The organism is Streptomyces sp. MNU76 (assembly GCF_020982545.1).
Taxonomy (GTDB): Bacteria; Actinomycetota; Actinomycetes; order Streptomycetales; family Streptomycetaceae; genus Streptomyces.
This window is the reverse complement of the sequence record NZ_JAJKLK010000021.1, coordinates 57,672-115,342: the sequence shown is the minus strand read 5'-3', so window position 1 is coordinate 115,342 and position 57,671 is coordinate 57,672. Positions and strand designations below refer to the sequence as shown.

Genomic DNA, 57,671 nt, shown 5'->3' with positions numbered 1-57,671 from the left:
GAGCCGCGCACACCTCGCCCGCTCGGATCACCGCATCAGCACCCCCGCCCCCTCCCCAGTTCCTCCGAAGGCGCCACCACCAGCCCCAGTTCGGCGGCCGAGGCCAGCAGGCGGTGGGTCGGGAGGATGCGGACCGTGTAGCCGAAGGAGCCCGTGCGGTCCAGGGCGAGCGGGCCCTCGTAGACCCAGCGGCCCTCGTCGTCGGGGCCGCTCGCCGGCTTCAGCGGGACGCAACTGGCGTCGGTGATGCGGTCGTCGGTGTCCACGCGCCCGGAGACCGCCTGGACCTCGACGTCGTCCGGGCCCAGGTCGCCGAGGCCCACCCGGACACGCAGCAGCAGCGTCGCGCCCAGCTCGGCGGCCGTGCTGAGCGGGGCCGCCGAGGTCTCCACGTGGTCCACGCTCACCCGGTGCCAGGCGCCCCGCACCCGTCCCTTCCACGCGGACAGTTCGCGGGCCGTGTCCGGGGTCAGCGACCGGTGCGCGCGGGCGGCGGGGGTGTAGAGGCGGTCGACGTACTCCCGGACCATCCGCCCCGCCAGCACCTTCGGCCCGAGATGGGTGAGCGTCTCGCGGACCATCTCGATCCAGCGGTCGGGCAGCCCGCCGGGGCCGCGCTCGTAGAAGCGGGGGGCGACCCGCCGTTCCAGCAGGTCGTAGAGGGCGGCCGCCTCCACGTCGTCCCGGCGGTCCTGGTCCTCCTCGGACGCCGTGCCGTCCGCCGTCGGGATCGCCCAGCCGAAGTCCGGCCGGAACCACTCGTCCCACCAGCCGTCCAGGACGGAGAGGTTGAGACAGCCGTTCAGCGCCGCCTTCATCCCGCTCGTCCCGCACGCCTCCAGCGGGCGCAGGGGGTTGTTCAGCCACACATCGCAGCCCGGGTACAGCTTCTGCGCCATCGCCATGCCGTAGTCGGGCAGGAACACGATCCGGTGGCGGACGCGCGGGTCGTCCGCGAACCGCACCAGTTCCTGGATCAGGCGCTTGCCTCCGTCGTCGGCCGGGTGCGCCTTGCCCGCCACCACGATCTGGATGGGGTGTTCCGGGTGGAGCAGCAGCTCCATCAGCCGGTCCTGGTCGCGCAGCATCAGCGTCAGACGCTTGTACGAGGGGACGCGGCGGGCGAAGCCGATCGTCAGAACGTCCGGGTCGAGGACGCCCTCGATCCAGCCGAGTTCGGCCGTACCGGCACCGCGCTGCCGCCAGGAGGCGTACAGGCGTTGCCGTACCTCGACGACGAGTTGCTCGCGCAGGTCGCGGCGCAGGTCCCAGATGTCCTGGTCGGGGATGTCGCCCACGGCGTCCCAGCGTTCGGAGCCGCCGACGGTCATGGCGTCCTCGGTCCGTTCGTCGCCGATCTGGCGGGCGCCGAGCCGGAAGACCTCCGGGGCCACCCAGGTCGGGGCGTGCACGCCGTTGGTGACCGAGGTGATCGGGACCTCGTCCGGGTCGAAGCCCGGCCACAGCCCGGAGAACATCTCCCGGCTGACCTGCCCGTGCAGCAGCGAGACCCCGTTGGCGCGCTGGGCGAGCCGGAGCCCCATCACCGCCATGTTGAAGACGTTCGGGTCGCCGCCCTGGTGCGTCTCCATGCCGAGCCCGAGGATGCGGCCCACGTCGATGCGCGGCAGTTCGGCGTCGGGGCCGAAGTGGCGGGCGACCAGTTCACGGTCGAAGCGGTCGATGCCGGCCGGGACGGGGGTGTGTGTGGTGAAGACGGTGCCGGAGCGGACCGCCTCCAGGCCGGCGTCGAAGTCGAGCCCCTCGTCGCCGAGTTCGGCGATGCGTTCCAGGCCGAGGAACCCGGCGTGGCCCTCGTTGGTGTGGAAGACCTCGGGCCCGGCGTGGCCGGTGAGCCGGCAGTACGTGCGCACCGCCCGGACACCTCCTATGCCGAGCAGCATCTCCTGCAGGAGCCGGTGTTCGCTGCCGCCGCCGTAGAGCCGGTCGGTGACCCCGCGTTCGCCGAGGTCGTTCTCCTCGACGTCCGAGTCGAGGAGCAGCAGCGGCACCCGGCCCACCTGGGCCTCCCAGATCCGGGCGTGCAGCCGACGGCCGCCGGGGAGGGCGAGGCCGACCTGGGCGTGGGTGCCGTCGGCCTCCTGCAGCGGCACCAGGGGCAGTTCGTTCGGGTCGAGCACCGGATAGTGCTCCTGCTGCCAGCCGTCCCGGGACAGGGACTGCCGGAAGTAGCCGTGCCGGTAGAGCAGGCCGACGCCGATCAGCGGGACACCGAGGTCGCTGGCCGCCTTCAGATGGTCGCCGGCGAGGATGCCGAGGCCGCCGGAGTACTGCGGGAGCGCGGCCGTGATCCCGAACTCGGGCGAGAAGTAGGCGATGGCAGCCGGGAGTTCGGCACTCTGCGCCTGTCCCTGGTACCAGCGGTCGCCGGTGACGTAGTCACGCAGTTCGTCGTCGGCGGCGGTCAGCCGGCGCAGGAAGCGCCGGTCCTCGGCGAGTTCGGCCAGGCGCCGTACGGAGACGCAGCCGAGGAGTCGTACGGGGTCACCGCCGGAGGCGGCCCAGCGCTCGGGGTCGACCGACTGGAAGAGGTCACGGGTCTCCGGGTGCCAGGACCAGCGCAGATTGCGCGCCAGTTCGCTCAGCGGATGGAGGGCTTCGGGCAGGACGGGTCGGACGGTGAATCTGCGGATGGCCTTCACAGAGGATTCCACCTTCGCGCCAGGACGTACGGGCCGGGGGACGCACTCCGCTGTGCGCCGTTCGTCACCCCCCGACGGTAGCGGCGCGGGGGCCGTGGCAACTACGGCGCGTCCCTCCGTATGCAATTACGGCGCATCCGTACCCCGGCCGCCCGGCGGGGCAGTCCGCCCCGGCCCGTTCAGTCCTGAATTCGACGCAACCCGTCAGCAACATCCACATGTACCCCACAGGTGATATTGGCTGATTCCACCCCTCTGCGCGGCCTTGTGGCGCTTCACCCCGCACGAGAGGCTTCCGGTGGACCCCGGTGTGGGAGCGCCGGGCCGAGGAGGGGGTTCTCAGACATGCGCCAGCCTGCAGAGACGAGAAACAGGGGCACGCGCCGGGCGGGTGGGCTCACGGCGGTGATGACGGCCGCGGTACTTTCGGCCATCACCCTGCCCGCGCACGCCGCACCGGAGGGGTTCGTCCACGGCGCCGGCGGCCCCGGCTCCGTCAACGGCAGTTACATCGTCACCCTCGAAGCGGGAACGAGGGCCCCGTCGACGGCGGGACAGGACATAGCGTCGAAGTACGGGGCGAAAATACGCCACATGTACGGCAGCGCCCTGAACGGCTACTCCGTGACGGTCGGTGAGAAACAGGCCAGGCGGCTCGCGGCGAACCCCCGCGTGGCGTCGGTCGTCCAGGACACGAAGGTCGCCTACACCGGCAGTCCGCCCGACCCTCCGTCGTGGGGCCTGGACCGCGTCGATCAGCCGAGCCTGCCGCTCGACAAGAGGTACACCTGGCCGGAGTCGGCGGGCCGGGGCGTCACCGTGTACGTGATCGACACCGGTGTACGGATCACCCACCAGGACTTCGGCGGACGGGCGAGCAACGGCTGGGACTTCGTGCAGAACGACCGCACGGCCCAGGACGGCAACGGCCACGGCACCCATGTCGCGGGCACCGTCGCCGGCACCGCGTACGGGGTCGCGAAGAAGGCGAAGGTCGTCGCCGTCCGGGTGCTCGACGACGCGGGCGGGGGCACGACCGCCCAGGTCATCGCGGGTGTCGACTGGGTCACCGAGCACGCGAGGAAGCCGGCCGTGGCCAATATGAGCCTCGCCGGTCTCGGCAACACCCAACTCGACGAGGCCGTGCGCAACTCCATCGCCTCCGGGGTCACCTACACAGTGGCCGCGGGCAACGACGGACGGACCGCGGGCCTCTACTCGCCCGCCCGCGTCAAGCAGGCGATCACGGTCGGCGCCACCGACCGGACGGACGTCCGCGCCGACTTCTCGAACTGGGGCCCGAGCCTCGACCTGTTCGCGCCCGGTCGGTCCATCACCTCCGCCTCGCACCGGAGCGACACCGCGCGGGCGACCCACTCGGGTACGTCCATGGCCGCGCCGCACGCCGCGGGCGCGGCGGCCCTGTATCTGGCCGACCGTCCACGGGCCGCTCCGGCGGAGGTGTCCAAGGCGTTGGTCAAGCGTGCGGTTTCGGGCAAGGTCAAGGACAGACATCCGGGCTCCCCGAACAGGCTTCTTCTCGTCGACCGCCTGTAGGAACCCGTAACACCAGTGGTGAGCGGGTCTTTACCGAGAGCGACTACAGTGACCGGCCTCGACCCCTTCGGACGAGGCCGGTCTTGTGTGTAGACATACGCGTGAGTAGTTAACAAAGTGCCGGAATGCCCACCCGCACTGTGTGGGAAGGCTCCACCGGTACGTCCCGCTGGCCCCACCTCCCCACACCCTCATCCGCCCACCCACGTTGACGCGGACAGGAGCGGTCATGCCCGCCACGCACCACTCGTCAGCACCCCCGACGACCAGTACCACCCCCGCCCCACCCGACAGCACCGCCGCACGCCCCACTCCGGGCGCGCACCGGCCCGCCCGCGCCCTCCTCGGTGCCTCCAACACCCCCGGAGACTTTGGGCGCTCCCACCGTCGGCCGGATACCGGTCCTCGATGTGCGGCCGACCGTCCACCACGGCCGCCGACCGGCGAAGGCCGTCGTGGGCGAGGCCTTCGAGGTCTCGGCCGTCGTCATCCGGGAGGGCCACGACGCGGTCGCCGCCAATGTCGTGCTCCGGGACCCGGAGGGCCGCCCGGCCGGGTGGACCCCGATGCGCGAACTGGCCCCCGGCACCGACCGCTGGGGCGCCACCGTCTCCGTACCGAGCGAGGGCCTCTGGTCCTACGCCGTGGAGGGCTGGGGCGACCCGGTCGCCACCTGGCGCCATCACGCCCGCATCAAGGTCCCGGCCGGCATCGACACCGAGTTGGTGCTGGAGGAGGGCGCGCGTCTGCACGAACGCGCCGCCGACCAGGTTCCCGAGGGCAAGAGCGGTCGGGGCACCCTCCTCGCCGCCGTGGACGCGCTCCGCGACACCGCCCGTCCCGTCTCGGCCCGGCTGGCTGCGGCGTTGGCGCCTGAGGTGGACGAGGTCCTGGCCCGGCATCCCCTGCGGGAACTGGTCACCTCCTCCGAACCGCTGCCCCTGCTGGTGGAACGCGAACGGGCCCTGTTCGGCTCCTGGTACGAGTTCTTCCCCCGTTCCGAGGGCACCCCCGAGCAGCCCCACGGAACCTTCCGCATCGCCGCACGGCGCCTGCCCGCCATCGCCGCCATGGGCTTCGACGTCGTCTACCTCCCACCCATCCACCCCATCGGCACCACCTTCCGCAAAGGCCGCAACAACACCCTCTCCCCCACCCCCGACGACGTCGGCGTGCCCTGGGCCATCGGCTCCCCCGAAGGCGGCCACGACGCCGTCCACCCGGATCTGGGCACGATCGAGGACTTCGACTTCTTCGTCGCCGAAGCACGGGCCCTGGGCATGGAAGTGGCCCTGGACTTCGCCCTGCAGTGCTCCCCCGACCACCCCTGGGTCCACAAACACCCCGAGTGGTTCAACCACCGCCCCGACGGCACCATCGCCTACGCCGAGAACCCGCCCAAGAAGTACCAGGACATCTACCCCATCGCCTTCGACGCCGACATGCCCGGCCTGATCACCGAGACCGTCCGGATCCTGCGCCACTGGATGGACCACGGGGTACGCATCTTCCGCGTCGACAACCCCCACACCAAACCGGTCGTCTTCTGGGAACAGGTCATCGCCCGGATCAACGCCACCGATCCGGACGTCATCTTCCTGGCCGAGGCCTTCACCCGCCCCGCGATGATGCACACCCTGGCCGCCACCGGCTTCCAGCAGTCCTACACCTACTTCACCTGGCGCAACACCAAGCAGGAACTCACCGACTACGCCACCGAACTCGCCGGCGAGGCAGCCGCCTACATGCGGCCCAACTTCTTCGTCAACACCCCCGACATCCTCCACGCCTTCCTCCAGGAAGGCGGCCGCCCCGCCTTCGAACTCCGCGCCGTCCTCGCCGCCACCCTCTCCCCCACCTGGGGCGTCTACTCCGGCTACGAACTCTGCGAGAACACCCCCCTCAAACCCGGCAGCGAGGAATACCTCGACTCCGAGAAGTACCAACTCCGCCCCCGCGACTGGGACGCCGCCGAACGCGACGGACGCACCATCGCCCCACTGCTCGGCAAGCTCAACGAGATCAGGCGGCGGAGTCCGGCGCTGCGTCAGTTGCGGGATCTGCACTTCCACCACGCCGACCAGGAAGCGGTGATCGTCTACTCGAAGCGGGCGGGCTCGAACACGGTTCTGGTGGTGGTCAACCTCGACCCCCACCACACCCAGGAGGCCACGGTCTCGTTGGACATGCCGCGACTCGGCCTGGACTGGCATGAGTCCGTGCTGGTGCGCGACGAGCTCACCGGCGAGGTCTACACCTGGGGCAGGAACAACTACGTACGTCTGGAACCGGGCCGCTCGCCCGCCCACGTACTGACCGTCCTGCGACCGTCCAACCCGCAGATCGGGGGGTCACCCACACAATGATCGTCAACGAGCCCGTTCCGGACACCTTCGAGGACACGCCGCAGAAGGACCGGGACCCGGACTGGTTCAAACGCGCCGTCTTCTACGAGGTCCTCGTCCGTTCCTTCCAGGACAGCAACGGCGACGGCATCGGCGACCTCAAGGGCCTGACCGCCAAACTCGACTACCTGCAGTGGCTCGGCATCGACTGCATCTGGCTCCCGCCGTTCTTCAAGTCACCCCTGCGCGACGGCGGTTACGACGTCTCCGACTACACCGCCGTCCTCCCCGAGTTCGGCGACCTCGCCGACTTCGTGGAATTCGTCGACGCCGCCCACCAACGCGGCATGCGCGTCATCATCGACTTCGTCATGAACCACACCAGCGACCAGCACCCGTGGTTCCAGGAATCGAGAAAAGACCCCGACGGACCCTACGGCGACTACTACGTCTGGGCCGACGACGACAAACAGTTCCCCGGCGCCCGCATCATCTTCGTCGACACCGAAGCCTCCAACTGGACCTTCGACCCCGTCCGCAAACAGTACTTCTGGCACCGCTTCTTCTCCCACCAGCCCGATCTCAACTACGAGAACCCGGCCGTACAGGAGGAGATGATCTCGGCTCTGAGGTTCTGGCTGGACCTGGGCATCGACGGGTTCCGGCTGGACGCGGTGCCGTACCTGTACCAGCAGGAAGGCACCAACTGCGAAAACCTTCCCGCAACCCACGACTTCCTCAAGCGGGTGCGGAAGGAGATCGACGCGCACTACCCCGACACGGTCATTCTCGCGGAGGCGAACCAGTGGCCCGAGGACGTCGTCGACTACTTCGGTGACTTCGCCAGCGGCGGCGACGAATGCCACATGGCGTTCCACTTCCCCGTCATGCCCCGCATCTTCATGGCCGTACGACGGGAATCGCGCTACCCGGTCTCGGAAATCCTCGCCAAGACCCCCGCCATCCCCTCCAACTGCCAATGGGGCATCTTCCTGCGCAACCACGACGAGCTCACCCTCGAAATGGTCACCGACGAGGAACGCGACTACATGTACGCGGAGTACGCCAAGGACCCGCGCATGCGCGCCAACATCGGCATCCGCCGCCGCCTGGCCCCCCTCCTGGACAACGACCGCAACCAGATCGAACTCTTCACCGCCCTGCTGCTCTCCCTGCCCGGCTCCCCGATCCTCTACTACGGCGACGAGATCGGCATGGGCGACAACATCTGGCTCGGCGACCGCGACGCCGTCCGCACCCCCATGCAGTGGACCCCCGACCGCAACGCCGGCTTCTCCTCCTGCGATCCGGGGCGGCTGTCACTGCCGACGATCATGGACCCGGTCTACGGCTACCAGGTCACCAACGTCGAGGCGTCCATGTCCTCGCCGTCGTCGCTGCTGCACTGGACCCGCCGGATGATCGAGATCCGCAAGCAGAACCCGGCGTTCGGCCTGGGCACCTACACCGAACTGCCCTCCTCCAACCCGTCCGTGCTCGCCTACCTCCGCGAGTACAAGGACGACCTGGTGCTGTGCGTGAACAACTTCTCACGCTTCGCCCAGCCCACCGAGCTCGATCTGCGCACCTACGAAGGACGCCATCCCGTCGAACTCATCGGCGGAGTCCGTTTCCCCGCCATCGGTGAACTGCCCTACCTCCTCACCCTCGCGGGCCACGGCTTCTACTGGTTCCGCCTTCGGAAGGACGCCGTGTAGACCCGACCGGAACCCCGGGCGGGCCGGTTTCCCCCGGCCCGCCCGGGGCACGCAGACAGGAACACCCCCGCCCCCGGGGAAAGGACGCGATTCCATGTCGGAAGCCGCTTCGCACTCCACCGCGACAAGTCCTGCGCCACCGCCTCCCACAGAACCGACAGCCGGGCTGCTCACCTCGCTGGACCCCCTGCTGCGCGAGTGGCTGCCGCGGCAGCGCTGGTTCGCGGGGAAAGGGCGACCGGTCACCGGGTTCAGCCTGGTGGCGGCGACGGAACTGCTGCCGGTGGGCTCCCCCGCGGCAGGCGGGCCCCATGGGTCCGGCGGGTCCAAGACGGGGCTGCTGCATCTCCTCGTCCGCGCGCATCAGCCGCTGGTGCCGTCCCAGGGAGCCGCGACGCACCCCGGCGACTGCTACCAACTGCTGCTCGGCGTACGCGAGACACTGCCTCCCCGGCTGGCGCCCGCACTGATCGGACATGTGGCGGAGGGGCCGCTGTCCGGGCGGACGGTGTACGAGGCACTGCACGACCCCCGTCTCACCGATGTCCTCCTGGAGGCGCTGCGCACCCAGGCCCGCGTCGGTGAGCTGCGCTGCGGACGGGACACGCGCCATGACATCCCCGAGGGCCTGGTGCCGCGTCTGGCCACCGCCGAGCAGTCCAATTCCTCGCTCGTCTACGGCGATACGTTCATCCTGAAGCTGTTCCGCCGGGTCGTGCCCGGGGACAACCCCGACCTCGAACTGCCGCTGGCCCTCTCCCAGGAGGGCTGCCTGCGGGTACCGGCGCCGGTGGCCTGGATGGTGGCGGACCTGGGCCGCTCCGGCGATCCCGACGGCCCTCACGTCCTGGGCGTCCTGCAACCGTTCCTGCACGGGGCGGCGGACGGCTGGGAACTGGCGCTGAGCATGCTGTCCAAGGGCGAGGACTTCACCGCCGAGGCGCGGGCGCTCGGGCGGGCCACCGCAGAGGTGCACACCGCGCTGACGAGCGCCCTGCCCACGGTCACCCTGGGCCGGGCCCAACTGGAGGCGCTGGTCGAGGGAATGACCGAGCGCCTGGAGGCCGCCGCGCAGGCCGTCCCCGCACTGCGGCCGTACGCGCCCGGTCTGCGCACGGCCTTCTCGGCGCTGGCCGACCTGGCCGCCGAGGGGCGCACGTGGACGGCGCAGCGCATCCACGGCGACCTGCACCTCGGGCAGTGTCTGCGTGCGCCGTCCGGGGAGTGGTCGCTCATAGATTTCGAGGGCGAGCCGTCGAAGCCGCTGGCCGAGCGGCGGATGCCACAGCCCGTCGCCCGCGACATCGCCGGCATGCTCCGCTCCTTCGACTACGCCGCGCACTCCCTGCAGCCCCCGGCCGCCGACTGGGCGACCGCCTGCCGGGCCGCGTACTGCTCCGGGTACGCGGATGTCGCCGGGGTCGATCCGCGGACCGATCCCGTGCTGCTGCGCGCGTACGAGACCGACAAGGCCGTGTACGAGGTCCTCTACGAGGCCCGCCACCGTCCCGACTGGCTCCCGGTACCCCTGGCCGCGGTCCGCCGCCTGGCCACGGACCCCTGCACCGACACCACCCCCTGACACCACCCCTCCCGAGGAGACCGTCCCTGTGACTCCCCGCCCGCCGTCCGACGACAGCACGCAGCCCCCCGCCGCCGGGGCCGAGGTACCGGCCCCGGTGAAGAAGACCGTCGCGAAGAAGACGGCCACGACGACGAAGACGGCCGCGAAGAAGACGGCAGCGGCGGCGAAGACCGTCGCCAAGAAGACGACGGCCAAGAAGACGACGGCCAAGAAGACGACGGCCAAGAAGGCGCCGGCGAAGAAGACGGCGACGAGGAAGACGGCGGAGGACACGGTCACGTCCGCGGAGGCCGCCGCCACCACGACCTCCGCCGCCAAGAAGGCGCCGGCGAAGCAGGCGGTGACGAAGAAGGCGCCGGCGAAGAAGACGGCGACGAGGAAGACGGCGGAGGACACGGTCACGTCCGCGGAGGCCGCCGCCACCACGACCTCCGCCGCCAAGAAGGCGCCGGCGAAGCAGGCGGTGACGAAGAAGGCGCCGGCGAAGAAGGCCGTGGCGAAGAAGGCGGTCGGGAAGAAGACCACCGCCAAGACCACCACTGCCGGCAAAGCCACCACCACCGTTGGCGCCGCCACCGCCGGTGATGTCGACGCAGGAGCCGTGGCCGCCGAAAGCGTCGCCGAGAAGGCCGTAGCCAAGAAGACCGCCACCAAGAAGACCGCCGCGAGGAAGACCACCGCCAAGAAGGCGGTCGCGAAGACGGCGGGCACGAGGAAGGCCGTGGCCGCCGCTCCCGAGTCGGCCGGGGTCGAGCCGTCCGCCGCCGTGTCGGTGCTGGCCGCGTCGGCCACGCCCCCCGGGGCGACCGTCCCCCACCAGGCCATCTCCGAGCCGGGCGGTGCCGATCCGCTGGTCCCCAGGCAGGCCACGGCCGAGCCGGTGCTCGACGAAGCCGACGGAGCCACGGTTGCCGCGCCGGTCGGCGGCGAGGTCCCCGGGTCCCCCCTCGCCCGGCCCGCCTTCTCCCCCGCGATGGACGGCGGTGACCGGGAGCGGTTGCTGGCCGGTACGCACCATGAGCCGCACGCCGTGCTCGGAGCCCATCCCGCGCCCGGTGGTGTGGTGTTCCGGGCGTTCCGGCCGTACGCCCTCGGCGTGTACGTGGTCGTGGGGTCGTTGCGGGCGGAGCTGCACGACGACGGGGGCGGCTTCTTCTCGGCGCTGCTGCCGCTGCGGGAGGTCCCGGAGGCGTACCGGCTGCTCGTGTCGTACGAGGGCACGGAGCAGGAGACCGAGGACGCGTACCGTTTCCTGCCCGCGATCGGTGAACTGGACCTGTATCTCATCGGTGAGGGCCGGCACGAGCAGTTGTGGCGGGCGCTCGGCGCCGAGCCGATGACCCACCAGGGCGTCACCGGCACCCGCTTCACCGTGTGGGCTCCGAACGCGCGCGGCGTACGCGTGGCCGGCACCTTCAACTTCTGGGACGGCTCGGGCTTCCCCATGCGTTCGCTCGGCTCCTCGGGCGTGTGGGAGCTGTTCGTGCCCGGGATCGGCGAGGGTGAGCTGTACAAGTTCGAGATCACCCGGCCGGACGGTTCCCGGACGCTCAGGGCCGACCCGATGGCCCGCCGGACGGAGGTCCCGCCCGCCACGTCGTCCGTCGTGTACGCCTCGCACTACGAGTGGGGCGACGAGGAGTGGCTGGCGAAGCGTGCCGAGACGCCCGCGCACGAGGCGCCGTTCTCGGTCTACGAGGTCCATCTGCCGTCCTGGCGTCCCGGACTGACGTACCGGCAACTGGCCGAACAGCTCCCTGCGTACGTCTCCGACCTCGGCTTCACGCACGTCGAACTGCTGCCGGTCGCCGAGCATCCCTTCGGCGGTTCCTGGGGCTACCAGGTCACCGGTTTCTACGCCCCGACGGCCCGTCTCGGCACCCCGGACGACTTCAAGTACCTGGTCGACGCACTGCACCGGGCCGGCATCGGAGTGCTGATGGACTGGGTGCCGGCCCATTTCCCGCGCGACGACTGGGCGTTGGCGGAGTTCGACGGACGTCCGCTGTACGAACACGGGGACCCGGCGCGGGCGGCGCACCCCGACTGGGGGACGCTGGAGTTCGACTACGGGCGCCGCGAGGTGCGCAACTTCCTGGTGGCGAACGCCGTCCACTGGTGCGAGGAGTACCACATCGACGGCCTGCGGGTGGATGCCGTCGCGTCGATGCTGTACCTGGACTACTCGCGCGAGCCGGGTCAGTGGACGCCGAACGAGCACGGCGGCCGGGAGAACCTGGACGCGGTCGCCTTCCTCCAGGAGATGAACGCGACCGTGTACCGGCGGGTGCCCGGTGCCGTGACGATCGCCGAGGAGTCCACGGCCTGGGACGGGGTCACGCGTGCCACCCACCACACGGGTCCGGGCGGCTTCGGAGGGCTCGGCTTCGGCCTGAAGTGGAACATGGGCTGGATGCACGACTCCCTGGGCTACATGGCCAAGGACCCGATCCACCGCAAGCATCACCACCACGAGATGACCTTCTCGATGGTGTATGCGTACAGCGAGAACTACGTCCTGCCCATCTCGCACGACGAGGTCGTGCACGGCAAGGGCTCACTGGTGTCGAAGATGCCGGGCGACTGGTGGCAGCAGCGCGCCAACCACCGCGCGTACCTGGGCTTCATGTGGGCCCACCCCGGCAAGCAACTCCTCTTCATGGGGCAGGAGTTCGCCCAAGGGGCGGAGTGGTCGGAGGCGCACGGGCCGGACTGGTGGCTGCTCGATCCCGCGTACGGCGCGGAGGCGGACCACCGGGGGGTACGGGATCTCGTCCGTGATCTCAACGCCGTGTACCGGCGCACCCCCGCGCTCTGGGAGCAGGACACCCGGCCGGCGGGCTTCTCCTGGATCACGGGGGACTCGGCGGACGACAACGTCCTCGCGTTCCTGCGGTTCGCCGAGGACGGGAGTCCGTTGCTGGCGGTGTCCAACTTCTCGCCGGTGGTGCGCGAGGACTACCGCCTCGGGGTGCCGGACGACGTCTCGGCGTGGCGCGAACTCCTCAACACGGACGCGGGTGTGTACGGCGGGACGGATGTGACGGCGTCGGACCCGGTGAAGCCGGAGCCCCAGGCGTGGCACGGCCGGCCCGCGAGCATCCGGGTCACGCTCCCCCCCTTGACCACGCTCTGGCTCCGCCCGGCCTGACCTTCTTAGGTGTCGGTCCGGTGGGGGCTGGTCGCGCAGTTCCTCGCGCCCCTTAAGGGCCTACGGCCCTTTCGGGCCGAAAAAGCAGGGGCGCAGCCCCCTTTTTTCGGGGGCGCGGGGAACTGCGCACCCACCCGCACCCGAAGAACGCACCCTGGGGTCAAGGGGCGCAGCCCCTGGGGATGGGACGGTAGGGGCGGCGGGGCGAGACCCATGCCTGACGGATGTCAGCCGCCTCTCCTCCCACCCGGCATCATCCGCCGCAACGCCCCCAACAACCCCCGCTCCCACCCCGATCCAGCCCCGGCTCGACAACAGCCTCCACCGCGCCGGCGCCACCGGCACATCACCCCGCCGCTCCCCATCCCCGCACCGAACTGTGCGCCGCCAACTCATAACGCACCGGCAACAACTTCAACCCCCGCACCACAGGCCCCGACCGCCACGGCAACTGATCCGGCGGCAGCGTGAGCTCCGCCCGCCCGAAGTGCTCGAAGATCCTCCCCACCGCGGTCGTGACGATCGTCCCCGCCAACTCCCGCGCGGCACTGGGACACTGATGAGGCCCGGCCCCCCACGCCAGATGCGCCCGCGTACTGACGGCCGAGTCGACGAGGTGCGAGGAGCCGACGTTCAGCAGATCCCGGTGCGCGGCGGCGACGGACGGGGACGCGATGTCCCCGGCCCGGATCAGGAAGTTCCCCAGCCGCACATCACGCGCCGCGAACCGGAAGCACAGATTGGCGGTCGGCGGGTTCACCAGCGCGGCCCGGTTCACGGTCTCCCCGAGCTGCCCGTTGGACAGGCTCCGCCGCACGGTCGCGTTCCCCCGCAGCACCTCCAGCAGCGTGTTGCAGACCATGTTCCCGGCGATGTCGTTGAGATAGACCGCGTTCATGAACAGCTCACGGCCGAGCTGCTCGTCGCTGAGCGACGGGTCGGACAGCAGCATGTAGGAGGTCAGGTCCTCCCCGGGACGGGACCGCCGGTGCGCGGCCAGCCGTGTCATCGCCCCCAGCGCCCGCCCGGTCGCCGGCCCCGCGTCCGGTCCGCCGTCCAGCATCCGCCACAGGTCCATGACCATCTCGTCGCCGAGTTCGACGGGGCACCCGAAGAGTTTGGTCGTCACCATGAGGAGCAACGGCCGGGTGTACTGCGCCGCGAGGTCGGCGAACCCGGTGGTCCCGGACTCGGCGGCGAGCACGGCGATCAGTTCGTCGGCGTAGCGCGCGACGGCCGCCCGCAGCTCCCAGCCCTCGGGCGAGTGCCCGTCCTGGAAGGGCCGCATGGCCGAGTGGTAGCTCAGCCGTGCGTGCCGGTGCTCCTCGTCGTCGAAGAACATGGTCTGCCGGACCTCGTACCCGGCGAGCAGCGGCCAGTCCTGCGGCAGCCGTCCCTCCGCCCGCGCCCGCCAGTGGCGTACGTCGCGCCGCCACACGCTCTCGTTGCGCAGGACCTCCAGCACCTCGCGGTAGTCGAGAACCAGCCACGCCGGCACTCCCATCAGCCCCACCGGTGCCACGGGGCCGTACGTGCTCCGCAGTCGCTCGTAGACACTGCCCGGATCCCGGTCGAACTCCGAGGTCAGCAACGGCTCCACGGCCAGCGATTCCAGGCCGGGGCCACCGGCCGGAGCTGCCGCGAACGGATGTGTTTCCATGCCGACACGCATACCGCATGAACCGTGTACGAGCAGTGACGATGCCGCCAACTGTTACGGCTTGGTGATCCCCGATGCACCTGTGGTGACGGTGGCGGGGGTCCCGCCTGCCCGGTACCCGGCAGCCGACACCCCCGCCCACTTCAAGCCAAGGTCGGCAACTCCTCCAGCGCCTTCGGCAGTTGTTCCGCGTGCACGACACCGAGCGCCTGCGTCGCCCGTGTCAGCGCCACGTACAGATCGCTGGTGCCGAACCTCCCGGGTTCGACGACGAGGACGGAGTCGAACTCCAGGCCCTTGGCCTGCCGGGGATCGAGGAGGACGACGGTCCGGGTCAGGTCGGGCTCCGCGCCCGCCGTCACGTCGTCAAGCCGGGCCGCCAGGGTCCGGTGCAGCTCACGCGGCGCGATCACGGCGAGGCGCCCCTCGGCGGGCGTGAGTTCGGCGACCGCCTTGGCCACCTCGGCGGACAGTTCGCCCGTCGCCGCGCGGCGCGCCCAGGGCCGTACGCCGGTGGACCGTACGGAGCTCGGTGGTTCGAAGTCCGGCCGCTCGGCGCGGACGACACCGGCCGCGACCGCCATGATCTCGGCGGGGGTGCGGTAGTTGACGCCGAGCCGGGTGTGCTCGAAGCGGTCCTGGACGTACGGGGCGAGGATGTCGGCCCAGGAGCCGACGCCCGCGGCCTCGGCCGTCTGGGCGGGGTCGCCGACCAGGGTCATGGAGCGGGTCGGCGAACGGCGCATCAGCAGCCGCCAGGCCATCGGCGACAGTTCCTGCGCCTCGTCGACGATGATGTGCCCGAACGCCCAGGTCCGGTCGGCCGCCGCCCGCTCGGCGGCGCTGCGGTGGTCGTCCTCCTCGTGCCGCTCGGCGAACCGTTCGGCGTCGATGATGTCGTGGGCGGACAGCACCTCCGAACCGTCGCCGTCGGGATCAATGCCCTCCCGGTCCTCGAACTCGTACGTCCGGGAGGCGTAGGACACCTCCAGCACGCCCTGCGCGTAGGCGATCTGGGTCTCCCGCTCGCGCTCGGCACGGGCGCGGGCCAGGCGGTCGTCCTCGCCCAGCAACTCGGCCGCCTCGTCGAGCAGCGGCACGTCGGCGACGGTCCACGCGCGCGTGACGGGACGGCGTACGGCGTCGGCGTCCTCCTTCTCCAGATACGCGTCCGGCTCGGCGAGGAAGTCGGCGATCAGTCGGCGCGGGGTGATCCGGGGCCACAGCTGGTCGATGGCTCGCCAGACCTCGGGGTTCTCGGCCAACTCGTCGCGGATCTGGGTGATGTCACTGGCGTCGAGGAGGTTGGAGCCGTCGTAGGGGTCGGTGCCGATGCGTTCGGCGACCATCTCGGTGAGGGTGTTGAGGATGTAGCCCTCGAAGTGCTCGCGGGCCACGTTGTGCGGGAGCTTCGCCTCGCGGGTGCGCTCGCGGGCGACCCGTGCGAGGTCGTCGTCGAGCATGAGGATCTCCCGGTCGTGCTCGATGGCGAGCACCGGGTCGGGCAGTGCCTGCCGGTCCCGTACGACGGCCGCGAGGACGTCGGCCATGGCGGCGCTCCCCTTCACCCGGGCGGCCTCCGGGGTGTCGGTGGCGGTGGCCCGTACGCCGGGGAACAGCTCGCCGACCGTGGACAGCAGCACACCGGTCTCGCCCAGCGACGGCAGCACCTCGCCGATGTAGCCGAGGAAGGCCGGGTTGGGTCCGACGACGAGGACCGCGCGTTTGGCGAGCAGTTCGCGCTGCTCGTAGAGGAGGTACGCGGCGCGGTGCAGGGCGACGGCGGTCTTGCCGGTGCCGGGGCCGCCCTCCACGACCATCACCCCCTGGTGCGGGGCGCGGATGATGCGGTCCTGCTCGGCCTGGATGGTCTGCACGATGTCGCCCATGCGGCCCGTGCGGGCGGAGTTGAGGGCGGCCAGCAGGACGGCGTCGCCGGTCGGGTCCTCGTACCCGGTACGGGTCGCGTCGCCGAGGTCGAGGATCTCGTCGTGCAGGGCGGTGACCCGGCGGCCCTCGGTGGTGAGGTGCCGGCGGCGGCGCAGCCCCATCGGGGTGTGGCCGGTGGCGAGGTAGAAAGGGCGGGCGACGTCGGCGCGCCAGTCGATCAGGATCGGGGTGCGCTCGGTGTCGTCCTCGCGCAGCCCGATGCGGCCGATGTGGTGGACGGCCCCGTCGGCGAGGTCGAGCCGACCGAAGCAGAGCGACCCGTCGACGGCGTTCAGCGCGGCCAGCAGCCCCGAGCGCTCGGCGACCAGGATGTCCCGCTCCAGCCGGGCCTGCATGGGCGTGTTGCCCTGAGCGAGCGCGTCCGTGACGGAGCCCTCGGTCTCACCGCGCAGGGCGTCCACGCGGGCGTACAGCCCGTCGATGAATTCCTGCTCGCGCCGCAATTCATCGTGTGAATCATGCGAAAAGCCGGTGTTTGACAATTCCACTCCCGCCCGGATATACTGTGCTCACTGAACTTCTTTGCGACTCCATTTCTCCGAAGATTCCGCCGAAGTCGCGAACCATTAAATATACGCAAGAAAAACCCCCGAGCGCAATTACGCTCGGGGGTTTTCTTCTCCTACCGATGTCAGAGCACGTCGTCCAGTTCCGCCAGCAGCCGACGCTTCGGCCGCGCGCCGACCATGGCCTTCAGCGGCTCACCGCCCTTGAACACCAGGAACGTCGGCATCGACAGCACCTTGTACGCCCGGGTGGTCTCCGGATTGGTGTCCACGTCCAGCTGCACCACTTTCAGCCGGTCCCCCTCGTCCGCCGCGAGCGCGCTCAACACAGGCCCCATCTGCCGGCACGACGGACACCAGTCGGCCGTGAACTCCACCAGCACCGGCAGCTCCGCCCCGATCACCTCCGCCTCGAAGTCCGCGTCCGTCACTTCCGCGACACCCGCCGCCCTGATCACAGCGCCCCGCCTCCCGCTCCGAGTTCGCACCCCGGCTCCGGACCCCCCGGAACCTCCGCCTCGGCCGCCAGCCGCTCCCGCAGCCGCTCGGCCCGCGCCAACTGCTCACCGACCGACGCCCGCACCGCCGCCAACTCACCGATCAGCGCGTCGAGTTCGTCCAGCTTCCGCCGATACACCGCCAGCGACGCCGGGCACGAGTCGCCCTCCGGGTGCCCCGCCCTCAGACACTCCACGAACGGCCGCGTCTCCTCCAGGTCGAACCCGAAGTCCTGCAAGGTCCGGATCTGCCGCAACAGCTTCAGATCCGCCTCGTCGTACGTCCGGTACCCGTTCCCGGCCCGCCGCGCGGGCAACAGCCCCCGCGCCTCGTAGTACCGCAACGCCCGTGTCGTCGTCCCGGCCCGCTCCGCCAGCTCCCCGATGCGCATACGAGGACGGTATTCCTTGACGCCGACGTCAAGGCAAGACCGCGCGCCCAGCACGACAAAGGCCGAGTGGCCAGGTCTACAGGGGGAGGACCTGGCCACTCGGGGTTCTGGGGCTATTCGGTTGTGGGCCGTACGGCCGGATCTACGGGGGAGGACCCGGCCGTACGGAGTGTTGGGAGCCCTGGGCCCCGTCAGGGGCGCGGGGAACTGCGCGACCAGCCACGCTCGACCGGCGGCCGAAAGACGACCCGCAGTCCCCCCGGCGCTTGATCCTGCGCCCCAGCGGAGCGCTCACGCCTTGGCGAGCTCTTTCTCACCCTCCGGCTCGGCCGCGGCGGAGGCCGGCGCAGCCGCCCCGTGGCCGTCGTCCAGCAGCGTCGCCTCGTCGAACGGCGCGTGCCCGGCGAGGACCTCGTTCACCCGCTCCTTGTCGATCTCCTTGGTCCAGGTACCGATGAGGACCGTGGCGACCGCGTTGCCCGCGAAGTTCGTCAGCGCGCGGGCCTCGCTCATGAAGCGGTCGATGCCGACGATGAGGCCGATACCGTCCACCAGGGCCGGCTTGTGGGACTGGAGGCCGCCCGCGAGGGTGGCGAGACCGGCACCGGTGACACCCGCCGCGCCCTTGGAGGCGACCAGCAGGAAGAGCAGCAGCGCGATCTGCTCGCCGACCGCCATCGGCGTACCCATGGCGTCGGCGATGAACAGGGACGCCATGGTCATGTAGATCATGGTGCCGTCGAGGTTGAAGGAGTAGCCGGTCGGGACGGTGATGCCGACGACGGGCTTGCTGACACCCAGGTGCTCCATCTTCGCGATGAGGCGCGGCAGCGCGGACTCGGAGGAGGAGGTGGACAGGATCAGCAGGAACTCACGGCCCAGGTACTTGAAGAACGTGAAGATGTTCAGCCCCGCGACGATCTTCAGCAGCGCGCCGAGGACGATGAAGACGAAGAGGAAGCAGGTGACGTAGAAGCCGATCATCAGCACGGCGAGGCTCTTGAGGGCGTCGAGGCCGGCGGACCCGGTCACGGCCGCGATGGCACCGAACGCGCCGATCGGGGCGGCCCACATCACCATGGCGAGGATGCGGAAGACGAGGCGCTGGATGTGCTCGATACCGCGCAGGATCGGCTGGCCGGCGTCGCCCATGGCCTGGAGCGCGAAGCCCGCGAGCAGGGCGACCAGCAGGGTCTGCAGGACCTCGCCGCCGGTGAACGCGGAGACGATCGTGGTCGGGATGATGCCGAGCAGGAACTCGGTGGTGTCCTTCGCCTCGGCCGAGACCTGCGCCTGACCGGTCTCCTTGATCGCGTCGGTGACCGCGAGACCCGTGCCGGGCTCGACGATGTTGCCGACGACCAGACCGATGGCCAGGGCCACCAGCGACATGATCAGGAAGTAGACCAGGGCGATACCGCCGACGGCGCCGACCTTCGCGGCCTTCCGTACGGAGCCGATGCCCAGCACGATCGTGCAGAAGATGATCGGCGAGATCATCATCTTGATCAGGTTCACGAAGCCGGTGCCGATGGGCTTCAGCTCGACGGCGAAGTCGGGGGCGATGAGACCCACGGCGATGCCGAGGGTCACAGCCACGATCACGGCGATGTACAGGTAGTGCGTGCGGTCCCGCTTGGCGGGAGCGGTAGGTGCCGTATGAGTGGTGCTGGCCACGGCTGCCCTCCTCGTCGACGACGTCGTCGGCTCGCTGTTCCGGCGTGCGGCTCACGTCCGGGGGAATTCGGGAGACGGTCTCCCAAGGGGTGGGAACCGGCGGGTTCCCGGGTGGGAGCCCCTGGGGCTCCCGGTGGGAGACCGGCTCCCGGTGTCGGGAGCCGGCGGGCTCCCGGAGCCGGCAGCTGGGGACTTCCGGCGGTGGGAGCGGGGCTCCCATGGGGTGGGAGAGCCCGCCGCTCCCGGCGGTGGAAGCCGGCTGGCTTCCGGGGCCGGAGGCTGGAGGGCCTCCGGCGGTGGGAGCTGGGGGCTCCCGGGGCGGGGAGACGGGCTCCCGGTGGGAGAGATGCCTCCCGGTGGTGGGAGACGGGCTCCCGGCGGCTCGGGTCGTGGTGTCCCGGGGCGGGAGTCGTACTCCCTGTCGGTGTCCAGGTGCTGGACGGGTCGATGCAGTGACTATCTCCCTCCCTGTGAGGGCGGTCACCCTTCCGTTCATTTAGTTCACGCCTACACGGCGATGCAGACTGTGGGCATGCGCGTCCCGCTCCGCCTCCGTCCCCGCAGCCTCGCAGGTCAGCTCTTCGCCGTTCAGGCGGTGCTGATCGCCGCCGTGGTGGCCGGGTACGCGCTGTTCACGTACGTCAGCGACCGCTCCCAGGCGGAGGAGGCGGGGGGCCGTCAGGCCCTGGCCGTGGCGGCCACCGTCGCCGACGCCCCGTCGGTCCGTGCGGCGATCCACACCTCCGACCCCACGGCGCGGCTCCAGCCGTACGCCACCGAGGTGCAGCGGCACGCCGGCGTCGACTTCGTGACGATCATGACGCCGGACGGCATCCGCTGGACCCACCCGGACCGCGACCGGATCGGTGAGCACTTCCTCGGCCACATAGAGGAGGCGCAGAAGGGCGGCTCGATCACCGAGACCTACACCGGCACGCTCGGCCCGTCGGTCCGCGCGGTCACCCCGATCATGGAGAACGGCGAGGTCATCGGCCTGGTCAGCGCCGGAATACGGGTGCAGGCCATCAGCGACCGCGTCCAGGACCAGCTCACGGCCCTGGTCGGCGTGGCCGCCGGCGCCCTCGCCCTCGGGGGCATCGGCACCTATAGCGTCAACGCCCGCCTGCGCCGCCACACCCACAACATGAACGCCGCCGAGCTGAGCAATATGCACGACTACCACCAGGCCGCCCTGCACGCCGTGCGCGAGGGCCTGCTGATGCTCGACGGCCAGTACCGGGTGGCCCTCATCAACGACGGGGCGCGGGAGCTGCTGGGGGTGACGGACGAGGTGGTCGGATGCTCGGTGGCCGACCTGGGCCTGCCCGCGCCGCTGACGGGCGCGCTGCTCTCCTCCGAGCCCCGGGTGGACGAGGTGCTCCTGACCGCCGAGCGGGTGCTGGTGGTGAACACCTCGCCGGTGTCGGGCGGCCAGCGCCGGGGCGCGGTGGTCACCCTGCGCGATGTGACCGAGCTCCAGTCCCTCACGGGCGAGCTGGACTCCGAGCGCGGCTTCACGCAGGCGCTGCGCTCCCAGGCGCACGAGGCCGCCAACCGCCTCCACACGGTCGTCTCGCTGATCGAGCTGGGCCGCTCGGACGAGGCGATCGACTTCGCGACGGCGGAGCTGGAGCTGGCGCAGGCGCTGACGGACCAGGTCGTGGCGGCGGTCAGCGAACCGGTGCTCGCCGCGCTGCTGCTGGGCAAGGCCGCCCAGGCGAACGAACGGGGCGTCGAGCTGGTGGTCTCGGAGGACAGCCGTATCGACGACGGTCTCCTGCCGGAGTCCCTGCCGGCCCGTGACCTGGTCACGGTCCTGGGCAACCTGATCGACAACGCGGTGGACGCCGCGCAGGGGTCGGTCGGGGCGAGGGTGACGGTGACGGCTTACACGGACGAGCGGGGACCAGGGGGTTCCGTGCTGGTGCTGAGGGTGGTGGACACCGGGGCCGGCGTGGACCCGGCCCACGCGGAGGCCGTCTTCGAGCGCGGCTTCTCCACGAAGCCCTCCGGTCCCGGCGGCCGTGGCCTCGGCCTGGCTCTCGTACGGCAGACCGCGCGCCGCCACGGGGGCACGCTGACCGTGTCGGAGGCGGCAGGGGGCGGGGCCGAGTTCGAGGTGCGGCTGCCGCTGGGCATGCACGGCGGCGACGGGGCGGGCAGGGGCGTTCGGCGGGGCGGGACCCGTGGCCGGGGACTCCGTGGTGCATGATGCCGCGGAGCAGGACAACGACGACGATGTCCAGGCCCCCCGGGCCACGGTGGCTGGAGGCGACGACGCATGACGAAGGCCGGGTCCGACCCCATCAGAGTCCTGGTCGTCGAGGACGACCCCGTGGCCGCCGACGCGCACATGATGTACGTCGGCCGCGTCCCCGGCTTCACGGCGGTCGGCAAGGCCCACACGGGCGCGGAGGCGCGGCGCGCGCTGGACCGGACGCCGGTGGACCTGCTGCTGCTGGACCTCCACCTGCCGGACGTGCACGGCCTGCAACTGGCCCGCTCGCTCCGCGCGGCCGGCTACCACGCGGACGTGATAGCGGTGACGTCGGCGCGGGACCTGACGGTGGTCCGGGAGGGCGTCTCACTGGGCGTGGTCCAGTACGTCCTCAAACCCTTCACGTTCGCGACTCTTCGTGACCGTCTCGTCCGCTACGCCGAGTTCCACGCGGCGGCGGGCGAGGCGAGCGGCCAGGACGAGGTGGACCGGGCGCTGGCGACCCTGCGGGCCCCGGGCCCGGCGGCGCTGCCGAAGGGTCTGAGCGCCCCGACCCTGGAGCGGGTGACGGTGGCCCTGCGGGACGCGGGCGAGGGTCTGACGGCGGCCGGGGTGGCGGAGGCGGTCGGCATCTCACGGATCACGGCCCGCCGCTATCTGGAACACCTGGTGGACGCGGGCCGCGCGGCCCGGAGCCCCCAGTACGGGCAGGTGGGGCGGCCGGAGCTGCAGTACCGGTGGGTGAAGGCGTAGCCGCCGGCGCCTGACGGCGAACCGGTGCAGACGCATTGACCTGACTAGACCACTCCCCTTACCGTCACCGGGCACCACCCAAGGCCACAACGACGTAGCCAGCAGGAGGTCGTGCCCGTGCGCCCCACCGCACCCAACTTCCGCCGATCCCCCCTCCGCCTCCTCCTCACCGCCGCCCTGGCGGTCACCGCGCCGGGCGCGCTCGCCGCCTGCGGCAGCGGCTCCGGCAGCGACCCGGACACGGTGGAGGTCTCCTACAAACAGTCCACGGACAACCAGGTCCGGGTGATGGACACCTTCCTCTCCGACGTCAAGAAACAGTTCGAGAAGGCGAATCCGGGCAAGAAGGTGAAGCTCGTCCCGATCAAGGCCCCGGACTCGGAGTACTACACCAAGGTGCAGCAGATGCTGCGCTCCCCGAAGACGGCGCCGGACCTGGTCTACGAGGACACCTTCCTCATCAACTCGGACATCACGAGCGGCTATCTGAAGCCGCTGGACGACTACTTGGCCGACTGGAAGGACTGGGACCAGTTCATCGACACGGCCAGGACGGCGGCGAAGGCCGAGGACGGGAAGACGTACGGCGTCCCGGACGGCACGGACACCCGCGGCCTGTGGTTCGACAAGGCCATCTTCGCGAAGGCCGGCCTGCCGGCCGACTGGCAGCCGAAGACATGGGAGGACGTGCTCGACGCCGCCCGCACCATCAAGGAGAAGGTCCCGGACGTCATCCCGCTGAACGTCTACACGGGCAAACCGGCCGGTGAGGCCGCGACCATGCAGGGCTTCGAAATGCTTCTCTACGGCACGGAAGGGGCCACGAGCGGTGGCGCCGACCCCTTGTACGACGAGAAGTCGAAGAAATGGAAGGCGGGCACGCAAGGGTTCAAGGACGCCCTCGCCTTCGTGGAGACGGTCTACCAGGAGAAACTGGGCCCGGAGGTCTCCGACGCCCTCGACCCGAACATCTCCACCCGGGTACGCGGCGAACTCCTCCCCGAGGGAAAACTCGGCATCAACCTCGACGGCTCCTGGCTCCCCCAGGACTGGCTGCCCGGCAGCGGTCACGAATGGCCGGAGTGGTCGGAGAAACTCGGCCTCGCGTACATGCCCACCCAGAACGGCCAGTCCCCCGGCAAGGTGAGCATGTCCGGCGGCTGGACCTGGGCCATCCCCGACAAGGCCGGCAACCCCGACCTCGCCTTCGAGTTCATCGAGACGATGCAGACCAAGGCGAACGCCCAGAAGTGGTACATCGCCAACTCCGGAATCGCCGTCCGCGAGGACGTGGCCGCCGATCCCGCGTACGCGCAGGCGCAGCCCGGCATCAAGTTCTTCACCGACCTGGTGTCGAGCACGCACTACCGCCCGGCGTACCCGGCATATCCGAAGGTCTCCACGGCCATTCAGGAAGCGATGGAATCCGTGACGACGGGCGACGCGTCGGTGGCGGACGCGGCGGAGAACTACGACGAGGAGCTGAAGGCGGCGACGGACGACCAGGTGATCGAAGAGTGAGCTCCCACGTATGAAGGGGCCGACGAAGACGGTGTCCGGGCCGGCGCCCCCCCGCACTCCGCACCGCGACCCGCCTCTCCCCTCACCCCCGCCACCGTCCTCCTGCTCCTCTTCCTGGCCGGCCCCATCGCCTACTGCGCCTACATCGCCTTCACCGACCTCCAACTCACCGGCCAGGCCGAGGACTCCTTCATCGGCTTCGAGAACTTCCGCACGGCGTTCGGGGACGAGGCGTTCCTGAACGCGGTCTGGCTGACCCTGGTCTTCACGGTCGTCTCGGCGCTGCTGGGCCAGAACACGCTGGGGCTGGCGCTGGCGGCGCTGATGCAACGCGCCTCGAAACCCGTCCGCACGCTGGTGGGGGGAATCGTCGTCACGGCATGGGTCCTCCCGGAGGTGGTGGCGGGCTTCCTCCTCTACGCCTTCTTCCGCCGCGAAGGCACCCTGAACGCCGTCCTGGACTGGCTCCATCTCCCGACCCAGAACTGGCTGTACACGCTCCCGATCCTCGCGGTCTCCTTCGCGAACGTCTGGCGGGGCACGGCGTTCTCGATGCTGGTCTACTCCGCGGCCCTGAACGAGATCCCGAAGGAGATCACGGAGGCGGCGGAGATGGACGGCGCGGGCGGCTGGCGTCGTATGTGGCACATCACGCTCCCGATGATCCGGCGCTCCATCGGCACGAACCTGATGCTGATCACCCTCCAGACCCTGTCGGTCTTCGGCCTGATCTGGGTGATGACGCGCGGCGGCCCGGGCGGCAAGAGCCAGACCCTCCCCCTCTTCATGTACGAGGAGGCGTTCCAGAAGAGCATGATCGGCTACGGCACGGCGGTGGCGCTGTTGTTGCTGGTGGTGGGTTCGCTGTTCTCGGTGATCTATCTGCGGCTGCTGCGGACGGAGGTGTGAGTGCCGTGGCCTCCCCGAACTCCCGACGGCTGGCGGCGGACGCGGGTCTCCTCGTCGTCGCCGCGGCCTTCGTCCTCCCCCTGGCCTGGGTGATCCTCTCGTCGGTGGACCCGAAGGCGAACCTGACGGTGAAGGTCCCGGACGGGGTCACCCTGGACAACTTCGACGCCGTCCTGACCCCGGAGATCACGTTCACGCCGCTGCTGAACAGCCTGCTGTTGTGCGGCGGAGGCACCGCGCTGACGGTGATATGCGCCGCGCTCGCGGCCTACCCCCTCTCCCGCTTCCGCTCCCGTCTGAACCGCCCCTTCCTCCTCACGATCCTCTTCGCCACGAGCCTGCCGATCACCGCGATCATGGTTCCCGTGTACGCGCTGTTCGTCCAGGTGAACCTGATCGACACCGCTCAGGGCACGATCTTCTTCTTCGCCGCTTCCCAACTCCCCTTCGCCATCTGGCTGATGAAGAACTTCATGGACGGCGTCCCGAAGGAGCTGGAGGAGGCGGCCTGGACCGACGGCGCCTCGTCGCTCCAGTCGCTGACACGGGTCGTGCTCCCGCTGATGGGCCCGGGCGTCGCGGTGGTGACCGTCTTCTCGTTCGTGATGATGTGGGGGAACTTCTTCGTCCCGTTCATGCTGCTCCTGACCCCGGAACAGATGCCGGCTGCGGTGAGCATCAACGAGTTCTTCGGAAACCGCGGGACGGTGATCTACGGTCAGCTGGCGGCGTTCTCGGTGATCTATTCGACGCCGGTGATCCTGCTGTACGTGGGGGTGGCCAGGCGGTTGGGCGGGGGTTCGCTCTGGGCGGGGCGGTCAAGGGGTGAGGCCGGGCCGCACGTCGAGGCGGACGAGCGCGCCCCTCTCCGCGAGCCGGTCCGGGCCCCGAACTCCTTCAGCAAGAGCTGTCCTGACACATGCACCGTGTCACCGACCTGGACGGCCTGGCTGTACCCGTGGATCGACTCCCACGGCACCCCGAAGCCGGATGCCGTCGCCTGCGAACCCATGACTCACGTCTCACCCCTCGGGCAACACCCCCGCCCGGAACGGCTCCACCCCACCACTCGCCGTACCCGTACCGGCTCGATGAGGATCATCAGGCGCCGTTCCCCGGGCAGGAGCCACGGATAGCGCTCCTGCCCGATGTACTTCCGGGTGAGCCGGTCCATCGCTCGCTCCGCCTCCTCGCCCTCGACGAAGCGGACGACGCGGCCTCGGATCTCGGCGCGGTCGTAGGGGTTCTCGGGGTCGTGGTGGGACAGGGACACAAGAGGATTGCGGCGCAGGTTCTCCTCCTTCACCCGCCCCACCGACGTGTTGACCATGACGTACTCGGGCCCGGAGGCATCCTCCCCGTCCCTCTCGATGTCCACCCACATGGGTGACACCTGAGGCGCCCCGTCCGGCCCCACCGTCGCCAAGTGCCAGAAGTTCGGCGCCAGTAGGCGCTCACGAATGTGCCCGTCCAGCTTCTCCGGCTTCGTCATGCGGTGATCCCTACCCACCCTCACCAACCGTAGGTTCCTACAATCCGTGTTTGTGGCCGAACAGCCCGTAGTCACCGCAGCCCCGCGCCCCTACGTTGTGCGCGTGCACCGACGCTCAGCGCATGAAACCGCCGACTCCGCCCCCACACCGCCCTTCAACGCCCCCGCCGCCCGGAGACTGCGCATGGCGCTGGGCATGGGGCCCGAACACGTCGCCTACCAGATGCGGTCCTCGTACGGCCTCCCGTACGTCACCCCGGACCTGGTCGCCGCCTGGGAACGCGGCACCGTCTCACCCACCGGCCCCGAACTCACCGCGCTCGCGGGCGTGTTGTGGTGCTCGGCAGGTGAACTGATCAGCTCCCCCAGGACGTTGCGCGAGCACCGCATGGCGCAGGGGGCCGCCGCCGAGGACGTCGCCCGCGCGGTCGGACTCGAACTCGGTACCTACCTCCGCATGGAGGAGACCGGGGAGTGGCGCGGCACCGACCGGCAGTGCGCCGCCCTCGCCACCGTACTGGGCCTCTCCCTGCCCGACCTGATCACCGTCACGGGCCGCGAGCCGAAGCTCAGGGAACTGCTCCACAGCGCGGTGACCACCCGCTGGCAGGCCCATGTGCGCCCCACCGCGAAGTTGCTGTCCCTCGACCGACGCCTCCTGGAGGACGTCCTCCGCGAGATGCACACCGACTACCAGGGTCTGGTGGCCGCCACGCTCACCTGGGCCAACGGCACCGCCGCGACCGACTCGGGCGACGCCGGCCGCGACTACCTGGACGGGATCACCGATCATTTCTGGTCACTGGTGCGGCGAACGGCCACCTACTGACCCCGGCCCACCCGAGCCCGGCGAAAGCCCTGGAACCTAGGGGGTGTTTCGAAAGTCCCGCACAGCACCCACGGCGCCCGGCACGCACTCTCGCCGCACCGGCCGAAACCCCAAGTACGTCCAGTACGAGGGCTTTCGTCCGGCACGCCGAGAGCACGCACCGGACACCGCGGGCACCGCACAGGACTTTCGAAACACCCCCTAGAACACCGACTCCGCCTCGTCCATCCGGTCCTTCGGCACCGTCTTCAGTTCGGTCACCGCCTCCGCCAGCGGCACCATCACCACCTCGGTGCCGCGCAGGGCGGTCATACGGCCGTAGTCGGCCCGGTGCGCGGCCTCGACCGCGTGCCAGCCGAAGCGCGTGGCGAGCACCCTGTCGTACGCGGTCGGGGTGCCGCCGCGCTGGACGTGCCCGAGAATGACCGGCTTGGCCTCCTTGCCGAGGCGGCGCTCCAGCTCGTACGCCAGTGCCGTGCCGATGCCCTGGAAGCGCTCGTGGCCGAACTGGTCGATCTCGCCGTGACCGTAGTCCATGGAGCCCTCGGCCGGGTGCGCGCCCTCGGCTACACAGATGACCGCGAACTTCTTGCCCCGCGAGAAGCGCTCCTCCACCATCTTCACCAGGTCGGCGGGGTCGAAGGCCCGCTCCGGCAGGCAGATGCCGTGCGCGCCGGCCGCCATGCCCGACTCCAGGGCGATCCAGCCCGCGTGCCGGCCCATGACCTCGACGACCATCACCCGCTGATGGGACTCGGCGGTCGTCTTCAGGCGGTCCATCGCCTCGGTGGCGACACCCACGGCCGTATCGAAACCGAACGTGCGATCGGTCGACGAGATGTCGTTGTCGATGGTCTTCGGGACGCCGACCACCGGCAGACCCGCGTCGCTCAGCATCCGCGCGGCCGTCAGCGTGCCCTCGCCGCCGATCGGGATCAGTACGTCGATACCGAACCGGTGGGCCATGTCCTGCGCGTTCTCGCAGGCCTCGCGCAGACGGTCGCGCTGGAGGCGGGAGGAGCCGAGAATGGTGCCGCCACGGGCCAGGATGCCGCCGACGTCCTCCAGGTCGAGGGTGCGGTAGCGGCCGTCGAGGAGCCCCGCGTAGCCGTCCTCGAAGCCGATGACCTCGTCGCCGTACTGGGCGACCGCTCGGTGCACGACCGACCGGATCACTGCGTTCAGGCCCGGACAGTCGCCGCCTGCGGTGAGAACTCCGATACGCATCGTGCTGTGTCTCCTGCTCGTCCTGATCATCCTGATCGGTGCTGGTACTTATGAGCCAGTCCGATTGTTTCACGGCCGCCCGGGGGTCGCCGCGCCCCTCCGGCCCCGCCCGGCACCCCTCCCCACTGATGGGCGCCTTATCCATGGTCAGGGGTATTGTCAAGAGGGTTTCCGTCCGCCGTGACGGCGATTTCCACCCCTCCCCTGCCGAACCAGTCGAACCAGTCGAACCAGTCGAACCATATGAAACGGAGAGCACACGTGACGCGCAGCGTATACGTGACCGGGATCGATCGCGGCGACGGCCGCCAGGTCGTGGAGCTGGGGGTGATGGAACTCCTGACCCGCCAGGTCGACCGGGTGGGGGTGTTCCGGCCGCTGCTGCACCACGGACCGGACCGGCTCTTCGACCTGCTGCGCGCCCGCTACCGGCTCACCCAGGACCCGGCGACCGTGTACGGCATGGACTACCACGAGGCGTCCACGCTCCAGGCCCAGCACGGCACGGACGAGCTGGTCTCGACCCTCGTCGACCGCTTCCACGCCGTCGCCCGGGACTACGACGTCGTCCTCGTCCTCGGGACGGACTTCGCCGACACGCAGTTCCCTGACGAGCTGTCGCTCAACGCACGGCTGGCCAACGAGTTCGGCGCGTCCGTGATCCCGGTGGTCGGCGGACGCAAGCAGACCGCCGAGTCGGTCGTGGCGGAGACCCACAACGCCTACCGCGCGTACGGGGGCCTCGGCTGTGATGTGCTCGCCATGGTCGTCAACCGGGTCGCGCCCGCCGACCGCGGCGAGATATCCGAGCGGCTCGGTGACTCGCGGCTGCCGCTGCCCGTGCCCTGTTACGTCCTGCCCGACGAGCCCGCGCTCTCCGCGCCCACCGTCGCCCAGATCACCCACGCGCTCGGCGGCACGGTCCTCCTCGGCGACGACTCGGGCCTCGCCCGCGACGCGCTCAACTTCGTCTTCGGCGGGGCCATGCTGCCGACCTTCCTCAACGCCCTGACCCCGGGCTGTCTGGTCGTCACCCCCGGCGACCGCGCGGACCTCGTCATAGGCGCCCTCGCCGCGCACAGCGCCGGCACCCCGCCGATCGCGGGCGTGCTGCTCACCCTCGACGAGCGGCCCAGCGACGAGATCCTCACCCTCGCCGCCCGTCTCGCCCCCGGCACGCCCGTCGTCGCCGTCGAGTCCGGCTCCTTCCTCACCGCCTCCGAACTGTTCTCCATGGAGGGCAAGTTGAGCGCGGTGACGCCGCGCAAGGCGGAGACCGCGCTCGGGCTCTTCGAGCGGCACGTCGACACCGCCGAGCTGCGCGGCCGGGTCTCGGCGCCGAGCAGCGACCGGATCACGCCGATGATGTTCGAGCACACCCTCCTCGAACAGGCCCGCTCCGAGCGGCGCCGGGTGGTCCTCCCCGAGGGCACGGAGGAGCGCGTGCTGCACGCGGCGGAGGTCATCCTGCGCCGCAACGTCTGCGACCTCACCCTGCTCGGTCCCGTCGAGCAGATCCGCAAGAAGGCCGCCGACCTGGGCATCGACCTCGGCGACAGCTTGCTGGTGGACCCGGCGACCTCCGAGTGGCGGGACGCGTTCGCGGAGAAGTACGCCCAGTTCCGCGCCCACAAGAACATCAGCATGGAGCTGGCGTACGACGTGGTGTCCGACGTGAACTACTTCGGCACGCTGATGGTGCAGGAGGGACTCGCGGACGGGATGGTCTCGGGGTCCGTGCACTCCACCGCCGCCACCATCCGGCCGGCCTTCGAGATCATCAAGACCAAGCCGGACGCCGACATCGTCTCGTCCGTCTTCTTCATGTGCCTCGCCGACAAGGTGCTGGTGTACGGGGACTGCGCGGTGAACCCGGACCCGAACGCCGAGCAGCTCGCCGACATCGCGATCCAGTCGGCCGCCACCGCACGGCGGTTCGGGGTGGAGCCGAGGATCGCGATGCTGTCGTACTCCACGGGGACGTCCGGGTCGGGCGCCGACGTCGACAAGGTCCGCGAGGCCACCGAGATCGTGCGCTCCCGGCGGCCCGACCTGCTGATCGAGGGGCCGATCCAGTACGACGCGGCCGTGGAGCCGAGTGTCGCGGCGACCAAGCTGCCGGACTCCGAAGTCGCCGGCCAGGCAACGGTGTTGATCTTCCCGGACCTCAACACCGGCAACAACACCTACAAGGCCGTCCAGCGGTCGGCGGGCGCGCTCGCGGTCGGACCGGTCCTCCAGGGGCTGCGCAAGCCGGTCAACGACCTGTCGCGGGGCGCCCTCGTCCAGGACATCGTCACCACGGTCGCCATCACGGCGATCCAGGCCCAGACGGCCGCGGCCGAGTGACCCCCACCGACGACAGAAAGCCGACCGCTGTGACCGCCACCCGCGTCCTCGTCCTCAACTCCGGTTCCTCCTCGGTCAAGTACCAGCTGCTCGACATGCGCGACGGCAGCCGCCTGGCCATGGGCCTGGTGGAGCGCATCGGCGAGGAGACCTCCCGGCTGAAGCACACCCCGCTCACCGACGGGGGCACCTCCCGCGAGCGCACCGAGCCGATCGCCGACCACGAAGCCGCCCTGAAGGCCGTCGCCGAGGAACTGGCCGAGGACGGCCTCGGCCTCGACTCCCCCCAACTCGCCGCGATCGGCCACCGTGTGGTGCACGGCGGGCAGAGCTTCACCCGGCCGACCGTGATCGACAGCGCCGTGCTCGCCGAGATCGAGCGGCTGATCCCGGTGGCACCGCTGCACAACCCGGCCAACCTCACCGGGATCCGGACCGCGCGGGCGCTGCGGCCCGACCTCCCGCAGGTCGCCGTGTTCGACACGGCGTTCCACACCACCATGCCGGAGTCGGCCGCCCGCTACGCCATCGACGTCGAGACGGCCGACGCGCACCGCATCCGCCGCTACGGCTTCCACGGCACCTCGCACGCCTATGTGTCCCGGGCGACGGCCGAACTGCTCGGCAAGGACCCGTCCGAGGTGAACGTCATCGTGCTGCACCTCGGCAACGGGGCGTCGGCCTCGGCGGTCGAGGGCGGCCGGTGCGTGGACACCTCCATGGGGCTGACGCCTTTGGAGGGGCTGGTGATGGGTACGCGGTCCGGAGACATGGACCCGGCCGTCATCTTTCATTTGATGCGCGTTGGCGGAATGTCCACGGACGAGATCGACACTCTCCTCAACAAGAAGAGCGGTCTGATCGGGCTGTGCGGCGACAACGACATGCGGGAAATCCGCCGGCGAATCGACGAGGGCGACGAGCAGGCGAAGCTGGCGTTCGACATCTACATTCACCGGCTGAAGAAGTACATCGGTGCCTACTACGCGGTGCTCGGCCGGGTGGACGCGGTCGCGTTCACGGCCGGGGTCGGCGAGAACGCGGCGCCGGTGCGCGAGGCCGCCGTCGCCGGTCTGGAGGGTCTGGGCCTGGCCGTGGACGGCGACCTCAACGCCGTACGGGGGGCCGCGCCGCGGCTGATCTCGCCGGCCGGTGCGCGGGTCGCCGTGGCGGTGGTCCCGACGGACGAGGAACTGGAGATCGCGGCACAGACGTACGCCCTGATCGAAAAGAACATCTGAGCCCCGAAAAGAACAACTGAGCACCGCCGGGCAATACACGCCGGTAACACGATTGAGCGCAGAGCCGCCCATATGCATTCCGCCCTACGGAATATTCCGTAGCGAAACAAACCGATAGGATCGTCCCATGCGCCGTTCGAAAATCGTCTGTACTCTCGGCCCCGCGGTCGACTCCCACGAGCAACTGGTCGCCCTCATCGAGGCCGGCATGAACGTGGCCCGTTTCAATTTCAGCCACGGCAGTCACGCCGAGCACCAGGGCCGCTACGACCGGGTTCGGGCCGCCGCCGCCGAGACCGGCAAGGCCATCGGGGTCCTCGCCGACCTCCAGGGCCCGAAGATCCGTCTGGAGACCTTCGCCGAGGGTCCGGTGGAGCTGGTGCGCGGTGACGAGTTCACCATCACCGCCGAGGACGTGCCGGGCGACAAGCAGATCTGCGGGACGACGTACAAGGGGCTGCCCGGGGACGTCTCCCCCGGCGACCAGATCCTCATCAACGACGGCAACGTCGAGCTGAAGGTCATCGAGGTCGCCGGCCCCCGGGTGCGGACCGAGGTCATCGAGGGCGGTGTCATCTCCGACCACAAGGGCATCAACCTGCCCGGCGCGGCCGTCAACGTGCCCGCGCTGTCCGAGAAGGACGTCGAGGACCTGCGGTTCGCGCTGCGGATGGGCTGCGACCTGGTGGCGCTGTCCTTCGTGCGGGACGCCGAGGACGTGCGGGACGTCCACAAGGTGATGGACGAGGTGGGCCGCCGGGTCCCCGTCATCGCCAAGGTGGAGAAGCCGCAGGCTGTGGACAACATGGAGGACGTCGTGATGGCGTTCGACGGCGTGATGGTCGCCCGTGGCGACCTGGCCGTCGAGTACCCGCTCGAGAAGGTCCCCATGGTGCAGAAGCGGCTCATCGAGCTGTGCCGCCGCAACGCCAAGCCGGTGATCGTGGCGACCCAGATGATGGAGTCGATGATCACCAACTCCCGTCCCACGCGCGCCGAGGCCTCCGACGTGGCCAACGCGATCCTGGACGGCGCGGACGCGGTCATGCTGTCGGCGGAGTCCAGCGTGGGCGCGTACCCGCTGGAGACGGTCCGGACGATGTCGAAGATCGTCTCGGCGGCCGAGCAGGAGCTCCTCTCCAAGGGACTGCAGCCGCTCGTGCCGGGCAAGAAGCCGCGTACGCAGGGCGGTTCGATCGCCCGTGCGGCCTGCGAGATCGCCGACTTCCTCGGTGGCCGGGCGCTGGTGGCCTTCACGCAGTCCGGTGACACCGCCCGCCGGCTCTCCCGCTACCGCGCGTCCCAGCCGATCATCGCCTACACCACCGACGAGTCGACCCGGAACCAGCTGGCGCTCAGCTGGGGCGTGGAGTCGCACGTGGTGCCGTTCGTGAACAGCACGGACGAGATGGTCGACCTGGTCGACCACGAGATGCTCAAGCTGGGCCGCTTCAACGAGGGCGACATCGCGGTCATCACCGCCGGCTCGCCCCCCGGTGTGCCGGGCACCACCAACATGGTCCGGGTGCACCACCTGGGCGGCGGCGCCCGCGACTGACGCGGCCGGCACCGTCGTACGACAGCACTGAGGGCGCCCCCTGGGAACAGGGGGCGCCCTCAGTGCTGTGCGGCTCCCGGAACGGGTCCTGTGGGGGCCCGGTTTCCCGGGCCCGGGGTGACCGGCTGCTCAGTCGGTCATGAACTGGTGCATGCCGGGAACGGTGAGCGTTCCGCCGAACTGGCCCGCCTGGACGACCTTCACCTTGGTGAAGTAGATCAGCGGGATGTTCAGGGGCGGCGGGTGCTTCGGGTCGAAGGTCACGGGGATCAGACCGAGCAGGTTGCCGGAGATCTTCTCGGTGTACATGACCGTCTTGCCCTGGCGGATCGTGGACGTGGTGCCCTTGCCGGCCTGGACGTGGTAGGTCACGCCGGCCTGCTTGTCCTCGACCGTCTGGTGCAGGTCGCCGATGTCGGTGCCGTCGGATATGACGTACTTCAGCACCTCCTTGACCGAGCCGTCGGCGGTCTTCACCTTGACGACGCCCTGGTAGTCGGCGCCCTTCAGCAGCAGCGAGCTGGCGTCCAGGTACCAGGGGTCGTTCGGCAGCGGCGGTATGCCCTTCTCGACGCCGCTCTCGTCGTCCGTGGCGACGGGGCAGCCCTCCATGTCCGTGCTCTCGCTGGGCGAGGGGCTCGGCGTGGCGGTGGCGTCGTCGGTGGCGTCCTCGGTGTCCTCGGCGTCGCCGGTGACGTCCTTCGCTGCGTCCTCGACCTTGTCGGAGGCGTTGTCGGCGGTGTCCTTGGCGTCCTTGCCGGCGTCCGAGCCCGAGTCGTCCTTCTCGTCCTCGTCGGAGCCGGAGGCGTCGTCCGAGGGGGAGGGTGAGGGGGACAGGCTGGTGGACGTGGACGGAGCGGTGGTCTCCGTCTCCTTGTCGTCCGGCGTGAACAGGTCCTCGATGGCCGTGCCGATGTCCTCCAGCAGGTTGCCACCGCCGGTCTCGGAGGCGTCGGCCGAGGGGGCCTCGCCGGAACCGGCCGTGTCGGTCGCGGACTTGTCGCCGTCGTCCGTCGACTTCTCGTCCGAGGCGGAGCCGTCCTTGTCGTCGGAACCTGAATCCGACGACGCGGAGTCGTCCGTGGTCGTGTCGTCGGTGGCCGAGTCGCCGGAGGAGTTGCCGTCGGCGGCGGTGTCGTCGCCCGCGGACGTGTCCTCGTCCTTGCCCTCGTCCGTCGGGTCGTCGCTCTCCGAGGCCTCGGCGGATGGGGTGGGGGTCGGCGAGGCGGAGGTGTCGGTGCCCTCCTCGGCGGCCTCCAGGGCCTCCACGCAGTCCTTGTACTCGTCCGCCGTCAGGCTGAGCTTCGTCGGGTCGTCGGCGCGGGCGAGCGTCAGCGTGGGCGTGAAGCCCATGCCCATGAGGACCGCCGTGGGCATCGCCGCCAGGGCTATCGCCTTGCCCGCCGGCACGTTCAGCCGGGTGAGAAGGGGCTTCTTGGGCGCCGCGTGCCGCGGTCCGGATCTCGCACGGGACTCTCCCACCGAAGTCCCGTGGGTCACCTCGTCAGCCGGCACTGTGCCTCCCGTTCGTCCCGTTCGTGGGGGTGGTACCTGTCAGGTCGTCGCCCTCGCCGTTCGACGCCCCGCTCACCGAACCCGCTTCCGCGGGCTCCGGGGCGTCGCCCTTGTGCAGGGGGACCGCACCGTGCTGTGCCGTGTTCTCGGGGGCCGTGTCCTGCGGCACCGGGGTCCGCGACGGGGTCTTGTAGGTGGACGGCACCGCCGCCTCCTCGTGACCGGGCGCCCAGGCGATGGCCAGCGCACCGCCGATCAGGGAGAGCAGGAAGCCGACACCGAAGCCACCGAGGTTGGAGACCGGGATGGACACGAGCGCCAGGAGGATCGCCGCCGTACCGGCGAAGGTGCGTACATGCCGCTGGAACCAGAGGCTGACCCCGAGCACCACCAGCAGCACGCCGATGATGAGGGATCCCGCGCCGCCCGTCGTCGACATGGCGAGCGTCAGGTGGCCGATCTGGAGGTTGGCGTACGGCAGGTACATGATCGGGAAACCGCCGAGCAGGACCAACAGGCCCGCCCAGAAGGGACGTGAGCCCCTCCAGTCGCTAAAGCGCCGCCGAAAGGCGCGGAGATAGTCTTCGTTCTGCCCCGTGGACTCGGCGCTCATGGACAACAGCTCCCTGGAACGGTGTTGCTGTGAGAAGTTCACGTACGTCACGTACGAGGACGGCGTACGGAATTCAGGTACGGAGATCGTGTGCGCTGTGGAGCGCACGGCGAGAGGGACGGGCGGGCGAGGAAGCGCAGGCCCCCTCACCCGCCCAGGGAGTGCCTAGTAGCACTCCACGACGCCCTTGTGGAGCGACATCTTCAGGTTGCTCAGCTTGAAGGTTCCGGCGGTGGTCGCCCACGCCGTCTGCTTCACGCCGGTCAGCGAGGCCGAGTCGGCCTGCTGCGCGAACCCGTAGGGGTTGGCCTGCTCCGAGCCACCCTTCATGCCCGGACCCTTGTTGGCGTCCTTGGCCGCCACACCGATGTCGATGCCCTTGAAGACGGCGTCCGCCTCAAGGTCCTCGACGTCGATGTAGAGGTTCTCGGCCTCGACCTTCTTGCCACCGGTACCGGCGGTCAGCTTGAGGCTGACGCTACCGAGCAGCGGGACACCCGGGGTGACGACCGACTGGCACATGTTGGTGATCGTCGCGGACTTGAACGCCGAAACGGCGACGGGGTGAACCGTCTTCTCGCCCTTGAGGGTGTAGCCCTCGTCGAGCGCTCCGTACTGCGAGAAGCCCGTGCCGTCGAGCTGACCGGCCGTCACCTTGAACGACTGGCCCGACACACTGAACGACGCGGCGAGAGCACCCTGCGCGAGGGCGACACCTATCGCTGCCGTGGCGGCGACGCTGGGCACCATGACCACAGCGAACCGCTTCCATCTGGTCCCGCCACGCACCTGGGACTCCATATTTCCTCCTTCTCGGACGTACATCTCCTGACACCGGCTCGCCCCTTGGCGGCGGCTCGGCCGGACAGGGATGGGAGAAGTGCTACGTCCTCGGGAAGGGGAGCGCCCGCGCTCGGTGGCGCGAAAAGCGCCCGAATCACCGGCGATCACCCCCGAGCGACAACCACTGGTCGCGCCTGACACGCATCACGCACAACCTGCTGGACAGGCTCCGCGGTTGGCGGAGACCCCCCTGCCCAAGAGCCGGCGCCACTGCCGCCCGCTCTACTCGGTGGGGACCCAGAAAACCCGTTGCCCCGACTGGCAGGCGGGGTACGGGACAGGACCGAGCGTCGCCGATCGTGGTGCATTCTCGCCGCCCCCGCAAGGGGGGTCGTTACTGGCTAGTAACGGACGGATAACCGAACAACGACCCATCGGCATCGGCCAGCGACCCTGGGTGGCGCCGAGTGAGGCGACACTTGGGTGGACAGCCGGACAGAGTCCGACAGAACGACGGGTTTCTCTTACTGCCAGTAACAGCGGCCGCGATTACCAAGATTTGGCAAAGCGCGGCCGCGGTGTCGCTGTGTCGTCAAATCTCTCACTCGCGCACCACCCGTCCCCGCACCCCGGGAACGGGGTTGTTCACGAGCCCCCCGGGCCTCGGCCCGTCACAGCGAACGCTCAGCCGAGGCAGGGGTCACGGACAGGTCAGAACAGGGCCCGCGCCAGCGACCGACGCGCCGCGGCCACCCGCGGGTCGTCGCCGCCGACCACCTCGAAGAGCTCCAGCAGTCGCAGCCGTACGGCGTCCCGGTCGTCACCGGCCGTGCGCCGCACCGTGTCGATGAGTCGCCCGAACGCGTCCTCCACATGTCCGCCGACGAGGTCGAGGTCCGCCGCCGCGATCTGCGCCTGCGCGTCACCGGGGTTCTCGGCGGCCGCCTTGCGTACGTCCTGCGGATCGGCACCTTGCACGCGCTGGAGCAACTCGGCCTGCGCGAGGCCGAGTTTGGCCTCGGTGTTGCCCGGGTCGTCGCTCAGTACGTTCTTGTACGCCTGCACCGCGCCGCCGAAGTCGCCCGCGTCCAGGGCCCGTACGGCGGCTTCGAGCAGGTGGTCGTAGGGGCCGGCCGGGATCTCCGGGGCCACCTCCACGGGGGCGCCGGCCTCGGCGTCCGGGTCCACCACCAGGCCGGTGAGCCCGAAGCGCTGCTCGGCGACCTGGACGAGTTGGTCGAGGGTCGCGCGGATCTGCTGCTCGGGGGCGGCGCCCTGGAAGAGCGGGAGCGCCTGACCGGCGACGACGGCGAACACGGCCGGGATCCCCTGGATCCCGAACTGCTGCATCAACATCTGGTTGGCGTCGACATCGATCTTGGCGAGGACGAACTTGCCGTTGTACTCGACGGCGAGGCGCTCAAGCACCGGGCTGAGCTGCTTGCAGGGCTGGCACCACTCGGCCCAGAAGTCGATGACGACGGGGACTTCGGTGGACCGCTGCAGGACCTCGCTCTCGAACCCGGCCTCGTCGACGTCGATGACCAGGTCGGCCGGGGAGACCGCCCCTCCTCCGCCCTGCCGGGCCGCTTCGGCGCGCGCCTGTTCCGCCTTCGCCTTGGCCTCCTGGGCCGCCTTCACCGCGGCGAGGTCGACGACTCCGCTCATGGACATGTTCCGTGGCTGCATGAGTACATCCTCCCCCTTCCGAGCACGCAGGTGAAAAGCGTCCTGGGCCAGGAGTCCACCAGACTTTCGCTACGACCCGTAGCGTAGCGGGCCCGGAAGCTCTCCTGTACCCCTCAGTACCCACTCCGCGGTGATCTGCCTCACGACGGCGGGCAGGACGTGGACAACGGCCGGATATGGTCGGCGGATGCAGAGCAGCACCCCCGCCCCCCGAGCCACGGGCGGCCGTCCGCGCAGCGCCGCCGCGGACACCGCGATCCTGGCCGCGACCCGTGCGGCGCTGGTCGAGCTGGGCTGGTCGAGGCTGACCCTGGGCGACGTGGCCGGCCGGGCGGGTGTCGCGAAGACGACGCTCTACCGCCGCTGGACCGGCAAGAACGAACTCGTCGTGGACGCCGTGGCGGAACTCTTCGACGAACTGCGCCTCCCCGACCGGGGGAGCCTCGCGGCCGACATCGAGGGCGTGGTGCTTCAGTTCGCGGCGATCCTGGCCCGCCCGGAGGCCAAGAGCGGCCTCATGGCCGTCGTCGCCGAGTCGACCCACGACGACGCCCTGCGCGAACGCATCCGCGCGTCCATCGTCGACCGCCAGAAACGCCTCGTCCTGGAGGGCCGCGCCCGCGCCCAGCTCCGCGGCGAACTCCCCCCGGAATCCGACCCCGCCACCGCCGCCCGCACCGTCGACCTCATCTTCGACGTCGTCGCGGGCGCCGTGGTCCACCGCACCCTGGTCAGCGCGGAACCGGCGGACGAGGAGTGGGCCCGGAGCTTCACGGCCCTGCTGCTGCACGGCCTGAACAGGAGCGCACCGTAAGGACGCGCCCCGTCAGGGGCGCGGGGAACTGCGCGACAAGCCCCCACGACCCGCACCCGAAGAACTCACCGTGGGGTCAAAGGGGCGCAGCCCCTTTGAGGACGGGACGGGTAGGGGCGGCGGGGGCGAAACCCCACACCGCCCGCCGCCGGAAACGGCGCCTAGAACCCCGCCGGCCCGTATACACCCCCCACTCCTCCCGCAGCACCCCGCAGATCTCCCCCAACGTCGCCTCGGCCCGCACCGCGTCCAGCATCGGCCCGATCATGTTGGCCCCACCCCGCGCCGCCGCGAGCATCGCGTCGAGCGCGGACCGCACCGCGGCGTCGTCCCGCGCCCCCTTGCGCGCCGCGAGCACCCGCACCTGCTCCCGCTCCACCTCGTGACTGACCCGCAGGATCTCCAGGTCCCCGGTCACGGAGCCGTGGTGGACATTGACCCCGACGACCCGCTTCTCCCCCTTCTCCAGCGCCTGTTGGTACCGGAAGGCGGACTCCGCGATCTCCCCGGTGAACCACCCGTCCTCGATCCCCCGCAGGATCCCGGAGGTGATCGGCCCGATCGGGTGCACCCCGTCCGGATGTGCCCGCAGCCCCCGCTCCTTGATCCGGTCGAAGATCTTCTCGGCGTCGGCCTCGATACGGTCCGTCAGCTGCTCGACGTACCACGAACCACCCAGCGGATCCGCCACGTTGGCGACCCCGGTCTCCTCCATCAGCACCTGCTGCGTCCGCAGGGCGATCTCCGCGGCCTGCTCGGACGGCAGCGCCAGCGTCTCGTCCAGGGCGTTGGTGTGCAGCGAGTTGGTCCCGCCGAGCACCGCCGACAGCGCCTCCACCGCCGTACGGACCACGTTGTTGTACGGCTGCTGCGCGGTCAGCGAGACCCCGGCGGTCTGGGTGTGGAACCGCAGCCACTGGGCCTTCTCGGTCCGCGCCCCGTACACGTCCCGCATCCACCGCGCCCAGATCCGGCGCGCCGCGCGGAACTTGGCGATCTCCTCGAAGAAGTCGAGGTGCGCGTCGAAGAAGAAGGACAGCCCGGGCGCGAACACGTCGACGTCCAGCCCCCGGCTGAGCCCCAGCTCCACGTAGCCGAAGCCGTCGGCGAGCGTGTACGCCAGCTCCTGCGCCGCCGTGGCCCCGGCCTCGCGGATGTGGTAGCCGGAGACGGAGAGCGGCTTGTACGCGGGGATCTCGGCCGCGCAGTGCTCCATGAGGTCGCCGATGAGGCGCAGATGCGGCTCGGGCTGGAAGAGCCACTCCTTCTGCGCGATGTACTCCTTGAAGATGTCGGTCTGCAGGGTGCCGTTGAGCACGCCCGGATCGACGCCCTGCCGCTCGGCGGCCACGAGGTACATGCAGAAGACGGGGACGGCGGGCCCGCTGATCGTCATGGAGGTGGTGACATCGCCCAGCGGGATGCCCTGGAACAGCACCTCCATGTCGGCGGCGGAGTCGATGGCGACCCCGCAGTGCCCCACCTCACCGAGCGAGCGCGGCTCGTCGGAGTCCCGCCCCATGAGCGTCGGCATGTCGAACGCGACGGACAGTCCTCCACCGCCGTTGGCGAGGATCTTCTTGTACCGCTCGTTCGTCTGCTCGGCGTTCCCGAACCCCGCGAACTGGCGGATCGTCCAGGTCCGCCCCCGGTAGCCGGTCGGATACAGCCCGCGGGTGAAGGGGTACTCCCCCGGCCAGCCGATCCGCTCGAAGCCCTCGTACACGTCCCCCGGCCGGGGCCCGTACACGGGCTCCACCGGGTCCCCGGAGAGCGTCGTGAAGTCGGCCTCCCGCTTCCGCGCGGAGTCGTAGCGTTCCTGCCAGCGGCGGCGGCCCTCTTCGATGGCGTCAGCGTCCATACCACCAATTTACTAGGACGTCCTAGTAAATGTCGACGACAGACCGCCGTGCGCGTCCGCACGGCGGTGAAATCGTCTACGCCTTGGCGGTCGCGAGCGAGCTGCCCTCGATCTTCGCTTCCAGCTCGCGGCTGACCTGGCGCTCCACGAAGAAGGCGGCCGTCGGGATCGTGCCCGCCAGCAGCACCCAGATCTGCTTCTTGACCGGCCACTTCGCCTTGGAGCCGAGATCGAAGGCGAAGACCAGGTACAGGACGTACAGCCAGCCGTGCGCGAGGCTGACCACGTACGTGAAGTCCGCGGCACCGTCCAGTTCCAGCACGTACTTGCCGATCATGCCCAGGGTCAGCAGAACCAGCAGCACACCGGTGACGTAGGCCAGGACGCGGTAGCGGGTCAGCACGCTCTTTTTCATACGCACGAGCCTAGCCACAGGTCCGGCACGATCTTCGAGCGCCCCTCGGTCGCCCGCTCAGCTCTCCTCGAAGTCCCCCGCCGCCACGCGCAGCGGCCTGAGCATCGCGAAGATCTCCGCGCACTCCTCGGCGTCGTAGGCGCCGAGGCCGAAGTCCATGGCCATGAGGTCCCGGGTGGCCGCGTCGCAGACCTCGCGGCCCTTGTCGGTGATGGAGGCGAGGGTGCCCCGGCCGTCGTTGGGGTTCGGGCGCTTGTCGACGAGGCCGGACCTCACCAGGCGGTCGACGGTGTTCGTCACGGACGTGGGGTGCACCATGAGCCGCTCGCCGATCTTGGACATCGGCAGCTCGCCCTTCTGCGAGAAGGTGAGCAGCACGAGGGCCTCGTAGCGCGCGAACGTCAGCCCGTACGGCTTGACCACCGCGTCGACCTCCGCCAGAAGGATCTGGTGGGCACGCATGATCGATGTGATCGCGGCCATGGACGGGACGCTTCCCCAGCGCTGCTTCCAGTGCTCGTCGGCGCGCGAGATGGGATCGAAGGAGAGGCTGAGCGGCTTCGGCACGGCACCGACCTTACCGGCCGGTCACATCCCGGTCAGCCCCGTCTCGCCTTTCGGTCGCCCTGTAAGGGACGCGGGGAACTGCATCTAGGGGCGCGGGGAACTGCGCGAACGGGGTCCGGGGCGGAGCCCCGAATCTTGACGGGGGTCGAAGGGGCGCTCAGCCCCTTGAGGATGGGACGGGTAGGGGCGGCGGGGCGAGAAAACTCGCCGCAACAACCGCCGCAGCCCCGCAGCCGCCGCCTCACCGCCCCGCGACCTTCCGCAACTGATGCCGAACCGCCCGCTGAGCCACAGGCCCCAGCCCATCCAACGCCGTGACAACCCCCGCAAGCTGCTCCAGCGCCCCCAACGCCTCCCCGCCCCTCCGGATCAACCCCCTCGTACAACTCCAGCCCCACAAAGAAGAAGCCACGGCCCGAGCCAACCCCGCGCATCGGCGAACTCCCCGAGCGGCGACCCGCGAGCACCCGCCGCAGCACCCCTCCACCTCCGCGATCCACAGGTCCAGCCCGCCGCGGTCGCCGGCGCCAGCCGAGGATGCGTCTGCCCCCGCCAGCAGCTGACCGAGCACCGCCACATGCCCCGCCGCCCGCTCCTCCACGTGCATCTCCCGCCCGAAGGCCAGCAGTTCGGAGAGCGAGCCGATCGCCGCCATCCGCTCCCGGTGCCGGGCGACCCTCTGCTCCGCCCCGTACCGACAGGCCTCCGCCAGGAGTTCGTCCACGGACCCGAAGTGGTAGAAGACGAGCGCCTGGTTCACCCCGGCGGTCGCCGCGATCGAACGGGCGGACGTCTTGGCGATCCCCTGCTCGACGAGCGTCCGCAGCGCGCCCTCCAACAGCTTCGTCCGCGTCGCCGCGCTCACGCCCGCGCCCCTCTCATACCGTCGCCCCGCTCATACCCGCGCCCCGCTCACGCCCGCGCCTCCTCACGGACCGGCCGCAACCCGGCCCGCACCCCGCACACCCGCACGTCCTGGTAGCTCACGGTGAACGAGCCCTCGTAGCCGAAGAGCGGCCCGAAGTGCCGGTTCACCACCCGCACCTGGATCCGAAAGCGCCCCGTCCGCTCGTCGAACCGCTCCCGCACCTCGGCGTCGCCGCCGATGAGACCGGGGACCCGGACGTCGACCGGCCCCTCCCGGAAGCGGTGCTCGCCGGAGCGGATCAGCAGCGATCCGTCGGGCTCCGCCGCGAAGTGCAGGTCGCTGGCGAGGTGCTGATGGGTGCCGAGGTAGTCGAGAACGCGGTCGCCCTTGGGGCTCAACACCATCTGGGCGTCGAACCGGCGTGGCCCGCCCGGCAGGTCGAAGGTACGCACGAAGGTCACCGTCTCACGGCCGAACCCGTCGGTGTACGGCACGTTCTCGATGGTGAAGGGCACGTCGCGCCCCTCGCGCGGGACGAGGATGTTCCGGGTGCCCCCGAGCGCGAGGAACGGCTTCACCAGGCCCCTCCCGTGCCAGACGCGGTCCATCACCCCCCGGCCCGTGCCCGCCTGCCCACTCGCCAGTCCGACCGAGAAGCGGCGGCGCAGCTCGGGGTGGAGCCGGTCGAAGTCCGCCCCCATGACCGTACGGAAGATCGAGGCCGGCGCGGTGGAGCGGGACGGGGCGGTCCCCGGTGTCGTGGTATCCATGCCGGTCATCCCTTCAGGGTCGCGAGCAGACGAGGCGCACGCGCGCGTGCCGGTGCCTTCCGCACACAGCGGCGGGCGGACGGGGTGCCGGGCAGCGGCGGTACGAGCAGGGCGGCCAGCACCGCCGACACGGCCAGGACCGGTGTCGCGAACAGCGCGAGCGGCGCCAGGACGCCCGTCGGATCCCCCAGCGCCCCGTACGCGAGCCCGGCGCAGGCGGCCACGACGATCAGCCCGCGCACGACCGCCTCGGCCAGCCAGCGCCGCAGGGCGCGTTCGGGGGTGATGTCCCGCTCCAGCCAGAGGCGGAGGCGGTCGAAGGACCAGGCGGTGGCCCAGCCCATGAGCGGGCGGAACAGCACGCGGTCGGCGAGGGCGCCCGGGCGGCCCCAGCGGGGGCGGTAGTCGTAGCCGGTGAGGAAGCGGACGCCCGCGCCGTCCGGGACGTAGCGCCAGTAGCCGCTGCCCTCGGCGATCAGGGAGAGCGGGTGCGGCGAGGCGAACCGCAACGCCGAGGTCCGGGTGCCGTCCGGGCGCTCCTTCTCCCCGGCCGAGACGCCGGTCCCGGCGACCGTCAGGCCGGGGAGCAGGCGGGTGGCGTACCGGAAGCGCTGCGGCTCGCCCTCGTCGCGCGGGAGGTAGTCGATCTCCGTGAAGCGGAGGTCCCACCGCTGGTGGAGGGCCGGCTCCTGGGTGCGGGCCCACACCTCCTCCAGGTCCGCCCGTACTCGTGCCTCGATGTAGAGCCCCATCCGCGTTCCCCCAGGTCGGTTCCGTCGCTGAGCCATTTTTGAGCGACTGCTCAATCCGTTGGACACGACCGTACTCCGATTTGAGCGATCGCTCAAACAGCACGGCACGAGCAAACCCCGGCCCGAAAGGACCGGGGTTGGGTGCTCAGAACGGAGACCGCGTGCGGGACGCCGCTACGACGGCTCGGACAGGTGGCGTTCCACCGTCTCCACCTTGGAGGTGAGACCGTCCGTCACACCGGGGCGGATGTCGGCCTTGAGGACGAGGGAGACCCGGGGCGCGCGCTCCTCGACGGCGGCGACAGCTCGGCGCACGACGTCCATGACTTCCTGCCAGTCACCTTCTATCGAGGTGAACATGGCGTCCGTCCGGTTCGGCAGACCCGATTCGCGGACCACCCGTACGGCTTCGGCGACGTACTCCCCCACGTCCTCGCCGACCCCGAGGGGGGTCACGGAGAAGGCGACGATCACGCTTTCACGACCCCTTCCGCGCGGGCGCGGCCGGCGATCACCGCGTCCTCGGCCTCACGGCGCAGCTTGCGCTCGGCGAAGAAGCCGCCGGCGGGCAGGACGGCGAGGGCGAAGTAGAGCACGGCGGTCTTCAGCGACCACTTCGTGCGGTTCCAGGCGTCGGCCCAGAAGATCAGGTACAGGATGAAGAGGATGGCGTGGACCCAGCCCATCACGGGCACCGCGTTGAACTCCGTGGTCCGCTTCAGCACCGAGCAGACGAGAAGCAGCAGGAAGGAGACGGCCTCGGGGGCGGAGACGAGGCGCAGGCGGCGGAGGGCGGAGGCGGTCTTTATGTCCACGGGTCACCTTCGGTCTTTGTGAACGGAAGCACAAGCTCGGCCCATTCTGACATCCGCCGCCTCCGGGAGGCCCCCTAGGGTGTCCCTGGGGTCCCTTCAGGGGCGAGATCCACCTTTGGGCCCTGTCCTGTCCGGCCATCGGCCGGTTAACGTCACCCCGTGGCAATGTTCCGACTTCAAGGCAGCAAGGTGCTGGCCGTCGACATGACCGGGGACGCCGTCAAGGCGAAGAACGGCTCGATGGTCGCCTACGACGGTCAGATGTCGTTCAAGAAGCTGAGCGGCGGCGGTGAGGGCCTGCGCGGGATGGTGACGCGGCGCCTCACGGGTGAACAGATGACGTTGATGGAGGTGACCGGACAAGGGACCTGCTGGTTCGCGGACCGGGCCTCCGAGATCAACCTCGTGAATCTTCAGGGGGACAAGCTGTACGTGGAGTCGAGCAATCTGCTCGCGACGGACTCCGGGCTGCGTACGGGCACGAGCTTCACGGGGCTGCGCGGCGCCTCGCAGGGCAACGGCCTGTTCACCACGACCGTCGAGGGCCACGGCCAGGCGGCGATCATGTCCGACGGTCCGGTGGTGGTGCTGCGGGTGAGCCACCAGTACCCGCTGACGGTCGACCCGGGGGCGTACATCGCGCACCAGGGCAACCTCCAGCAGTCCTTCCAGTCCGGTGTGACGTTCCGCACGTTCATGGGCGAGGGCGGCGGCGAGGCGTTCCAGATCCGCTTCGAGGGCGACGGACTCGTCTACGTCCAGCCCAGCGAGCGCAACACGGTGGCGGGGGACGTCTGACATGGCCTTCCGTGAGATCAACTCGAAGATGATCGAGGCGACCGTGCTGCCGGGCCAGCGGCTGTTCAGCCAGCGCGGCGCGATGCTCGCCTATAAGGGCGAAGTGTCGTTCACCCCCAACATTCAGGGCGGCCAGGGCGGTATCGCGTCGATGATCGGCCGCCGGGTGGCGGGCGAGGCGACCCCGCTGATGACCGTCGAGGGCAGCGGCACGGTCCTGTTCGGGCACGGCGGTCACCACATCCAGGTGATCAACCTGACCGGGGAGACCCTCTACGTCGAGGCCGACCGGCTGCTGGCCTTCGACGGCACCCTCCAGCAGGGCACGATGTTCATGGGCTCGCAGGGCGGCGTCATGGGCATGGTCCGGGGTCAGGTGACGGGCCAGGGCCTGTTCACCACGACCCTCAAGGGCCACGGCGCCGTGGCCGTCATGGCGCACGGCGGGGTGATCGAGGTCCCGATCACCCCCCAGCGCCCGGTCCATGTCGACCCGCAGGCGTACGTGGCGCACCACGGCGACGTACGCAACAAGCTGTCCACCGCGCTCGGCTGGCGCGACATGGTGGGCCGGGGCTCCGGCGAGGCGTTCCAGCTGGAGCTGAGCGGCAGTGGTGCGGTGTACGTCCAGGCCTCGGAGGAGAAGCTGTGAGCATGTACGGGGCCCCGGTCGCCGGACCGACCGTCCACGACCCGATGACGCTGCCGTCCGACGACAACGTCAACAGTTACACCTTCTGCGTGGAGCTCAAGGGGAGCCAGTGGTTCCTGCAGAAGGGCAAGATGATCGCCTACTACGGCCAGATGGAGTTCAACGGCATCGGGCACGGCCGTCTCGGCGGTCTCGTCCGTACGTCGTTCCATTCGCCTCTGCACGCGAGCGACTGGGTCGTGGCCGAGGGCTCCGGCAAGATGCTCCTCGCCGACCGGGCCTTCGACGTCAATTCGTATGACTTGGAAGACGGCAACCTCACCATTCGCTCGGGCAACCTCCTCGCTTTTCAGCCAAGTCTTGCGCTGAAGCAGTCCATCGTCCCGGGCTTTCTGACCCTCATCGGCACGGGCAAGTTCGTGGCGGCCTCCAACGGCCCGGTGGTGTTCATGGAACCCCCCATCCGGGTCGACCCGCAGGCCCTGGTCGGGTGGGCCGACTGTCCCTCGCCGTGCCACCACTACGACCACAGCTACATGGCCGGTGTCATGGGCGGTCTACGTGCGATGACGGGCATCGGCGGGGCGTCCGGCGAGGAGCACCAGTTCGAGTTCGTCGGGGCGGGCACGGTGCTGCTCCAGTCGTCCGAGACGCTCATGGCCGAGCAGGCCACGGGCATGGTCCCGCACGAGCCGGGCGTACCCGGCGGCGGTGGGGCACCCGGGTATCCCGGACAGCCGGCGGGGGCACCGCGCCTTCCCGGACAGCTGGGGGACCTCCAGCGTCGCTTCGGGCTGTGAGCGGTAGTCTGCGGAGTGTGACATCGAACGTGTGCGCGTTGTCATGCTCCACACCCGTAAGACCCGACCTGTCCGCACGAATGACACCGACGAACCCTTACTAGTTCGCCTTTCAACATTTTAGGTAGACTTCATTCATGGAGACCGAAACGGCCACGCGCTGGCTGACCGATGCGGAGCAGTGCGCCTGGCGCACCCATCTGGACGTCAACAGGCTGCTGACGCACCAGCTCGAAAGGGACCTGCAGCCGTTCGGCCTGACAATGAACGACTACGAGATCCTGGTGAACCTCTCCGAGTCGGAGGGGCGGCGGATGCGGATGAGCGACCTCGCCGCCGCCACGCTCCAGTCCAAGAGCCGCCTCTCGCACCAGATCACCCGGATGGAGAACGCCGACCTGGTGCGCCGGGAGAACTGCGAGTCCGACCGCCGCGGGCTGTTCGCCGTGCTCACGGAGCACGGCATGGAGACGATGCAGCGGGTGGCGCCGCATCATGTCGCCTCCGTGCGGCGGCACTTCATCGACCTGCTGTCGGAGGAGGCGATGGCGGAGCTGCACAAGTCGCTGGTCCCGATCGCGGAGCATCTCCGAAGCCACCGCGGTAAGCCGTAGCGCTCCGCTCGGGGGGCGGTCGAGCGCCGAGGGACTGCGGGTCGGTGTCGGCTGCGGGTTCGTCGTGGCCGGTCGCGCAGTTCCCCGCGCCCCTCAAGGGCTCGGGGGTTGCATCGGCAGCCTCAGTTCGAAGAGGGCCCCGCCGCCCGGGGCGTCGCCGATCGTCAGGGCGCCTCCATGGCGTACGGCGATGTCCCGGGCGATGGCGAGCCCCAGGCCCGCGCCGCCGTCGTCCCTCGCCCGGGACTCGTCCAGGCGGACGAAACGTTCGAAGACGCGCTCACGGTCGGCCGGCGGGACGCCCGTGCCGTCGTCCGCCACCTGGAGGACCGCCCAGTCGGACGTGGTCCGCAGCGTGACGGCGACCCGGTCGCGGGCGTGGCGGTCCGCGTTGTCCAGAAGGTTGCCGAGGACGCGGCAGATCTGGTTGCGCGAGCCGCGCAGCTCCACCGAGTCCACGCCGTCCAGGGTCACCCCCTCCCGGGAGGCCACCTCTTCCCGTACGACCCGCGCCAGGTCGAACCGGGCGTCCGGCGGCGGCCGCTCCCCCGCGTCCAGGCGGGCGAGCAGCAGCAGGTCGGCGGCGAGGCTCTGCAGCCGCACGGTGTCCTCGACCGCCCCGTCCAGGTCCAGCAACTCCGGGTGCGCGGCGCCCACTTCCAGCTGGGTGCGCAGCGAGGCGATGGGGCTGCGCAGTTCGTGCGAGGCGTCCGCCACGAACGCGCGCTGCCGCTCCACCGAGGCCTCCAGCGCGGCCAGCGTCTCGTTCGTGGTCCGTGCGAGGCGGGCGACCTCGTCATGCGTGTCCGGCTCGGGGACGCGCCGGGAGAGGTCCTCGGAGGCCGTGATCGCCGCCATCTCCGCCCGGATGCCCTCGACGGGTCGCAGTGCCCGCCTGGTGACGACGTACGTCACCCCGCCGACGGTCAGCAGCAGCAGCGGAAGCCCGATGAGCATCGTGGTCAGCGCGGTGCCGACGGCGTCCTCCTCGGTGGAGAGCGGGGCACCCGCGTAGACGGTGAGCGGCACACCCGCCGGCGTCACCACCTCGACCCCGGCGAACCGGTAGTCCGCCGTGACCCCTTCGACGGTCGCGGTGCCCTCGCCGTACCAGGTCTCGTCGGCGACATCGCCCGCCTTCAGGCTGCCCTCGTCCTCGGCGCCCCGGTCGCCCTCCGCGCGGTCGTCGGCGTCGTCGTTGGTCTCGGAGTTCAGCCGGTCCGAGTCGATGGCGGTCACGTCCATGCCCTCGACGTCCTCGCCGACCGCGACGGGCTTCTCGCCGACGTCCAACACCTCGACCGGGTTCTCGTCGCCGTCCGGCAGCCTCAGCTCCGCGTAGGCGAACCCGTTCGCCAGTGCCGAGGCGGCGTTGCGGGCCACGGAGTCGGCCTCCGCGTCCGCCTTGTCGGTGAGGGTGACCCGCAGCGACAGCAGGACTGCGGCGCCCGCGGCGACCAGGGCCACGGCGACGACGACGGTCGCGGCGAGGGTGGCACGGGCCCGTACCGAACCCAGGCGGCGCTTCACGAGCGGCCCTCCAGTCTGTATCCGGCCCCGCGTACGGTCTTGATGAGCGTGGAGCCGAGCTTGCGGCGCAGGGCGCTGATGTAGACCTCGACGATGTTCGGGTCGCCGTCGTAGGCGAAGTCCCAGACGTGCTCCAGGATGTCGGCCTTCGAGACGACCTCACCGGCTCTCAGCACGAGCTGTTCCAGGACGGAGAACTCCTTGGTGGTGAGGGTGATCTCGTCCTCGGCGAGGAACACACGCCGGGCGGCGGTGTCGACCTTCAGCGTGCCGACCGCGTGCACGGGCGAGGCACCGCCCGAGGGGCCGCGCCGCCGCAGCAGCGCCTTCACCCGGGCGACGAGGACGACGTACGAGAACGGCTTGGTCAGATAGTCGTCGGCGCCCGTGTCCAGGCCCTCGGCCTCGTCGTACTCGCCGTCCTTGGCGGTGAGCATCAGGATCGGCACGTCGTGGCCGGCGGCGCGCAGGGCGGCACAGACGCGGTAGCCGTTCATGCCGGGCAGCATGATGTCGAGGATCACGAGGTCGTACGACCCCTCGCTCGCCCGGTGCAGTCCGTCGATCCCGTCGTGGACGACGTCCACGGCGTACCCCTCGGCCGTCAGGCCCTTGGCCAGCGACACCGCGAGCCGCTTCTCATCTTCCACGATCAACAGGCGCATGCGTTCAGCTTGGCAAACCGAGCCTGAAGCGGTCTTCAGGGTCCTTCAGGTCCGCTTCAGCGTCGGTCGGCCAGATTGGTTCCCGTCGAAAGCAGACGAGGCAGGCAAGCCGGATCAGCCTGACAAGCCTTCTGCAACCGGCGACATCATCCGTTCCTGGTCGCAACCAGTCGCACCCTGGAGGAACCCCATGAAGCGCAACATCGTCATCGCCACCGTCACGGCCGTCGCCCTGATCGGCGGCGGCACCGCGACCGCCATCGCGGTCGCGGGTGACGACGAGGCGCCGGCGAAGAAGACCGTGTCGGTGTCGAACGACGACAACGACCGCGACGACCTGAACGACGACTCCGACGACACGGCCCAGGACAAGGCCGGCGACAAAGCGGAGGACAAGGCCGAGGACCGGGCGGCCCGCGACACGGACCAGGACGCGGACGACAAGGCCGAGAACGCGGCCGAGGCGAAGGCCGGTCAGGTCACGGCCGCCGAGGCGATCAGGACGGCACTGAAGCACAAGGACGGTACGGCGGTCTCCGCCGACCTCGACGACGAGGGCACGAACCTGGCCTGGGACGTCGACGTGCTGACCGGCGGCGGCAAGTGGTTCAGCGTTCAGGTCGACCCCGGCACCGGCAAGGTCCTCGGCGCGCACGCCGACCGCGACGACGACGGTGACGACACGGCCGAGACCCGGCAGGTCCAGGACGCGCTGAAGGGCGCCTCCGTGACCGCCGCCGAGGCCGCCGAGGCCGCCGCCGGCAAGGGCACGGTGACCTCCGTGGACCTGGACGAGGAGAGCACGGAGCAGGCCTGGGAGGTCGACACCACCGCCGCCGACGGCACCGGCAGCGACTGGAGGGTGAACCCCGACTCCGGCAAGCTCACCGCCGACCGCACGGAGGACTGACAGTGAGGATGTGACGCGGCTTCTCCGACGGGTCTGTTCTCGCGCAGTTCGCCGCGCCCCTGATGGGGGCGCGGCGAACTGCGCGAACGGGGTCCGGGGCAGAGCCCCGGGTCTTTGACGCGAGGGTCGAAGGAGCGCGTAGCCCCTGGATGGGGGCGCCTCCCGCTCCAGCGAAGCCGAGAGTGGAGGGACGGGTAGGGGCGGCGGGGGCGAGAACACCCCGGCGTCAGCCCTCCGTCAGCCCCGCCACCAACTCATCCGCGGCCCGATAGGGATCCAACTCCCCCGCCACGATCCGCTCGGCCAAGGAAGACAGCCGCCGATCCCCGTGCAGGTCCCCGATCCGCTCCCGCAGCGCGGTCACCGCGATGGTCTCCACCTCACGCGCCGCACGAGCCCGGCGCCGCTCCGCGAGAACCCCCCGCTCCTCCATCCACGCCCGGTGCTTCTCCAGCGCCTCGACGACCTCGTCGACCCCTTCCGCCCGCGCCGCCACCGTCTTGACGATCGGCGGCCGCCAGTCCCCGGGCCCACGGCTCTCACCGAGCCCCAGCATGTGGTTCAGCTCGCGCGCGGTCGCGTCCGCGCCGTCCCGGTCGGCCTTGTTGACGACGTAGACGTCGCCGATCTCCAGGATCCCCGCCTTGGCCGCCTGGATGCCGTCCCCCATGCCGGGAGCGAGGAGCACCACGGACGTGTCCGCCTGGGAGGCGATCTCCACCTCGGACTGGCCGACCCCGACCGTCTCGACGAGGATCACGTCGCAGCCCGCCGCGTCCAGGACCCGGATCGCCTGCGGGGCCGCCCAGGCGAGGCCGCCCAGGTGACCACGGGTCGCCATCGAACGGATGTACACGCCGGGGTCGGAGGCGTGGTCCGACATCCGGACGCGGTCGCCGAGCAGCGCGCCGCCCGAGAAGGGCGACGACGGGTCGACGGCGAGCACGCCGACCCGCTTGCCGGCCCTGCGGTACGCGGTCACCAGCGCCGACGTGGACGTGGACTTGCCCACGCCGGGCGAGCCGGTGAGGCCCACGACGTACGCGCCGCCCGTGAGCGGCGCCAGTGCCGCCATGACCTCACGCAGTTGCGGGGACGCCCCCTCCACCAGGGAGATCAGCCGGGCGACGGCCCGGGGCCGTCCTTCCCTGGCCTGCGCCACCAGCGTGGGGACGTCCTGCATCACAGCTCCGATCCGAGTAGCGCGTACACCTGCAACGACGGGCCTCAGGCCTTGGGTACCCGCACGATCAGTGCGTCACCCTGTCCACCGCCACCGCACAGCGCCGCCGCGCCGACCCCGCCGCCGCGCCGCTTCAGCTCCAGGGCGAGGTGCAGGACGAGCCGGGCGCCGGACATGCCGATGGGGTGCCCGAGGGCGATCGCGCCACCGTTGACGTTCACCTTTTCCGGGGACACGCCGAGGTCCTTCATTGACTGCACGGCGACGGCGGCGAAGGCCTCGTTGATCTCGATGAGGTCCAGGTCAGCGACTTCCAGCCCGTCCTTCTTCAGGGCGTGCTGAATCGCGTTCGACGGCTGGGACTGGAGCGAGTTGTCCGGCCCGGCCACGTTCCCGTGGGCGCCGATCTCGGCGAGCCACGTGAGGCCGAGTTCCTCCGCCTTGGCCTTGCTCATCACGACCACGGCGGCGGCGCCGTCGGAGATCTGCGAGGCGGAGCCGGCCGTGATCGTGCCGTCCTTGGCGAAGGCCGGACGCAGCTTGCCCAGGGACTCGGCGGTCGTCTCGCCCCGGATGCCCTCGTCCTGGCTGAAGACGACCGGCTCGCCCTTGCGCTGCGGGATCTCCACCGGCGTGATCTCGGCGTCGAAGAGGCCGTTCTTCTGCGCGGCGGCGGCCCGCTGGTGGGACTGGGCGGCCACCGAGTCCTGCTCGTCACGGCCGATGCCGAGACGGGTGTTGTGCTTCTCCGTCGACTCGCCCATGGCGATGTTCTCGAAGGCGTCCGTGAGCCCGTCGTGCGCCATCGCGTCGAGCATCTGGATCGCCCCGTACTTGTAGCCCTCACGGGACTTCGGGAGCAGGTGGGGGGCGTTGGTCATGGACTCCTGGCCGCCGGCCACCACGATGTCGAACTCGCCGGCGCGGATCAGCTGGTCGGCGAGCGCGATGGCGTCGAGGCCCGACAGACACACCTTGTTGATGGTGAGCGCGGGCACGTTCATGGGGATGCCGGCCTTGACCGCGGCCTGGCGCGCCGGGATCTGCCCCGCCCCGGCCTGGAGCACCTGGCCCATGATCACGTACTGCACCTGGTCGCCGCCGATCCCCGCACGGTCCAGGGCGGCCTTGATCGCGAAGCCGCCGAGGTCGGCTCCGGAGAAGGACTTCAGCGAACCGAGCAACCGTCCCATGGGCGTACGGGCGCCCGCGACGATCACCGAGGTCGTGCCGTTCGTTCCAGTCATGAGGTGCGATCCCCTTCCAGCTTGCACAGCCGAGGAGTGAGTGAACGAGGGTTTACTTCGAATGTACTGAGTGGCACTCCGTGCCGTCACCGGGCTGTCGGTGTGATCGCGCGCACGTTGCGTAACCGTCGTATGAGCGCTGCACTGACACCATGCTGACGCGAATCGACCACATCGGGATCGCCTGTTTCGACCTCGACGCCACCGTCGAGTTCTACCGGGCCACGTACGGCTTCGAGGTGTACCACTCCGAGGTCAACGAGGAGCAGGGCGTGCGCGAGGCCATGCTCAAGATCAACAGCACGGACGACGGCGGTGCCTCCTACCTGCAGCTTCTGGAGCCGACCCGCGAGGATTCCACCGTCGCGAAGTGGCTGGCCAAGAACGGCGAGGGGGTCCACCACATCGCCTTCGGTACGGCGGATGTCGACGGTGAGGCAGCCGCGATCAAGGACAAGGGCGTACGCGTCCTGTACGAGGAGCCGCGAATCGGTTCCATGGGGTCACGGATCACGTTCCTGCACCCCAAGGATTGTCATGGCGTACTGACAGAACTGGTCACTTCGGCGCCAGTTGAGTCACCTGAGCACTGACCCCCGTACATATGGGCCGGTAGGGTTGGGGTCGGCCGTCGCCTTCGAGGGGGACGGCCCGGGTCCTGCCGCCTTCCGAGGAGCGGGATCCAAGGGCAGCGCGGAGATCCATCAGTGCCTGTCCTAGGGCCGGGGTCCAGGTTTCGGGGGACGAGGGTGAGGGCGGCAGCCCGTGCTCCGCCGTTGATCTGACACCATTCCCCGGGGGCCCCGTTCGGCGGTTGGACGGAGCTCGTTTGCCAGAGGTTGCGACCAGGGGACGGATGGGACCGCGCAGTGCGGGGCTACGAACGCCAGGAGCGAGAGCCGGCGGCTGACGTCGACCACCTCTCTCGGTTCGAGGCCGAGATGGAGCGGCTGAAGACCGAGCGGGAAAAGGCGATCCAGCACGCCGAGGACCTCGGCTACCAGGTCGAGGTGCTGCGCGCCAAGCTGCACGAGGCGCGCCGCACCCTCATGTCCCGGCCCGCCTACGACAGCGGCGGCGACCTCGGGTACCAGGCCGAGCAGATGCTCCGCCAGGCCCAGATGCAGGCCGACCAGCTGCGCGCGGACGCCGAGCGGGAGCTGAGCCAGGCCCGGGCGCAGACACAGCGCATCCTCCAGGAGCACGCCGAGCAGGCCGCGCGGCTCCAGGCGGAGCTGCACCAGGAGGCGGTCACCCGCCGCCAGCAGCTCGACCAGGAGCTCTCCGAGCGCCGGCAGACGGTCGAGTCGCACGTCAACGAGAACGTGGCGTGGGCCGAGCAGCTGCGCGCCCGCAGCGAGTCCCAGGCCCGCCGGCTCGTCGACGAGTCGCGCGCGGAGGCCGAGCAGGCGCTGGCCGCCGCCCGTGCCGAGGCCGAGCGGCTCGCCACCGAGGCCCGCCAGCGGTTGCAGAGCGACTCGGAGGCCGCCCGCAGCGAGGCCGACCAGATCCTGCGCCGGGCCCGCGCCGAGGCCGAGCGGCTGCTGAACGCGGCGTCCACGCAGGCCCAGGAGGCCACCGAGCACGCCGAGCAGCTGCGCACCTCCACCGCCACCGAGTCGGACTCCGCGCGCCGCCAGGCCGCCGAGCTGAGCCGGACCGCCGAGCAGCGCATGGCGGAAGCGGAGGCGGCGCTGCGCGAGGCGCGCGCCGAGGCCGAGAAGCTGGTCACGGAGGCCAAGGAGAACGCGGCCAAGGCCGTCGCCGGCGCCGAGTCCACCAACGAGCAGCGCACGCGGACGGCGAAGGAGCAGGTCGCCCGACTGGTCGAGGAGGCCACCAAGGAGGCCGAGGCCACCAAGGCGTCCGCCGAAGAGGTCGTCGCGGACGCCAGGGCCGAGGCGGAGAAGCTGCTCGCCGAGGCCGCCGAGAAGGCCCGCTCGATCACCGCGGAGGAGTCCGCCTCCGCTCTCGCCAAGACCGCCAAGACCGCCGAGGACGTGCTGAACAAGGCGTCCGAGGAGGCCCGCAACACCACCAAGGCCGCCATAGAGGAGGCCGAGCGCATCCGCGCCGAGGCCGAGGCCGAGGCGGACCGGCTGCGCGCCGAGGCCCACGACATCGCCGAACAGCTCAAGGGCACGGCGAAGGACGACACCGAGGAGTACCGCGCCAAGACGGTCGAGCTGCAGGAGGAGGCGCGCCGACTGCGTGGCGAGGCCGAGCAGCTGCGCTCCGACGCGGTCGCCGAGGGCGAGCGGATCCGCTCCGAGGCCCGGCGGGAGGCCGTCCAGCAGATCGAGGAGGCGGCCAAGACCGCCGAGGAGCTGCTCGCCAAGGCCCGCACGGACGCCGACGAGCTGCGGCAGACGGCCACCGCGGACAGCGAGAAGGTCCGCACCGAGGCCATCGAACGCGCTTCGACGCTGCGCCGTCAGGCCGAGGAGACGCTGGAGCGGACCCGCAAGGAGGCCGAGCGGCACCGCGCCGAGGCCGAGGAGCAGTCCGAGGAGCTGAAGGCCGAGGCCGAGCGGGCCGCCCGTGAGCTGCGCGAGGAGACCGAGCGCGGCGTCGAGGCCCGCAAGGCGGAGGCGGCCGAGGAGCTGACCCGGCTGCAGAGCGAGGCCGAGGCCCGGCTGGCCTCCGCCGAGGAGGCGCTCGCCGACGCCCGCGCCGAGGCCGAGCGGATCCGCCGCGAGGCCGGCGAGGAGAGCGACCGGCTGCGCACCGAGGCCGCCGAGCGCATCCGTACGCTCCAGGCACAGGCCGAGGCCGAGGCCGAGCGGTTGCGCGACGAGGCCGCGGCCGACGCGTCGGCGTCCCGCGCCGAGGGCGAGGCCGTCGCCGTACGGCTGCGCTCGGAGGCGGCGGCCGAGGCCGAGCGGCTGAAGTCCGAGGCGCAGGACACCGCCGACCGGGTGCGGGCGGAGGCGCAGGCCGCGGCCGAGCGGCTCGCCGCGGAGGCCTCGGAGACGCTGGCCGCCGCACAGGAGGAGGCCGCCCGGCGGCGCCGCGAGGCCGAGGAGCTCCTCGGCGCGGCCCGGCAGGAGGCCGACCAGGAGCGGCTGCGGGCCCGCGAGCAGAGCGAGGAGCTGCTGGCCTCGGCGCGCAAGCGTGTCGAGGAGGCCCAGACCGAGGCCGTACGGCTGGTCGAGGAGGCCGAGCGGCGGGCCGGCGAGATGGTGTCGGCGGCCGAGCAGCACGCGCAGCAGGTGCGGGACTCCGTCGCCGGGCTGCACGAGCAGGCCCAGGAGGAGATCGCCGGGCTGCGCAACACGGCCGAGCACGCGGCGGACCGGATGCGCCGCGAGGCCGAGGAGGAGTCGGACCGGGTCCGCGCCGACGCCTACGCGGAGCGGGAGCGGGCCACCGAGGACGCCAACCGGGTGCGCCGCGAGGCCCGGGAGGAGTCGGAGGCGGCCAAGTCGCTCGCCGAGCGCACGGTCGCGGAGGCCATCGCCGAGGCGGAGCGGGTGCGTAGCGACGCGTCCGAGCACGCCCAGCGGGTCCGTACGGAGGCCTCGGACACCGTCGCACGGGCCGACCAGGACGCCTCGCGCACCCGTGCGGAGGCCCGCGACGACGCCAACCGCATCCGTTCGGACGCGGCGACCCAGGCCGACACCCTGATCACCGAGGTGACGGCCGAGGCGGAGCGGCTCACCCGGGAGACCAACGAGGAGGCCGAGCGGGTCCGGGCCGAGTCCGTCGCCAAGGCCGACCGGCTGATCGGCGAGGCCACCGACGAGGCCGAGCGGCTGCGGACCGAGGCCGCCGAGACGGTGGGCTCCGCGCAAGCGCACGCCGAGCGGGTCCGGGCCGACGCCGAGCGCGCGCGGGCCGAGGCGGAGGCGGAGGCCGACCGGCTCATGGCGCACGCCCGCGAGGAGGCCGACAACACCCTCGACCAGGCCCGCAAGGACGCCAACAAGCGGCGTTCCGAGGCCGCCGAGCAGGTCGACAAGCTCATCTCGGAGACGGCGGCCGAGGCCGACAAGCTGCTCACCGAGGC

Annotated in this window: 40 protein-coding genes and 6 pseudogenes (1 of these 46 only partly in view); 22 read left to right on the top strand and 24 right to left on the bottom strand. The window is 70.5% G+C overall.

The genetic code is table 11. The features are described from left to right. Positions 1–27: 27 nt before the first annotated feature. Positions 28–2,663 (bottom strand): annotated as a pseudogene (locus tag E4N62_RS33515) (glycosyltransferase family 1 protein). A gap of 345 nt (positions 2,664–3,008) precedes the next feature. Here E4N62_RS33515 and E4N62_RS33510 point away from each other — a divergent pair. The 5 genes and pseudogenes from E4N62_RS33510 (at position 3,009) to glgB (ending at position 13,019) form a co-directional block, all read left to right on the top strand. After that, positions 3,009–4,220 carry a S8 family peptidase gene (locus E4N62_RS33510; protein ID WP_230220501.1) on the top strand — a complete coding sequence of 404 codons (1,212 nt, stop codon included), beginning with the start codon at positions 3,009–3,011 and terminating at the stop codon, positions 4,218–4,220. 229 nt (positions 4,221–4,449) lie between these two features. Continuing rightward, a pseudogene (locus tag E4N62_RS33505) lies at positions 4,450–6,586 on the top strand (alpha-1,4-glucan--maltose-1-phosphate maltosyltransferase). Next, entirely contained in the window at positions 6,583–8,283 is a 1,701-nt protein-coding gene (gene treS / locus E4N62_RS33500; RefSeq protein ID WP_230220497.1) for a maltose alpha-D-glucosyltransferase, read from the top strand. Before E4N62_RS33505 ends, treS begins: the two are co-directional and overlap by 4 nt. Before the next feature lie 94 nt (positions 8,284–8,377). Next, the gene (locus tag E4N62_RS33495) at positions 8,378–9,865 is read left to right on the top strand and encodes a phosphotransferase (protein ID WP_230220495.1); all 1,488 of its coding nucleotides are present in this window, start codon (positions 8,378–8,380) and stop codon (positions 9,863–9,865) included. Positions 9,866–9,893: 28 nt separating this feature from the next. After that, positions 9,894–13,019, top strand: coding sequence for a 1,4-alpha-glucan branching enzyme (gene glgB, locus E4N62_RS33490; protein WP_230220493.1), 3,126 nt, complete (start codon positions 9,894–9,896; stop codon positions 13,017–13,019). 346 nt (positions 13,020–13,365) lie between these two features. On the opposite strand, the gene E4N62_RS33485 is transcribed toward glgB, so the two are convergent. From E4N62_RS33485 to E4N62_RS33465, 5 genes are all read right to left on the bottom strand, one after another. Continuing rightward, positions 13,366–14,679, bottom strand: coding sequence for a cytochrome P450 (locus E4N62_RS33485; protein ID WP_230220491.1), 1,314 nt, complete (start codon positions 14,677–14,679; stop codon positions 13,366–13,368). A 143-nt stretch (positions 14,680–14,822) separates the two neighbouring features. After that, complete coding sequence (locus E4N62_RS33480) at positions 14,823–17,072, bottom strand: UvrD-helicase domain-containing protein (protein WP_230220489.1); 2,250 nt, start codon at positions 17,070–17,072, stop codon at positions 14,823–14,825. Positions 17,073–17,260: 188 nt separating this feature from the next. Further along, positions 17,261–17,593, bottom strand: coding sequence for a co-chaperone YbbN (locus tag E4N62_RS33475; RefSeq protein ID WP_230220487.1), 333 nt, complete (start codon positions 17,591–17,593; stop codon positions 17,261–17,263). Then, positions 17,590–18,024 (bottom strand): MerR family transcriptional regulator, encoded by a 435-nt coding sequence (locus E4N62_RS33470; protein ID WP_230220484.1) that lies wholly within the window; start codon positions 18,022–18,024, stop codon positions 17,590–17,592. Before E4N62_RS33470 ends, E4N62_RS33475 begins: the two co-directional genes overlap by 4 nt. A 291-nt stretch (positions 18,025–18,315) precedes the next feature. Continuing rightward, a complete protein-coding gene (locus E4N62_RS33465; RefSeq protein ID WP_230220482.1) occupies positions 18,316–19,701 on the bottom strand; it encodes a cation:dicarboxylate symporter family transporter in 1,386 nt (461 codons plus the stop codon). Between the two features lie 532 nt (positions 19,702–20,233). On the opposite strand from E4N62_RS33465, the gene E4N62_RS33460 reads away from it, so the two are divergent. The 5 genes and pseudogenes from E4N62_RS33460 (at position 20,234) to E4N62_RS33440 (ending at position 25,931) form a co-directional block, all read left to right on the top strand. Then, positions 20,234–21,913, top strand: coding sequence for a sensor histidine kinase (locus E4N62_RS33460; protein WP_230220480.1), 1,680 nt, complete (start codon positions 20,234–20,236; stop codon positions 21,911–21,913). 69 nt (positions 21,914–21,982) lie between these two features. Further along, the gene (locus E4N62_RS33455; RefSeq protein WP_230220478.1) at positions 21,983–22,672 is read left to right on the top strand and encodes a response regulator; all 690 of its coding nucleotides are present in this window, start codon (positions 21,983–21,985) and stop codon (positions 22,670–22,672) included. Between the two features lie 111 nt (positions 22,673–22,783). Further along, complete coding sequence (locus E4N62_RS33450; protein ID WP_374117117.1) at positions 22,784–24,193, top strand: extracellular solute-binding protein; 1,410 nt, start codon at positions 22,784–22,786, stop codon at positions 24,191–24,193. Positions 24,194–24,295: 102 nt separating this feature from the next. Further along, a complete protein-coding gene (locus E4N62_RS33445; protein ID WP_230220944.1) occupies positions 24,296–25,102 on the top strand; it encodes a carbohydrate ABC transporter permease in 807 nt (268 codons plus the stop codon). 5 nt (positions 25,103–25,107) lie between these two features. Then, positions 25,108–25,931, top strand: a pseudogene (locus E4N62_RS33440) (carbohydrate ABC transporter permease). A gap of 193 nt (positions 25,932–26,124) precedes the next feature. On the opposite strand, the pseudogene E4N62_RS33435 reads toward E4N62_RS33440, so the two are convergent. Continuing rightward, positions 26,125–26,594: pseudogene (locus tag E4N62_RS33435) on the bottom strand (PPOX class F420-dependent oxidoreductase). Positions 26,595–26,790: 196 nt separating this feature from the next. Here E4N62_RS33435 and E4N62_RS33430 point away from each other — a divergent pair. Further along, a complete protein-coding gene (locus tag E4N62_RS33430) occupies positions 26,791–27,423 on the top strand; it encodes a helix-turn-helix transcriptional regulator (protein WP_268270137.1) in 633 nt (210 codons plus the stop codon). Between the two features lie 201 nt (positions 27,424–27,624). Here the strand turns inward: E4N62_RS33430 and E4N62_RS33425 are convergent, their stop codons facing one another. Then, positions 27,625–28,650 carry an ATP-dependent 6-phosphofructokinase gene (locus tag E4N62_RS33425; protein ID WP_184899536.1) on the bottom strand — a complete coding sequence of 342 codons (1,026 nt, stop codon included), beginning with the start codon at positions 28,648–28,650 and terminating at the stop codon, positions 27,625–27,627. A 261-nt stretch (positions 28,651–28,911) separates the two neighbouring features. On the opposite strand from E4N62_RS33425, the gene pta reads away from it, so the two are divergent. The 3 genes from pta to pyk all read left to right on the top strand — a co-directional run bounded on the left by pta (position 28,912) and on the right by pyk (position 33,798). Beyond that, complete coding sequence (gene pta, locus E4N62_RS33420; RefSeq protein ID WP_230220469.1) at positions 28,912–30,999, top strand: phosphate acetyltransferase; 2,088 nt, start codon at positions 28,912–28,914, stop codon at positions 30,997–30,999. 29 nt (positions 31,000–31,028) lie between these two features. Continuing rightward, positions 31,029–32,240: an acetate kinase gene (locus tag E4N62_RS33415; protein ID WP_230220467.1), complete on the top strand. Its 1,212-nt coding sequence runs from the start codon at positions 31,029–31,031 to the stop codon at positions 32,238–32,240. A 127-nt stretch (positions 32,241–32,367) separates the two neighbouring features. Then, on the top strand, positions 32,368–33,798 hold the full coding sequence (pyk, locus tag E4N62_RS33410; protein ID WP_230220464.1) for a pyruvate kinase: 1,431 nt from the start codon (positions 32,368–32,370) through the stop codon (positions 33,796–33,798). Positions 33,799–33,927: 129 nt separating this feature from the next. Here the strand turns inward: pyk and E4N62_RS33405 are convergent, their stop codons facing one another. The 4 genes from E4N62_RS33405 to E4N62_RS33390 form a co-directional block, all read right to left on the bottom strand. Next, entirely contained in the window at positions 33,928–35,313 is a 1,386-nt protein-coding gene (locus E4N62_RS33405) for a hypothetical protein (RefSeq protein ID WP_230220462.1), read from the bottom strand. After that, complete coding sequence (locus E4N62_RS33400; RefSeq protein WP_230220460.1) at positions 35,303–35,926, bottom strand: DUF6114 domain-containing protein; 624 nt, start codon at positions 35,924–35,926, stop codon at positions 35,303–35,305. The genes E4N62_RS33405 and E4N62_RS33400 overlap by 11 nt, the downstream gene beginning before the upstream one ends. A gap of 165 nt (positions 35,927–36,091) precedes the next feature. Continuing rightward, positions 36,092–36,727 (bottom strand): DUF6230 family protein, encoded by a 636-nt coding sequence (locus tag E4N62_RS33395; protein ID WP_230220458.1) that lies wholly within the window; start codon positions 36,725–36,727, stop codon positions 36,092–36,094. A 693-nt stretch (positions 36,728–37,420) separates the two neighbouring features. Further along, the gene (locus tag E4N62_RS33390; RefSeq protein ID WP_230220456.1) at positions 37,421–38,398 is read right to left on the bottom strand and encodes a tetratricopeptide repeat protein; all 978 of its coding nucleotides are present in this window, start codon (positions 38,396–38,398) and stop codon (positions 37,421–37,423) included. Positions 38,399–38,585: 187 nt separating this feature from the next. Between E4N62_RS33390 and E4N62_RS33385 the strand changes: the two genes are divergently transcribed. Beyond that, positions 38,586–39,212, top strand: a complete 627-nt coding sequence (locus E4N62_RS33385) for a TetR/AcrR family transcriptional regulator (protein ID WP_230220454.1) — start codon at positions 38,586–38,588, stop codon at positions 39,210–39,212. Positions 39,213–39,373: 161 nt separating this feature from the next. Here the strand turns inward: E4N62_RS33385 and E4N62_RS33380 are convergent. From E4N62_RS33380 to E4N62_RS33345, 8 genes and pseudogenes are all read right to left on the bottom strand, one after another. Next, positions 39,374–41,073 (bottom strand): annotated as a pseudogene (locus E4N62_RS33380) (methylmalonyl-CoA mutase). Between the two features lie 76 nt (positions 41,074–41,149). Continuing rightward, complete coding sequence (locus tag E4N62_RS33375; protein WP_230220452.1) at positions 41,150–41,488, bottom strand: DUF3817 domain-containing protein; 339 nt, start codon at positions 41,486–41,488, stop codon at positions 41,150–41,152. 57 nt (positions 41,489–41,545) lie between these two features. Further along, positions 41,546–42,055 carry a MarR family winged helix-turn-helix transcriptional regulator gene (locus E4N62_RS33370; protein WP_230220450.1) on the bottom strand — a complete coding sequence of 170 codons (510 nt, stop codon included), beginning with the start codon at positions 42,053–42,055 and terminating at the stop codon, positions 41,546–41,548. 241 nt (positions 42,056–42,296) lie between these two features. Continuing rightward, positions 42,297–42,920 (bottom strand): annotated as a pseudogene (locus E4N62_RS33365) (TetR/AcrR family transcriptional regulator). A gap of 47 nt (positions 42,921–42,967) precedes the next feature. Next, positions 42,968–43,693 carry a DUF4166 domain-containing protein gene (locus E4N62_RS33360; RefSeq protein WP_374117135.1) on the bottom strand — a complete coding sequence of 242 codons (726 nt, stop codon included), beginning with the start codon at positions 43,691–43,693 and terminating at the stop codon, positions 42,968–42,970. 5 nt (positions 43,694–43,698) lie between these two features. Then, positions 43,699–44,445 (bottom strand): hypothetical protein, encoded by a 747-nt coding sequence (locus E4N62_RS33355; protein ID WP_230220444.1) that lies wholly within the window; start codon positions 44,443–44,445, stop codon positions 43,699–43,701. A gap of 174 nt (positions 44,446–44,619) precedes the next feature. After that, positions 44,620–44,919 carry an MTH1187 family thiamine-binding protein gene (locus E4N62_RS33350; RefSeq protein WP_184899516.1) on the bottom strand — a complete coding sequence of 100 codons (300 nt, stop codon included), beginning with the start codon at positions 44,917–44,919 and terminating at the stop codon, positions 44,620–44,622. Then, positions 44,916–45,260, bottom strand: a complete 345-nt coding sequence (locus tag E4N62_RS33345; RefSeq protein ID WP_230220442.1) for a DUF3817 domain-containing protein — start codon at positions 45,258–45,260, stop codon at positions 44,916–44,918. The genes E4N62_RS33350 and E4N62_RS33345 overlap by 4 nt, the downstream gene beginning before the upstream one ends. Positions 45,261–45,425: 165 nt before the next feature. On the opposite strand from E4N62_RS33345, the gene E4N62_RS33340 reads away from it, so the two are divergent. The 4 genes from E4N62_RS33340 (at position 45,426) to E4N62_RS33325 (ending at position 48,124) form a co-directional block, all read left to right on the top strand. Beyond that, positions 45,426–46,058 (top strand): AIM24 family protein, encoded by a 633-nt coding sequence (locus E4N62_RS33340; protein WP_230220942.1) that lies wholly within the window; start codon positions 45,426–45,428, stop codon positions 46,056–46,058. A 1-nt stretch (position 46,059) separates the two neighbouring features. After that, on the top strand, positions 46,060–46,710 hold the full coding sequence (locus E4N62_RS33335) for an AIM24 family protein (RefSeq protein WP_230220440.1): 651 nt from the start codon (positions 46,060–46,062) through the stop codon (positions 46,708–46,710). Positions 46,711–46,712: 2 nt separating this feature from the next. Then, entirely contained in the window at positions 46,713–47,510 is a 798-nt protein-coding gene (locus E4N62_RS33330; protein WP_230220940.1) for an AIM24 family protein, read from the top strand. Positions 47,511–47,647: 137 nt separating this feature from the next. Beyond that, complete coding sequence (locus tag E4N62_RS33325; RefSeq protein WP_184899511.1) at positions 47,648–48,124, top strand: MarR family winged helix-turn-helix transcriptional regulator; 477 nt, start codon at positions 47,648–47,650, stop codon at positions 48,122–48,124. A 93-nt stretch (positions 48,125–48,217) separates the two neighbouring features. On the opposite strand, the gene E4N62_RS33320 is transcribed toward E4N62_RS33325, so the two are convergent. Together E4N62_RS33320 and E4N62_RS33315 are read right to left on the bottom strand one after the other, a co-directional pair. Further along, entirely contained in the window at positions 48,218–49,654 is a 1,437-nt protein-coding gene (locus E4N62_RS33320; RefSeq protein ID WP_230220438.1) for a HAMP domain-containing sensor histidine kinase, read from the bottom strand. After that, a complete protein-coding gene (locus E4N62_RS33315; protein WP_184899507.1) occupies positions 49,651–50,319 on the bottom strand; it encodes a response regulator transcription factor in 669 nt (222 codons plus the stop codon). Before E4N62_RS33315 ends, E4N62_RS33320 begins: the two co-directional genes overlap by 4 nt. A 190-nt stretch (positions 50,320–50,509) precedes the next feature. Here E4N62_RS33315 and E4N62_RS33310 point away from each other — a divergent pair, with 190 nt between their 5' ends. Further along, positions 50,510–51,229: a PepSY domain-containing protein gene (locus tag E4N62_RS33310; RefSeq protein ID WP_230220436.1), complete on the top strand. Its 720-nt coding sequence runs from the start codon at positions 50,510–50,512 to the stop codon at positions 51,227–51,229. 226 nt (positions 51,230–51,455) lie between these two features. On the opposite strand, the gene meaB is transcribed toward E4N62_RS33310, so the two are convergent. Next, positions 51,456–52,412, bottom strand: a complete 957-nt coding sequence (gene meaB / locus E4N62_RS33305; protein ID WP_184899502.1) for a methylmalonyl Co-A mutase-associated GTPase MeaB — start codon at positions 52,410–52,412, stop codon at positions 51,456–51,458. Positions 52,413–52,456: 44 nt separating this feature from the next. Continuing rightward, entirely contained in the window at positions 52,457–53,659 is a 1,203-nt protein-coding gene (locus E4N62_RS33300) for an acetyl-CoA C-acetyltransferase (RefSeq protein ID WP_184899500.1), read from the bottom strand. Between the two features lie 152 nt (positions 53,660–53,811). On the opposite strand from E4N62_RS33300, the gene mce reads away from it, so the two are divergent. After that, on the top strand, positions 53,812–54,252 hold the full coding sequence (gene mce, locus E4N62_RS33295; protein ID WP_184899498.1) for a methylmalonyl-CoA epimerase: 441 nt from the start codon (positions 53,812–53,814) through the stop codon (positions 54,250–54,252). Between the two features lie 276 nt (positions 54,253–54,528). After that, a protein-coding gene (gene scy, locus E4N62_RS33290; RefSeq protein WP_230220433.1) for a polarized growth protein Scy crosses the window boundary here: on the top strand, positions 54,529–57,671 show its 5' portion. It continues 709 nt past the right edge of the window; 3,143 of the gene's 3,852 nt are visible here — the first part of the coding sequence; its start codon is at positions 54,529–54,531; its stop codon lies off the right edge, out of view.

Coding starts and splice junctions, on each gene's coding strand:
- E4N62_RS33510 (WP_230220501.1), top strand. CDS start 3,009: ATGCGCCAGCCTGCAGAGACGAGAAACAGGGGCACGCGCCGGGCGGGT.
- treS (WP_230220497.1), top strand. CDS start 6,583: ATGATCGTCAACGAGCCCGTTCCGGACACCTTCGAGGACACGCCGCAG.
- E4N62_RS33495 (WP_230220495.1), top strand. CDS start 8,378: ATGTCGGAAGCCGCTTCGCACTCCACCGCGACAAGTCCTGCGCCACCG.
- E4N62_RS33485 (WP_230220491.1), bottom strand. CDS start 14,679: ATGGAAACACATCCGTTCGCGGCAGCTCCGGCCGGTGGCCCCGGCCTG.
- E4N62_RS33470 (WP_230220484.1), bottom strand. CDS start 18,024: ATGCGCATCGGGGAGCTGGCGGAGCGGGCCGGGACGACGACACGGGCG.
- E4N62_RS33460 (WP_230220480.1), top strand. CDS start 20,234: ATGCGCGTCCCGCTCCGCCTCCGTCCCCGCAGCCTCGCAGGTCAGCTC.
- E4N62_RS33455 (WP_230220478.1), top strand. CDS start 21,983: ATGACGAAGGCCGGGTCCGACCCCATCAGAGTCCTGGTCGTCGAGGAC.
- E4N62_RS33430 (WP_268270137.1), top strand. CDS start 26,791: ATGGGGCCCGAACACGTCGCCTACCAGATGCGGTCCTCGTACGGCCTC.
- E4N62_RS33425 (WP_184899536.1), bottom strand. CDS start 28,650: ATGCGTATCGGAGTTCTCACCGCAGGCGGCGACTGTCCGGGCCTGAAC.
- pyk (WP_230220464.1), top strand. CDS start 32,368: ATGCGCCGTTCGAAAATCGTCTGTACTCTCGGCCCCGCGGTCGACTCC.
- E4N62_RS33400 (WP_230220460.1), bottom strand. CDS start 35,926: ATGAGCGCCGAGTCCACGGGGCAGAACGAAGACTATCTCCGCGCCTTT.
- E4N62_RS33395 (WP_230220458.1), bottom strand. CDS start 36,727: ATGGAGTCCCAGGTGCGTGGCGGGACCAGATGGAAGCGGTTCGCTGTG.
- E4N62_RS33390 (WP_230220456.1), bottom strand. CDS start 38,398: ATGCAGCCACGGAACATGTCCATGAGCGGAGTCGTCGACCTCGCCGCG.
- E4N62_RS33385 (WP_230220454.1), top strand. CDS start 38,586: ATGCAGAGCAGCACCCCCGCCCCCCGAGCCACGGGCGGCCGTCCGCGC.
- E4N62_RS33375 (WP_230220452.1), bottom strand. CDS start 41,488: ATGAAAAAGAGCGTGCTGACCCGCTACCGCGTCCTGGCCTACGTCACC.
- E4N62_RS33360 (WP_374117135.1), bottom strand. CDS start 43,693: ATGGATACCACGACACCGGGGACCGCCCCGTCCCGCTCCACCGCGCCG.
- E4N62_RS33355 (WP_230220444.1), bottom strand. CDS start 44,445: ATGGGGCTCTACATCGAGGCACGAGTACGGGCGGACCTGGAGGAGGTG.
- E4N62_RS33340 (WP_230220942.1), top strand. CDS start 45,426: ATGTTCCGACTTCAAGGCAGCAAGGTGCTGGCCGTCGACATGACCGGG.
- E4N62_RS33335 (WP_230220440.1), top strand. CDS start 46,060: ATGGCCTTCCGTGAGATCAACTCGAAGATGATCGAGGCGACCGTGCTG.
- E4N62_RS33330 (WP_230220940.1), top strand. CDS start 46,713: ATGTACGGGGCCCCGGTCGCCGGACCGACCGTCCACGACCCGATGACG.
- E4N62_RS33325 (WP_184899511.1), top strand. CDS start 47,648: ATGGAGACCGAAACGGCCACGCGCTGGCTGACCGATGCGGAGCAGTGC.
- E4N62_RS33315 (WP_184899507.1), bottom strand. CDS start 50,319: ATGCGCCTGTTGATCGTGGAAGATGAGAAGCGGCTCGCGGTGTCGCTG.
- E4N62_RS33310 (WP_230220436.1), top strand. CDS start 50,510: ATGAAGCGCAACATCGTCATCGCCACCGTCACGGCCGTCGCCCTGATC.
- meaB (WP_184899502.1), bottom strand. CDS start 52,412: ATGCAGGACGTCCCCACGCTGGTGGCGCAGGCCAGGGAAGGACGGCCC.
- E4N62_RS33300 (WP_184899500.1), bottom strand. CDS start 53,659: ATGACTGGAACGAACGGCACGACCTCGGTGATCGTCGCGGGCGCCCGT.
- mce (WP_184899498.1), top strand. CDS start 53,812: ATGCTGACGCGAATCGACCACATCGGGATCGCCTGTTTCGACCTCGAC.